The sequence below is a fragment of the Micrococcus lylae genome (assembly GCF_900163825.1).
Lineage (GTDB): Bacteria > Actinomycetota > Actinomycetes > Actinomycetales > Micrococcaceae > Micrococcus > Micrococcus lylae.
The window spans coordinates 1-57,478 of sequence record NZ_FUKP01000045.1; the positions used below are offsets into that span (position 1 = coordinate 1).

General features: G+C 72.1%; 49 protein-coding genes and 1 tRNA gene (1 of these 50 cut by a window edge). 10 read left to right on the forward strand and 40 right to left on the reverse strand.

The genetic code is table 11. The annotated features are described in order from the left end of the window. The first annotated feature begins 10 nt into the window (after positions 1 to 10). From map to FM125_RS06655, 3 genes are all read left to right on the forward strand, one after another. Positions 11 to 820: a type I methionyl aminopeptidase gene (gene map, locus FM125_RS06645; RefSeq protein ID WP_087134094.1), complete on the forward strand. Its 810-nt coding sequence runs from the start codon at positions 11 to 13 to the stop codon at positions 818 to 820. Positions 821 to 888: 68 nt separating this feature from the next. Continuing rightward, positions 889 to 1,698 carry a polyphosphate--glucose phosphotransferase gene (gene ppgK / locus FM125_RS06650; RefSeq protein WP_087134059.1) on the forward strand — a complete coding sequence of 270 codons (810 nt, stop codon included), beginning with the start codon at positions 889 to 891 and terminating at the stop codon, positions 1,696 to 1,698. An 18-nt stretch (positions 1,699 to 1,716) separates the two neighbouring features. Beyond that, positions 1,717 to 2,958 (forward strand): ATP-grasp fold amidoligase family protein, encoded by a 1,242-nt coding sequence (locus FM125_RS06655; protein ID WP_087134060.1) that lies wholly within the window; start codon positions 1,717 to 1,719, stop codon positions 2,956 to 2,958. Between the two features lie 179 nt (positions 2,959 to 3,137). Here the strand turns inward: FM125_RS06655 and nrdR are convergent, their stop codons facing one another. The 23 genes from nrdR to dinB form a co-directional block, all read right to left on the reverse strand. Beyond that, the gene (nrdR, locus tag FM125_RS06660) at positions 3,138 to 3,629 is read right to left on the reverse strand and encodes a transcriptional regulator NrdR (RefSeq protein WP_067188660.1); all 492 of its coding nucleotides are present in this window, start codon (positions 3,627 to 3,629) and stop codon (positions 3,138 to 3,140) included. A 51-nt stretch (positions 3,630 to 3,680) separates the two neighbouring features. Next, a complete protein-coding gene (gene dnaE, locus FM125_RS06665) occupies positions 3,681 to 7,277 on the reverse strand; it encodes a DNA polymerase III subunit alpha (protein WP_087134061.1) in 3,597 nt (1,198 codons plus the stop codon). Positions 7,278 to 7,406: 129 nt separating this feature from the next. Further along, the gene (locus tag FM125_RS06670) at positions 7,407 to 8,366 is read right to left on the reverse strand and encodes an RluA family pseudouridine synthase (protein ID WP_087134062.1); all 960 of its coding nucleotides are present in this window, start codon (positions 8,364 to 8,366) and stop codon (positions 7,407 to 7,409) included. 2 nt (positions 8,367 to 8,368) lie between these two features. After that, positions 8,369 to 8,887: a signal peptidase II gene (gene lspA, locus FM125_RS06675; RefSeq protein WP_067188665.1), complete on the reverse strand. Its 519-nt coding sequence runs from the start codon at positions 8,885 to 8,887 to the stop codon at positions 8,369 to 8,371. 235 nt (positions 8,888 to 9,122) lie between these two features. Continuing rightward, positions 9,123 to 9,410, reverse strand: coding sequence for a YggT family protein (locus FM125_RS06680; protein WP_067188667.1), 288 nt, complete (start codon positions 9,408 to 9,410; stop codon positions 9,123 to 9,125). Positions 9,411 to 9,419: 9 nt separating this feature from the next. After that, entirely contained in the window at positions 9,420 to 10,055 is a 636-nt protein-coding gene (locus FM125_RS06685) for a cell division protein SepF (protein ID WP_070639243.1), read from the reverse strand. A 132-nt stretch (positions 10,056 to 10,187) separates the two neighbouring features. Further along, positions 10,188 to 10,982: a YggS family pyridoxal phosphate-dependent enzyme gene (locus FM125_RS06690; protein ID WP_067188671.1), complete on the reverse strand. Its 795-nt coding sequence runs from the start codon at positions 10,980 to 10,982 to the stop codon at positions 10,188 to 10,190. After that, positions 10,979 to 11,782, reverse strand: coding sequence for a purine nucleoside phosphorylase YfiH/LACC1 family protein (locus tag FM125_RS06695; protein ID WP_087134063.1), 804 nt, complete (start codon positions 11,780 to 11,782; stop codon positions 10,979 to 10,981). Before FM125_RS06695 ends, FM125_RS06690 begins: the two co-directional genes overlap by 4 nt. A gap of 8 nt (positions 11,783 to 11,790) precedes the next feature. After that, positions 11,791 to 13,098 (reverse strand): cell division protein FtsZ, encoded by a 1,308-nt coding sequence (ftsZ, locus tag FM125_RS06700; RefSeq protein ID WP_087134064.1) that lies wholly within the window; start codon positions 13,096 to 13,098, stop codon positions 11,791 to 11,793. A 374-nt stretch (positions 13,099 to 13,472) separates the two neighbouring features. After that, positions 13,473 to 14,207: a cell division protein FtsQ/DivIB gene (locus FM125_RS06705; RefSeq protein ID WP_168165773.1), complete on the reverse strand. Its 735-nt coding sequence runs from the start codon at positions 14,205 to 14,207 to the stop codon at positions 13,473 to 13,475. Between the two features lie 68 nt (positions 14,208 to 14,275). Continuing rightward, positions 14,276 to 15,742 (reverse strand): UDP-N-acetylmuramate--L-alanine ligase, encoded by a 1,467-nt coding sequence (gene murC / locus FM125_RS06710; protein WP_070639237.1) that lies wholly within the window; start codon positions 15,740 to 15,742, stop codon positions 14,276 to 14,278. Next, entirely contained in the window at positions 15,739 to 16,887 is a 1,149-nt protein-coding gene (gene murG, locus FM125_RS06715) for an undecaprenyldiphospho-muramoylpentapeptide beta-N-acetylglucosaminyltransferase (protein ID WP_087134065.1), read from the reverse strand. The genes murC and murG overlap by 4 nt, the downstream gene beginning before the upstream one ends. Positions 16,888 to 16,889: 2 nt before the next feature. Beyond that, on the reverse strand, positions 16,890 to 18,155 hold the full coding sequence (locus FM125_RS06720) for an FtsW/RodA/SpoVE family cell cycle protein (protein WP_245829862.1): 1,266 nt from the start codon (positions 18,153 to 18,155) through the stop codon (positions 16,890 to 16,892). A 51-nt stretch (positions 18,156 to 18,206) separates the two neighbouring features. Beyond that, positions 18,207 to 19,775, reverse strand: a complete 1,569-nt coding sequence (gene murD / locus FM125_RS06725) for a UDP-N-acetylmuramoyl-L-alanine--D-glutamate ligase (protein ID WP_245829863.1) — start codon at positions 19,773 to 19,775, stop codon at positions 18,207 to 18,209. Between the two features lie 8 nt (positions 19,776 to 19,783). Next, positions 19,784 to 20,911: a phospho-N-acetylmuramoyl-pentapeptide-transferase gene (gene mraY / locus FM125_RS06730; RefSeq protein ID WP_067188683.1), complete on the reverse strand. Its 1,128-nt coding sequence runs from the start codon at positions 20,909 to 20,911 to the stop codon at positions 19,784 to 19,786. Next, a complete protein-coding gene (locus tag FM125_RS06735) occupies positions 20,908 to 22,425 on the reverse strand; it encodes a UDP-N-acetylmuramoyl-tripeptide--D-alanyl-D-alanine ligase (RefSeq protein WP_087134067.1) in 1,518 nt (505 codons plus the stop codon). The genes mraY and FM125_RS06735 overlap by 4 nt, the downstream gene beginning before the upstream one ends. A 12-nt stretch (positions 22,426 to 22,437) precedes the next feature. Then, on the reverse strand, positions 22,438 to 24,159 hold the full coding sequence (locus tag FM125_RS06740) for a Mur ligase family protein (protein ID WP_087134068.1): 1,722 nt from the start codon (positions 24,157 to 24,159) through the stop codon (positions 22,438 to 22,440). A gap of 61 nt (positions 24,160 to 24,220) precedes the next feature. After that, a complete protein-coding gene (locus FM125_RS06745; protein WP_087134069.1) occupies positions 24,221 to 26,023 on the reverse strand; it encodes a peptidoglycan D,D-transpeptidase FtsI family protein in 1,803 nt (600 codons plus the stop codon). Continuing rightward, positions 26,023 to 26,697, reverse strand: a complete 675-nt coding sequence (ftsL, locus tag FM125_RS06750) for a cell division protein FtsL (protein ID WP_143745264.1) — start codon at positions 26,695 to 26,697, stop codon at positions 26,023 to 26,025. Before ftsL ends, FM125_RS06745 begins: the two co-directional genes overlap by 1 nt. Before the next feature lie 20 nt (positions 26,698 to 26,717). Further along, positions 26,718 to 27,728: a 16S rRNA (cytosine(1402)-N(4))-methyltransferase RsmH gene (rsmH, locus tag FM125_RS06755; RefSeq protein WP_245829864.1), complete on the reverse strand. Its 1,011-nt coding sequence runs from the start codon at positions 27,726 to 27,728 to the stop codon at positions 26,718 to 26,720. A gap of 246 nt (positions 27,729 to 27,974) precedes the next feature. Continuing rightward, positions 27,975 to 28,406: a division/cell wall cluster transcriptional repressor MraZ gene (gene mraZ / locus FM125_RS06760; protein WP_067188692.1), complete on the reverse strand. Its 432-nt coding sequence runs from the start codon at positions 28,404 to 28,406 to the stop codon at positions 27,975 to 27,977. Positions 28,407 to 28,838: 432 nt separating this feature from the next. After that, the gene (locus tag FM125_RS06765) at positions 28,839 to 29,228 is read right to left on the reverse strand and encodes a DUF3040 domain-containing protein (protein WP_087134071.1); all 390 of its coding nucleotides are present in this window, start codon (positions 29,226 to 29,228) and stop codon (positions 28,839 to 28,841) included. A gap of 222 nt (positions 29,229 to 29,450) precedes the next feature. Beyond that, positions 29,451 to 30,692, reverse strand: coding sequence for a DNA polymerase IV (gene dinB, locus FM125_RS06770; RefSeq protein WP_087134072.1), 1,242 nt, complete (start codon positions 30,690 to 30,692; stop codon positions 29,451 to 29,453). A gap of 43 nt (positions 30,693 to 30,735) precedes the next feature. Here dinB and FM125_RS06775 point away from each other — a divergent pair, with 43 nt between their 5' ends. Next, positions 30,736 to 31,842: a polyprenyl synthetase family protein gene (locus tag FM125_RS06775; protein ID WP_067188698.1), complete on the forward strand. Its 1,107-nt coding sequence runs from the start codon at positions 30,736 to 30,738 to the stop codon at positions 31,840 to 31,842. A 179-nt stretch (positions 31,843 to 32,021) separates the two neighbouring features. On the opposite strand, the gene FM125_RS06780 is transcribed toward FM125_RS06775, so the two are convergent. Next, the gene (locus tag FM125_RS06780) at positions 32,022 to 32,405 is read right to left on the reverse strand and encodes an Rv2175c family DNA-binding protein (protein WP_087134073.1); all 384 of its coding nucleotides are present in this window, start codon (positions 32,403 to 32,405) and stop codon (positions 32,022 to 32,024) included. A 328-nt stretch (positions 32,406 to 32,733) separates the two neighbouring features. On the opposite strand from FM125_RS06780, the gene FM125_RS06785 reads away from it, so the two are divergent. After that, on the forward strand, positions 32,734 to 34,062 hold the full coding sequence (locus FM125_RS06785) for a LysM peptidoglycan-binding domain-containing protein (protein ID WP_087134074.1): 1,329 nt from the start codon (positions 32,734 to 32,736) through the stop codon (positions 34,060 to 34,062). 46 nt (positions 34,063 to 34,108) lie between these two features. Further along, positions 34,109 to 36,127, forward strand: coding sequence for a protein kinase domain-containing protein (locus tag FM125_RS06790; RefSeq protein ID WP_087134075.1), 2,019 nt, complete (start codon positions 34,109 to 34,111; stop codon positions 36,125 to 36,127). Positions 36,128 to 36,194: 67 nt separating this feature from the next. Here FM125_RS06790 and FM125_RS06795 read toward each other — a convergent pair whose 3' ends face one another. After that, complete coding sequence (locus FM125_RS06795) at positions 36,195 to 37,598, reverse strand: class II 3-deoxy-7-phosphoheptulonate synthase (RefSeq protein WP_087134076.1); 1,404 nt, start codon at positions 37,596 to 37,598, stop codon at positions 36,195 to 36,197. A gap of 207 nt (positions 37,599 to 37,805) precedes the next feature. After that, positions 37,806 to 38,519, reverse strand: coding sequence for a lysophospholipid acyltransferase family protein (locus FM125_RS06800; RefSeq protein ID WP_087134077.1), 714 nt, complete (start codon positions 38,517 to 38,519; stop codon positions 37,806 to 37,808). A gap of 74 nt (positions 38,520 to 38,593) precedes the next feature. On the opposite strand from FM125_RS06800, the gene FM125_RS06805 reads away from it, so the two are divergent. The 3 genes from FM125_RS06805 to FM125_RS06815 all read left to right on the forward strand — a co-directional run bounded on the left by FM125_RS06805 (position 38,594) and on the right by FM125_RS06815 (position 41,898). Next, on the forward strand, positions 38,594 to 39,409 hold the full coding sequence (locus tag FM125_RS06805; RefSeq protein WP_083315307.1) for an alpha/beta hydrolase: 816 nt from the start codon (positions 38,594 to 38,596) through the stop codon (positions 39,407 to 39,409). After that, positions 39,406 to 39,909 (forward strand): hypothetical protein, encoded by a 504-nt coding sequence (locus FM125_RS06810; RefSeq protein ID WP_143745266.1) that lies wholly within the window; start codon positions 39,406 to 39,408, stop codon positions 39,907 to 39,909. Before FM125_RS06805 ends, FM125_RS06810 begins: the two co-directional genes overlap by 4 nt. Positions 39,910 to 40,071: 162 nt before the next feature. Next, the gene (locus FM125_RS06815) at positions 40,072 to 41,898 is read left to right on the forward strand and encodes an AMP-dependent synthetase/ligase (RefSeq protein ID WP_087134079.1); all 1,827 of its coding nucleotides are present in this window, start codon (positions 40,072 to 40,074) and stop codon (positions 41,896 to 41,898) included. Positions 41,899 to 41,977: 79 nt separating this feature from the next. Here FM125_RS06815 and FM125_RS06820 read toward each other — a convergent pair whose 3' ends face one another. The 8 genes from FM125_RS06820 to FM125_RS06855 form a co-directional block, all read right to left on the reverse strand. After that, complete coding sequence (locus FM125_RS06820; protein WP_087134096.1) at positions 41,978 to 43,501, reverse strand: mycothione reductase; 1,524 nt, start codon at positions 43,499 to 43,501, stop codon at positions 41,978 to 41,980. A 96-nt stretch (positions 43,502 to 43,597) separates the two neighbouring features. After that, positions 43,598 to 47,122, reverse strand: coding sequence for a pyruvate carboxylase (locus tag FM125_RS06825; RefSeq protein ID WP_087134097.1), 3,525 nt, complete (start codon positions 47,120 to 47,122; stop codon positions 43,598 to 43,600). A 130-nt stretch (positions 47,123 to 47,252) separates the two neighbouring features. After that, positions 47,253 to 47,834, reverse strand: coding sequence for a MerR family transcriptional regulator (locus FM125_RS06830; protein WP_281251972.1), 582 nt, complete (start codon positions 47,832 to 47,834; stop codon positions 47,253 to 47,255). 260 nt (positions 47,835 to 48,094) lie between these two features. Next, entirely contained in the window at positions 48,095 to 48,571 is a 477-nt protein-coding gene (locus FM125_RS06835) for a bifunctional nuclease family protein (RefSeq protein ID WP_067188715.1), read from the reverse strand. Continuing rightward, entirely contained in the window at positions 48,568 to 49,326 is a 759-nt protein-coding gene (ftsR, locus tag FM125_RS06840; RefSeq protein WP_087134081.1) for a transcriptional regulator FtsR, read from the reverse strand. Before ftsR ends, FM125_RS06835 begins: the two co-directional genes overlap by 4 nt. A 13-nt stretch (positions 49,327 to 49,339) precedes the next feature. Beyond that, positions 49,340 to 49,783: an FHA domain-containing protein gene (locus FM125_RS06845; protein ID WP_067188717.1), complete on the reverse strand. Its 444-nt coding sequence runs from the start codon at positions 49,781 to 49,783 to the stop codon at positions 49,340 to 49,342. 84 nt (positions 49,784 to 49,867) lie between these two features. Next, positions 49,868 to 50,254, reverse strand: a complete 387-nt coding sequence (gene gcvH / locus FM125_RS06850) for a glycine cleavage system protein GcvH (protein ID WP_067188719.1) — start codon at positions 50,252 to 50,254, stop codon at positions 49,868 to 49,870. 173 nt (positions 50,255 to 50,427) lie between these two features. Further along, entirely contained in the window at positions 50,428 to 51,900 is a 1,473-nt protein-coding gene (locus FM125_RS06855; protein ID WP_087134098.1) for a peptide MFS transporter, read from the reverse strand. Between the two features lie 146 nt (positions 51,901 to 52,046). Here FM125_RS06855 and FM125_RS06860 point away from each other — a divergent pair, with 146 nt between their 5' ends. Further along, positions 52,047 to 52,568: an adenine phosphoribosyltransferase gene (locus FM125_RS06860; RefSeq protein ID WP_070639191.1), complete on the forward strand. Its 522-nt coding sequence runs from the start codon at positions 52,047 to 52,049 to the stop codon at positions 52,566 to 52,568. Between the two features lie 95 nt (positions 52,569 to 52,663). Here FM125_RS06860 and FM125_RS06865 read toward each other — a convergent pair. The 6 genes from FM125_RS06865 to FM125_RS06890 all read right to left on the reverse strand — a co-directional run. Continuing rightward, a tRNA-Pro gene (locus FM125_RS06865) sits at positions 52,664 to 52,737 on the reverse strand. 140 nt (positions 52,738 to 52,877) lie between these two features. Then, complete coding sequence (locus tag FM125_RS06870; RefSeq protein WP_143745268.1) at positions 52,878 to 53,333, reverse strand: DUF4825 domain-containing protein; 456 nt, start codon at positions 53,331 to 53,333, stop codon at positions 52,878 to 52,880. A gap of 73 nt (positions 53,334 to 53,406) precedes the next feature. Continuing rightward, positions 53,407 to 54,858 (reverse strand): ribosome biogenesis GTPase Der, encoded by a 1,452-nt coding sequence (der, locus tag FM125_RS06875; protein ID WP_082739983.1) that lies wholly within the window; start codon positions 54,856 to 54,858, stop codon positions 53,407 to 53,409. 83 nt (positions 54,859 to 54,941) lie between these two features. Next, positions 54,942 to 55,730: a (d)CMP kinase gene (gene cmk, locus FM125_RS06880; RefSeq protein WP_087134083.1), complete on the reverse strand. Its 789-nt coding sequence runs from the start codon at positions 55,728 to 55,730 to the stop codon at positions 54,942 to 54,944. A 1-nt stretch (position 55,731) separates the two neighbouring features. Beyond that, positions 55,732 to 56,886, reverse strand: a complete 1,155-nt coding sequence (locus FM125_RS06885) for a prephenate dehydrogenase (RefSeq protein ID WP_087134084.1) — start codon at positions 56,884 to 56,886, stop codon at positions 55,732 to 55,734. Next, positions 56,883 to 57,478: the 3' portion of a pseudouridine synthase gene (locus tag FM125_RS06890; protein ID WP_087134085.1), read on the reverse strand. 382 nt of this gene lie beyond the right edge of the window; the window shows 596 of its 978 coding nt (coding positions 383-978); its start codon lies off the right edge, out of view; it ends in the stop codon at positions 56,883 to 56,885. Before FM125_RS06890 ends, FM125_RS06885 begins: the two co-directional genes overlap by 4 nt.

The following is a 57,478-nucleotide window of genomic DNA, read 5'->3' on the forward strand; positions in this document are numbered from 1 at the left end:
CGCCCCGCCCGTGCCCGCCTCGATCCCGCGCCCCGAGTACGTGGGCAAGAAGACCGCGGACGAGGGCAACGCCTCGGACGTCTACGACGCCGCCGGCATCGCCCGGATCCGCGAGGCCGGCCGCCTCGCCGCCGAGGCCATGGAGCACACCGCCGCCCACATCCGTCCCGGCGTCACCACGGACGAGCTCGACCGGATCGCCCACCAGTACCTCGTCGAGCGCGGCGCCTACCCGTCCTGCCTCGGCTACCGCGAGTTCCCGCGCTCGATCTGCACCTCCCTGAACGAGGTCATCTGCCACGGCATCCCGGACTCGACCGTCCTCGAGGACGGGGACATCCTCAACCTGGACATCACCGCCTACTACGACGGCGTCCACGGGGACCACAACCGCACCTTCCTGGTCGGCGACGTGGACGAGGAGTCCCGCCTGCTCGTCGAGCGCACCCACGAGGCCATGATGCGGGGCATCCGTGCCGTCAAGCCCGGCCGCCAGGTCAACATCATCGGCCGCGCCATCGAGTCCTACGCCAAGCGCTTCGGCTACGGCGTGGTCCGCGACTTCATCGGCCACGGCGTCGGCGTGGAATTCCACTCCGGCCTCGTGATCCCCCACTACGACACGGCCCCGCTGCACGACACCCTGCTCGTTCCCGGCATGGTCTTCACCATCGAGCCGATGATCACCCTCGGCACCCACGAGTGGGACATGTGGGACGACGGCTGGACCGTGGTCACCCGGGACCGGAAGCGCACGGCACAGTTCGAGCACACGATCGTGGTCACCGAGGACGGCGCGGAGATCCTCACCGCCGTCTGACACGTGTGAGTCGCGCCACGGGCGCCGGTGCGCGGACAGCCCTCGGGCCTGTCCGTAGACTGGCGCCCGTGAGCACTTCGAGCACCTCCAAGTACCCCACGGCCGTCGGCATCGATGTGGGCGGCACCGGCATCAAGGGCGGTCAGGTCCGCCTCGGCACCGGCAAGAAGGCCGGCACTCTGCGCGGCGACCGCTTCCGCATCCCGACCCCGCAGCCCGCCGTCCCGGACTCCGTCGCCCAGACCCTCGCGGCGATCGCCGAGGAGCTCGACGCCCGCCCGAAGGCCGCCCCGGCCGACGCGACCCTGGGCGTCTGCTTCCCCTCGATCGTCCGCGACGGCGTCTGCCTGTCCGCGAACAACATCGACACCTCCTGGATCGGCACCGACATCGCCGGTCTCTTCTCCGAGACCCTCAAGCGTCCGGTGCGTGTGCTCAACGACGCCGACGCCGCCGGCCTCGCCGAGGCCCGCTACGGCGCCGGACGCGGCGCCCAGGGACTGGTCATGGTCATCACCCTCGGCACCGGCATCGGCGGCGCCATGATCCACGACGGCCGCCTCGTCCCGAACTTCGAGGTCGGCACCATGGAGCTGGACGGCGTCATGGCCGAGCAGCGCGCCTCCGCCAAGGCCCGCGAACGTGAGAACCTGTCCTGGCCCGAGTACGCCGAGCGGCTGCAGCGCTTCTTCGGCCACCTCGAGCGGATCTTCTCCCCCGACCTGTTCATCGTCGGAGGCGGCATCTCCAAGCGCCCGGACGACTACCTGCCGCTGCTGCGGCTGAACGCCCCCATCGTCCCCGCCCAGCTGGTGAACAACGCGGGCATCGTCGGCGCCGCCCTGGCCGCTCACGACGACCCGGCCGACGCGAACTGACGTCACAGGAGAGTCGACATGACACCCCGTCCTCGCACGGCCCTGTCCCGGCTCCTGCGCCGAACCGTGCCGACGCCCGTGACGTCGGCGCTCCGGCGCTACCGGGGCACGTCCGCTGCGAACGCCCCGGCCTCCGCCGTCCCATCGGCCGACGAACGTCTGCGCCGTTCCGAGGCCCGCACGAAGGAGCTGCTGGAACTGCTGGCCGATGCGCAGGCCCGTGCCGCGCAGCACGAGGGCACGCTGGCGGAGGCACAGGCGCAGCTGGCCGACGCCGTCGCGGAGCGCGACGCGGCCCGCAAGGAGGTGAGGCGGCTGCGCAACCACGTGGCGATCTGGCAGAGGCGCATCAAGTCCCCTTCGTTCCTGCGCCACCACCACGCCTGGGTCGACCTCGGCAAGCACTACCGTCAGGATCCCAGCCCTGCGAAGGAGCGCATCGGCGAGCTCAACCGCAAGCTGTGGGTCCATGCCTACGCGGCCAGCCACGGCGTCGCCCTGCCCACGATCTATGCACTGGCCGAGCGTCCCGAGGACGTCGACCTGTCTCGACTGCCGGACGAATTCGTCGTGAAGTCCGACGGCGGCACGGCCAGCAAGGCGGTCCTGCCGCTGCGCCGAGTGGGCGAGGACCGCTACGAGTGGATCAGCCATGACCCGCCCCGTACGCTCTCCACGACCGAGGTCGTCGAGCACTTCCAGGCCGCACGTGCCGCCGGTGCCTCCTACGGCCCCGTCTTCGCCGAGCAGCTGCTCCGTCCGCTGCACGGCGAGGGCCTGCCCGACGACGTGAAGATCTACGTCGCCTACGGAAAGGTCCTGCACGTCCTCCTGCGCCGACCGCAGATCATCGACGGCCGCCCGGTCACCACCACGCGCTATGTGGACGACAAGGGCGTCAGCCTGGGCAAGGTGGCGCTGTGGGGCCAGCACTCCGAGGACATCCCGGTCCCCGAGCAGCTCGACCAGATGCTGGCCGTCGCCGTGCGGCTCTCCCTGTCCCTGCCGATGCCGCTGTGCCGCGTCGACATGTACGAGACGCCCGACGGGCCGGTGCTCGGAGAGATCACCCGCACTCCCGGCGCACCGCACTTCTACCGTGAAGACCACGACCTGTTCCTCGGCAACGAGTGGACCAAGGCGGAGGCGCGCCTGTTCGAGGACATGCACCAGGGGCGCTCGGGTCGTCCCCTGTGGGGACCGCACGCGGACCTGTCGATGATCGACGACATCCCCGGCTTCGACGCACCCCAGGCCTGACCCGACCCCCAGACGAGGCGAGGTCCCGACGGACGGCGAGCGGCCGTCGTCGGGACCTCGTTGCCTCTGCACGCGCGGGGCCGACGGACCCGGAATGCACCGAGGGCGGTTCCGGCTTCCCCTCCGGAACCGCCCTCGGCAGACTCGTGGTCCCGGCACTGCCGGAACCGGGCACCACTCTACCGGGTGAACAGCCGTGGTTGTAAAGCCGGAGAACGACGTTCGTCCCCCATCTCCCGCAGGTCCGCGATCGCGGTCTCGAAGTCCTGCAGCGACTCGAAGTCCTGGTAGACGGACGCGAACCGCAGATACGCCACCTTGTCCAGCCGGCGCAGCGGGTCCAGGATCGCCAGGCCGACGTCATGCGCGTCCACCTCCGCATGGCCGGTGGCGCGGATCGACTCCTCGACCTCCTGTGCCAGCATCGCCAGGTCGTCCGCGCTCACGGGGCGACCCTGGCAGGCCTTGCGCACGCCGTTGATCACCTTGGAGCGGTCGAAGGGCTCGGCCACGCCGGAGCGCTTCACCACGGTCAGCGACGTGGTCTCCATGGTGGTGAACCGCTTGCCGCAGTCCTGGCACTGGCGGCGCCGGCGGATCGCCGAGCCGTCGTCCAACGAGCGCGAGTCCACCACACGGGAGGCCTCATGCCGGCAGTACGGACAGTGCACGTCTGCTCCTTCCGATCACGCGGGGGCGTCTGTGGTGAGCGTACCGCGCGCTCAGCCCAGGCAGTGGGAGCCGAGCAGCACCTTGAGGTCGCCGAACAGCGCCGGGTTCGGGTTCACCCGGAACTGCGGGCCCAGCTGGTAGACCTCCGTGGACCGCTGGCCGGACAGGTGCAGGCGCACCTCCGTGGAGCCGTCGTGGTTGCGGAGGGTGTCCGCGAGCTGGCCCATCAGTTCCTCCGTGGCACGGAACGCCGGGATGGTGATGGTCACCGGCCCGCCGTCCGTGTCCTTCAGCTCCGGGATGGTCAGCTCCTGGGCGGAGAGGACCACGGAGCCGTCGTCCCGGCGCTGCACGCGGCCCTTGACCGCCACCACCAGGTCCTCCGCCAACATCATCGCGATCGGGGCGTAGACCTGGCCGAAGAACATCACGTCCATCGAGCCGCCGAGGTCCTCGATCTCGCACCGGGCATAGGCGTTGCCGGAGGACTTCGCGATGCGCCGCTCGAGCGTCGTGATCAGGCCCGCGATCGTCACGGACTGGCCGTCGGCCGGACCGTCGTCGTCCAGCACGCGGGTGATCTGCGTGTCCGCGAACTGGTTGAGGACGCCGTCCAGCCCCTGCAGCGGATGGTCCGAGACGTAGAGGCCGAGCATCTCGCGTTCGAAGGTGAGCTTGTCCTTCTTCGGCCACTCCGGCAGGTCCGGGACCACCACGGAGTCGGACTTCTCCTCCTCCGTGTCCTGCCCGCCGCCGAGCGCGAAGATGTCGAACGTGAACTCGCCGTGGTCCTCCTTGCGCTTCTGCTGCACGGTGGCGTCCACGGCCTCTTCGTGGACGGCGAGCAGCGCGCGGCGGGCGTAGCCGAGGGAGTCGAAGGCGCCGGCCTTGATCATGGACTCGATGGTCCGCTTGTTGCAGACCACCAGCGGCACCTTCGCCAGGAAGTCGCCGAAGGACGTGTAGTTGCCCTTCTCCTCACGGCTCTGGACCATGCCGCGCACGACGTTCGCACCGACGTTGCGGACCGCGCCCATGCCGAAGCGGATGTCGTTGCCGACCGGGGTGAAGTTCTGGAAGGACTCGTTGACGTCCGGCGGCAGCACCGTGATGCCCATGTGGCGGCACTCGTTGAGGTACATCGCCAGCTTGTCCTTGTCATCCCCCACCGAGGTGAGCAGCGCGGCCATGTACTCCGCCGGATAGTGGGCCTTCAGGTACGCGGTCCAGTAGGACACCAGCCCGTACGCGGCCGAATGCGCCTTGTTGAACGCGTAGTCCGAGAACGGCAGCAGGATGTCCCACAGCGCCTTGACGGCGGCCTCCGAGAAGCCGCGGTCGATCATGCCGCCGTGGAAGGCCTCGTACTGCTTGTCCAGCTCGGCCTTCTTCTTCTTGCCCATCGCACGGCGGAGGATGTCCGCCTGTCCGAGCGAGTAGCCGGCGACCTTCTGCGCGATCGCCATGACCTGCTCCTGGTACACGATCAGGCCGTAGGTCGTGTCCAGGATGTCCTTGAGCGGCTCCTCCAGCTCCGGGTGGATCGGGGTGATCTCCTGGAGCCCGTTCTTGCGCAGCGCGTAGTTGGTGTGCGAATTCGCTCCCATCGGGCCCGGACGGTACAGCGCGATGGTCGCCGAGATGTCCTCGAAGTTGTCCGGCCGCATCATCTTCAGCAGCGAGCGCATGGGCCCGCCGTCGAGCTGGAACACGCCGAGGGTGTCGCCGCGGGCGAGCAGCTCGTAGGACGCCCGGTCGTCCACGTCGAGGGTCTCCAGGTCCAGGTCCACGCCCTGGTTGGCCTTCACGTTCTCGATCGCGTCCGAGATGATCGTGAGGTTGCGCAGGCCCAGGAAGTCCATCTTGATCAGTCCGAGCCCCTCCGCGGTGGGGTAGTCGAACTGGGTGATGACCTGGCCGTCCTGCAGCCGGCGCATGATCGGGATGACGTCGATCACCGGGTGCGAGGACATGATGACGCCCGCGGCGTGCACGCCCCACTGCCGCTTCAGGCCCTCCAGGCCCTTCGCCGTCTCGAAGACCTCCTTGGCCACCGGGTCCGTGGCGATCAGCTCGCGGAAGTCACTGGCCTCCGCGTAGCGCTTGGCCTCCGGGTCCTCGATGTCCTTCAGCGGGATGTCCTTGGCCATCACCGCCGGCGGCAGCGCCTTGGTGAGGGCCTCGCCCATGGAGAACGGCTGGTCCATCACGCGGGCGGAGTCCTTGAGCGCCTGCTTCGTCTTGATGGTGCCGTAGGTGACGATCATGGTGACGCGCTCGTCCCCGTACTTGCGGGTGACGTAGTCGATCACCTCGGAGCGGCGGCGATCGTCGAAGTCGACGTCGAAGTCCGGCATGGACACACGGTCCGGGTTGAGGAAGCGCTCGAAGATCAGGCCGTGCTTGAGCGGGTCCAGGTCCGTGATGCGCAGCGCGTACGCGACCATCGAGCCCGCGCCGGAGCCGCGGCCGGGGCCCACGCGGATGCCGTGGTCCTTGGCCCAGTTGATGAAGTCCGCCACCACCAGGAAGTAGCCGGGGAAGCCCATCGAGATGATGACGTCCAGCTCGTAGTCCGCCTGCTTGCGGACGTGGTCCGGCACGCCGTCCGGGTAGCGGTAGTCGAGGCCGGCGGCGACCTCCTTGATCAGCCAGCTGGTCTCGTCCTCCCCGTCCGGGGTGGGGAACAGCGGCATGTAGTTCGCGTCCGTGTCGAAGGAGACCTCGCACCGCTCGGCGATCACCAGGGTGTTGTCGCAGGCCTCCGGAAGCTCCTTGAACAGGTCCCGCATCTGCCGCGGGGACTTCAGGTAGTACTCGGTGCCGGAGAACGCGAAGCGGGAGCCGCCCTGGTCATAGGTCGGCTCGTTGAGCTTGGAGCCGGACTGGATGGCCAGCAGCGCCTCATGGGCCTTCGAGTCGTGCTCGTGGGTGTAGTGCAGGTCGTTCGTGGCCACGAACGGTAGGTCCAGCTCCTTGGCGAGCCGGCGCAGGTCCGTCATGACGCGGCGCTCGATGTCGAGGCCGTGGTGCATGACCTCGCAGTAGAAGTTGTCCTTGCCGAAGATGTCCCGGAAGTCCGAGGCTGCCTGCAGCGCCTCACGGTACTGCCCCAGGCGCAGGCGGGTCTGCACCTCGCCCGAGGGGCAGCCGGTGGTGGCGATGATGCCCTTGGAGTACTGGCTGAGCAGCTCCCGGTCGATGCGCGGCCACTTCGCGTACACGGAGTCCAGCGAGGCGATCGAGCCCATCTTGAACAGGTTGTGCATGCCCGTGTTGTCCTCGGACAGCAGGGTCATGTGCGTGTACGCGCCGCCGCCGGAGACGTCGTCCCCGCGCTGGTGGGGCTCGCCCCAGCGGGTCTTCTCCTTGTCCGTGCGGTGCTGGTTCCCCGGTGTCAGGTAGGCCTCGAGGCCGATGATCGGCTTCACACCGGCCTGCTTGGCCTTGTTCCAGAAGTCGAAGGCGCCGAAGAGGTACCCGTGGTCCGTGATCGCCAGTGAGTCCATGCCCAGGCGGTTGGCCTCGGCGAAGAGCTCGTCGAGCTTCGCGGCGCCGTCCAGCATCGAGTACTCGGTGTGGGTGTGCAGGTGGACGAAGCCACCGTCCTTCGTGGCCTCTGCGGCGGTCTCGGCGGTCGCGGACATCGGTGCGCACTTCCTCCTGGGCACGGGGCGCACCGGAGGGGACCGGGGCGCCGGGGTGGTTCGGCCGACGGGTCGGACGGTGTCCGGCCGACGGCGGGGGCTGGGCGGCGAGGCTCCAGCCTACTGCGCTCAGGCCTCCCCGCGCAGGGCGGCCAGGGCGTGGTCGAGGTCGTCCGGGTACGGCGAGACGATCGTCACGGACTCCCCCGTGACCGGATGCGGCAGCTCGAGCCGATGGGCGTGCAGCCACTGCCGCGTCAGCCCCAGCTCGGCGGCGAGCTTCGGGTTCGCCCCGTAGGTCAGGTCGCCCACGCACGGATGGCGCAGCGCGGAGAAGTGCACGCGGATCTGGTGGGTGCGTCCGGTCTCCAGGTGCACCTCCACAAGGGTGGCCGGACCGAACGCCTCGAGCGTCTCGTAGTGGGTCACCGAGGCCCGGCCGCCGTCGATCACGGTGAACTTCCACTCGTGGCCGGGGTGCCGGCCGATCGGCGCGTCGATCGTCCCGGACAGCGGCTCCGGCAGGCCCTGCACGACGGCGTGGTACACCTTGGTCGGCACCCGGTCGCGGAACTGGTCCTTGAGCGCCGTGTACGCCTGCTCCGTCTTCGCCACCACCATCACGCCGGTGGTGCCGACGTCGAGCCGGTGTACGATGCCCTGGCGTTCCGGGGCTCCCGAGGTCGAGATCCGGTAGCCCAGCGCGGCCAGGCCGCCGACCACCGTGGGCCCGACCCAGCCGGGCGAGGGGTGGGCGGCCACGCCCGTGGGCTTGTCCACCGCCACCATGTGCTCGTCCTCGAACAGGATGCGCATCTCGTCCACGGGTTCGATCCTCACTTCCAGCGGGTCGCCGTCGTCCGGCACGTCCACCACGAGCCGTTCCCCCGGCACGGCCTTCGCGGACTTGCTCAGGGTGCGGTCGCGTCGGCCGTTGCGGGTCTCGGCGCGGACCAGCCCGCGGGAGAACCAGTCGGCCAGCTGTGAGCGGGAGACCCCGAAGGCCTCCGAGAGCACGACGTCGGCCCGTCGCCCCGCGTGCTCGTCCGTCACCTCGAGCGTCTCCGTGCGTCCGGGGTGCATGCCCATGCTCAGCTCCGCCGCCCGTCGTCGTGGGCACCGTCCACCCGGCGGCCCAGGAAGACCAGGAGGCACACGGCGACCATGGCGCAGCAGATGAACGAGTCTGCGACGTTGAAGACGGCGAAGTTCGGCACCCAGATCATGTCCACCACATGGCCCTGGCCGAACGACGGCGGCCGGAACAGGCGGTCGGTGAGGTTCCCGAGGACTCCGCCGGCCAGGCCGCCGAGCGCCAGGGCCCAGGGCAGGGAGCGCACGCGCAGGATCAGCACCAGCGCGACCACGGCGACGACCGACTGGATCACGGTGAAGACCCAGGTCATGTCCTCGCCGATCGAGAAGGCGGCGCCCGGGTTCAGGATGTAGTGCCAGTGCAGCAGGCCCGGGATCACGTCGATGGTCTGGCCGAGCGTCATGGACTGTTCGACCCAGTACTTGGTGCCCTGGTCCAGTAGGTAGGCGACAACGAGCACCGCCGCCGCGAGGAGCGTGCGGCGGCGGGGGCGGACGACGGCCGTGGAGGTCACCGCTCAGCCTGCTCGACGGCGCGGCCCTGCGTGAGTGGGGTCCGACGGAACCGCTCGGTGACGAGGTCCTCCCTCAACAGCGACATCGGGGCACTCCTCCAGGGTCGGGGGCAGACCCCGGCGCTGGGGTCCGAAGGCGGCGGACATGGCGGTCCGGTGCGGTCCGCAGCCGCGGTCCGGAGGCCTCCGTCAGGCTATCACCGGGGCTGACACGGACGCCGCCGGAGACGGCGGGTCAGACCAGGGCGCGGACGAGAAGCTTCAGGATCACCACGGCGATGAACAGGACGAGGAACGCCAAGTCCAGCTGGACGCCGCCGAGGTTCAGCGGCGGCAGCTTCTGCCGGATCGCGCGCAGCGGTCGGTCGGTGACACCGTAGATCGCGCTCGCCACCACCAGCACGATCCCCGAGGGACGCCAGTGCGGGACGAACGACGTCACGACGTCGAAGACGATCCGGACGATCAGCACGGCCTGGAAGACCGTGAGCAGGATGTACAGGCAGGCGAGCAGCAGCGCCATCGCGAGCGATCAGTCCTCGGTGAACAGGGCGGCGTGCTCGCCGCCGTCCTGGTTCTCGTCTCCCATGACCTCGACGGTCGACGGGGTCAGCAGGAAGACCTTGTTGGTGATGCGGGAGATCGAGCCGTGCAGGCCGAAGACGAGGCCGGCGGAGAAGTCCACGAGGCGCTTGGCCTCGTTGTCCCCCAGCTCGGTCACGTTCATGATCACCGGCATGCCGGAGCGGAACGCCTCGCCGATCGACTTGGCGTCGTTGTAGGACCGCGGGTGCACGGTGGTCAGGGTTCGCACGGGGGCTCCTTCGCTGGCCGACGCGGCGGCACGCTTGATCGGGGTGACGGGGGCACGGTACTCCTGCTCGGAGCTCTCCGCGCGGGACGGGCGCGAGGTCTGGTCCGAGGCGGCCGGACGGGAGCCCTCGGCGCGGGCGGGGCGCTGCTCGCGCTCGGCCGGGGCCGCAGCGGCGGAGGCCGGCTCTGCGGCGGCACGCTGCTCGTGCTCGGCCGGACTGGAGGCCGCCGCGGCCGGACGGTCCTCGGCGGCGGCCGGCCGGCGCTCACGGGATTCCTGGCGCGGGATCTCGTCGTAGTCCTCACCGTCGGCCAGGCCGAGGTAGATCATCGTCTTCTTCAGGGCACCGGACATGCGTCAGTTCCTTCGGGGAGGGGCGGCTCGCAGCGGAGAGGGGCCGCGCCGCCGTGGCCATTCGGTCGGTGACGTCGAGGTCCGACACCCGGGATCCGGGGTCGGCGCGGTCGACGCGCTGTCACATCAACGCTATCCCAGGTGCGCACGGCGTCCGAGGATGTCCGAGCCGATGCGCAGGTGTGTCGCCCCGGCGGCGACCGCCTCCTCGAGGTCGGCGGTCATGCCCATGGAGAGCCGGTCCGCCTCGGGGTGCCCGTCGCGCAGCCGTGCGGACAGGTCTGCCGCGCGTGCGAACGACTCCGCCGGGTCGATCCCGCGCGGGGCGACGCACATCAGGCCGCGCAGGCGCAGCCGCGGCGCGGCGGCGATGCGGGCCGCCAGCGCGGGGACGTCCTCGGGTGCCGCCCCGCCGCGGCCGCCGATGCCGTCGGTCGGACGGTCCTCGGGCTCACGCGGGTCCACGTCCACCTGGATGAGGCAGTCGAGGTCCTCGCGGGCAGGCACCTCGCCCGACGCCGCACGCTCGGCGCGCACCTGCATCGCCCGGGCGAGGGCGTCGACGAGGGACTCGCGGTCCACCGAGTGCACGGCCGCGGCGTAGCGGATGACGTGCTTGGCCTTGTTGGACTGGAGCTGACCGATGAAGTGCCAGGCCGGCGCGGTGACCGAGGCCTCCGCGCAGAGCCCGGCGGTCGCCTCGGCCTTGGGGCGGGCCTCCTGGTCCCGGTTCTCCCCCACGTCCGTGACGCCCAGGCGGGCGAGGGAGAGGACGTCCTCGGCCGGATGCGTCTTGGTCACCACGATCAGACGGGGCCGGTCCGTACGGCCTGCGGCGGCGCACGCCGCCTCGATCCGACCATGGACGTGCTCCAGGCCGGCCGCGATCTCTGCGGAGCGGTCGGCGGCGGGGTGCTGCTCGGTCACGGGGTCCTCCAGACGAGTCCGGCGAAGCGGCCGCGCCCGGGGGCGCGACGATGGGAGAAGAGGCGTTCGTCCTCCACGGTGCACAGCTGCACGCGGTGCACGTCCACGCCGCGGGCGGCCAGCACGGCCTCAGCACCGGCGGGCAGGTCCAGGGAGGGCGTTCCCCAGGATGTGGTGGCGGAGGCCACCGGGAGCACCGTCGCGGACTCCGCCCGCATCTGCTCCGGCACCTCATAGCAGGCGCCGCAGACGCCCGGGCCGATCCAGGCGCGCACCGGCTCGCCCGCACCCGCGTCGGCCGGGCGCAGCGCCGCCAGCCGGTCGAGGGTGTTATGCAGGACGCCGTCCAGAAGACCTCGCCGTCCTGCGTGGGCGACGGCCGTGGCCCCGGTGACGGGGTCGACGAACACCACGGGGAGGCAGTCGGCCACCATGATCGCCAGGGCCTGGGAGCCGCCGGCGGAGACGATGGCGTCGCCGACCCGGACAGGGCCGTCGCCCCAGCCTGCGCCGTCGGCGTCCACGACGTCGGCCGAGTGGATCTGGTCCACGAAGGCCGTCGACCCGGCGTCCACGCCCATCCGCTCCTCGAGTCGGGTGCGGGCCGCCGCGACGCCCTCGCGGGCCCGCTCGCGCTGGTGGCCGGAGCCGTCCGGAAGGACGTGGAAGGCCAGGTTGCCGGCCTGCACCGAGGTGAAGGCCACGTGGACCGCGCGTCCGCCGGCGTCGGTCACCTCATGGAACACGAACGGGTCGGAGGACGCGGCGGCGTCCCCCGACCCGGGCGAGTGGTCGAGCACGTGTCAGATCACTTCAGGAAGTCCGGCACGTCCAGGTCCGAGCCGCCGGAGCCGAGGTCCGGCTCCACGACGGTCGGCAGGTCCTCCTGCGCACGGCGCGGGGCCTGCTGCTGCGACTGCCGGCCGCCGTCCTGCTGAGCGTGGGACGGGGCCTGGCCGCCGAACTGCGACGCACCCGCGACGCCGCCCTGCGAGCCCTGGTTCAGGGGCATGGTGCCCGGCACGGACGGGCGGGACTGCTGCTCGGACTGCTGGCCGCCCTGGCCACCCTGCTGGCCTCCGGACTGCGCGGAGCCCTGCTGGCCGGCAGCGGACTGGCCCGGAACGGGCTGCTGACCGGAGCCGTAGGAGGTGGGGGCGGAGGTGACGTCCACCTTGTCGAAGCCCGCGGCGATGACGGTGACGCGCACCTCGTCGCCCAGGGCGTCGTCGATGACGGTGCCGAAGATGATCTTGGCCTCCGGGTGCGCGACCTCCTGGACGAGGCGGGCGGCCTCGTTGATCTCGAACAGGCCCAGGTCCGAACCGCCCTGGATGGAGAGCAGCACGCCGTGGGCACCGTCGATGGAGGCCTCCAGCAGCGGGGAGGCGATGGCCAGCTCGGCGGCCTTGACGGCGCGGTCCTCGCCCTGGGCGTGGCCGATGCCCATGAGCGCCGACCCGGCACCCTGCATCACGGACTTCACGTCGGCGAAGTCCAGGTTGATCAGGCCCGGGGTGGTGATCAGGTCGGTAATGCCCTGCACGCCGGACAGGAGCACCTGGTCGGCCTGGCGGAAGGCGTCCATGACGGAGACGTTGCGGTCCGAGATGGAGAGCAGGCGGTCGTTCGGGATGACGATGAGGGTGTCGACCTCGTCGCGCAGGGCGTCGATGCCGTTCTCGGCGGAGTCGGCGCGGCGACGGCCCTCGAAGGTGAACGGGCGGGTGACGACGCCGATGGTCAGGGCGCCCAGGGAACGGGCGATGCGGGCCACGACCGGGGCGCCGCCGGTGCCGGTGCCGCCGCCCTCGCCGGCGGTCACGAAGACCATGTCCGCACCGCGGAGGACCTCCTCGATCTCCTCGGCGTGGTCCTCGGCGGCCTGACGGCCGACCTCGGGGTTCGCGCCGGCGCCGAGGCCGCGCGTGAGCTCGCGGCCCACGTCGAGCTTGACGTCGGCGTCCGACATCAGCAGAGCCTGCGCGTCAGTGTTGATCGCGATGAATTCGACGCCGCGCAGGCCGACCTCGATCATGCGGTTGACGGCGTTCACGCCGCCGCCGCCGATGCCGACGACCTTGATGACGGCCAGGTAGTTCTGGGGTGCAGCCACGGTGTTCAGTTCCCTTGTCTTCAGTCTCGATGTGAGCCGGTGCCGACGCGGGGCCATGGGCGACCGAGTCGGGCGGATGCCGCCGCGCCGCCCTCCCATCCCCGGACCCTCAACACGGGGTTGAAGGCTGCCCGGAGGCGCGGAGGAGAACGCGGCGACACCCAACGTTCAGGGCAACGGTAGCGTCACGGCGGACCGCCGCGCAAAGCGCCCAGGCCCGCATGGACGCTGATTTCTCGCCATAGATCTCAACCTTCACGCGATGCTTGAACCACACGCGCTCTCCGCGCGACGCCCGAGGGGCGCGATCTGGCCGCACCCATCGCCTTCACCTTCACCTTCGCGTTGAATGCTGTGAGGTTGCGGCGACCTCGTCACCGGGTGACCGGGCGGTCCGGGACGGAGACGTCGAGCTCCTCGACACCCGCCCGGGACTCCTCGCCCTGCCCGAGAAGCGATTCCACCACGGCGGCCTTGACCCGGGGCTGGTCCGTGCCACCCCACTGGACGGACGGGCCGTCCTCCAGGCGCAGCTCGACGGAGTCCGGACCGGCGGCGCGGACCTCCTCCACCCGCTCGCGCAGGGCGGACGGCAGCGCGTCGACGACGGCCGCCACGGCGGCACGGGTGCGCTCGTCGGCGTGCAGCACCCCCGGGGCGACCGGCACGGGCGTCTCGCCCTCGAACACCCGTGGATCGACACCCGACAGCACGGCCCCGTCGTCCATCAGCACACGGGCGGTGCCGTCGGAGACGTGGGCCGCCACCGGACGGCGCTCGTGCACGGTCACCTGGAGGCCCGTGGGCGGGGCTGCGATCATGTCCAACGACTCGACCCCGGGCAGGTCGCCGGCGAGGTCCTGGACGCGTCCTCGGCCGACCTGCGGCAGCGGAACGCCGTGAAGGGGCCGGAGACGCTCTTCGACGTCGGCGCGGTCCACGAGACGGGTGCCGTCGACCTCCACGCGGTCCACGGCCAGCACCGGCGAGAAGTAGAGCACCAGGGCGCCGGCCACCAGCGCGACCAGGGCGAACGCGGCCATCGTCCACCGCAGCCAGCGGCGGGGCCTGCGTGCAGGCTCCGGGAACGCGACGACGTTCTGGCCCACAGGCTGGGACGAGGAGTCCCGGCGCCGTGTCGCCGCGGTGTCGCCGCGGCGTCGCAGCCGTGGCATCCTCACTGCGCGGCCGTGGCGTCGTCCGACAGCGCGGCGACGATGGTCGGCCCCAGCGCAGTCACGTCTCCGGCGCCCATGGTGATCACGACGTCGCCCGGCTCGGCCCCCGCCACGAGGTCGGCGACAGCCCGCTCAGGGTCGGCGGCGACCGCACGGTCGGTCTCGTCCGGCGTGGTGAGGCGGGAGGAGATCAGGCTGGAGTCCACCCCCTCCATCGGCTCCTCGCGCGCGGCGTAGACCTCGAGCACACGCACGCGGTCGGCCGTCGAGAGCGCCTGGGCGAACTCTGCGGCGAAGTCATGGGTGCGGGAGAACAGGTGCGGCTGGAACAGCACGTGCACCCGGCCCGTGCCGGCCACCGCCCGACCGGCGGAGACGGCGGCCGCCACCTCGGTCGGATGGTGGGCGTAGTCGTCGAAGACGCGTACGCCGCGGCCTGCGCCGCGGAATTCGAAGCGGCGCGCCGTGCCGCGGAAGGCCTCCAGGCCCGCGGCCGCGGCCTCCGGCTCCATGCCCGCCTGCACGGCGGCCAGGAGGACGGCCGCGGCGTTGAGCGCGTTGTGGGTGCCCGGCACCTGCAGGCGCACGGACACCGCAGTGCCGTCGGCGAGCTCGTAGCGCACGCGCTGGCCCACGCCCGACTCCCGTGCGTCCACGAGGGTCTCGGCGACGAGCAGGTCGGGACGGACGCCATCGCGCTCGGCGGTGCCGTAGGTCACCACCCGGCAGCGGGCCTCGTCCCGGGCCCAGGCGGCCAGGGCGGCGGCGCCGTCGTCGTCGAGACAGGCCACCAGTGCACCGCCGTCCGCGGCGGCCGGGAGCTGTCCGGCGAAGGTGCGGAACACCTCATGGACGGCCTCCTCCGTGCCGTAGTGGTCCAGGTGGTCGGCCTCCACCGTGGTCACGATCGCGACGGTGGACGGGTAGTTCACCAGCGTGCCGTCGGATTCGTCGGCCTCGGCCACGAACCAGTCGCCCTCGCCGTGGGCGGCGTTCGTGCCGAGCCCTGCGACGGCGGCCCCCACCGCGAAGGTGGGCTTCCAGCCGGCCTCGGTGAAGGCCATGGCAGCCATGGACGAGGTGGTGGTCTTGCCATGGGTGCCGGCGACGGCCAGGACGCGGTGGCCGCGCATGGCCATGGCCAGGCCCTCCGACCGGTGCATCATGGGCAGCCCGCGGGCGGCCGCCGCGTCGTACTCGGGATTGCCCGGTCCGGCGATCGAGGAGGCGATGACGCAGGCGACGTCGTCGCCGACGTTCTCCGGGGCGTAGCCGACCGTGATCCGGGCACCGCCCTGGGCCAGCTGGTGCATCACCGGCAGGTCCTTGGCGTCGGTGCCGGACACGGGCACGCCCTGGTCCTGGAGGATGCGGGCGACGCCGGAGACGCCGACTCCGCCGATGCCCAGGAAGTGGACGCGGCCCTCGGCCGGGAAGTCCTCGGGGTGTGCGGTGGCGGCGGTCATCGACGTGCTCCTTCGGCGGCGGCGGCCCGGGTCAGTCGGGCCATCTTCTGGTCGGCGTCCCGCACACCGTGGGCGGCGGAGGCGGCGGCCATGGCGGACAGGCGCTCGGGCGAGGTCGCCAGCGGGATGAGCTCGCGGCGGACCCACTCGGGGCTGAAGGCGTCGTCACGGACGAGCAGGGCTCCCCCGTCGGCGACGACCTGCTCGGCGTTGAGGGCCTGTTCGCCGTTGCCGATCGGCAGCGGGACGAAGACGGCGGGCAGCCCCACGGCGCAGACCTCGCAGACGGTGCCGGCACCGGACCGGGCGACGATGAGGTCGGCCACGGCATAGGCCTGCTCCATGCGGTCGAGGTACTCGCGCTGGTGGTAGCCGTCACGGACCACGCGCTGCCCGGCGGAGTCGGTGACCTCCTTGCCGCGTCCGGTCAGGTGCAGCACCTGCACACCGGCGCCCAGCAGGTCGTCCAGGGCGCCCTGGACGGTGCGGTTCACGGACAGCGCGCCGGAGCTGCCGCCGGTGACGACGACGGTGGTGCGCTCGGGGTCCAGGCCGAGCTCGGCGGCGGCTGCGCCCCGGGCCTCGGCCCGGTCCAGGGACGACACCTCCTGACGCATCGGCATTCCGACCCACTCGGAGCCCTTCAGCGGGGTCCCCTTGAGCGCCACGGCGACCCGGGCGGCGGAACGGGCGCCCCAGCGATTGGCCATTCCCGGCCGCGCGTTCGCCTCGTGCACCACCGTGGGGATGCCGAGGGACTTCGCCGCCCGGTACATGGGAGTCGACACATAGCCGCCCACGCCGACCACGACGTCGGCCTCCCGGCGGCGCAGGATGGCCTTCGCCTGGTCGATCGCGGCACGGAACCGGCCGGGGAACCGCAGCACGTCCATCGAGGGACGGCGCGGGAAGGGGACGCGCCCGATCGTGTCGAGCTCGAAGCCGGCGTCGGGGACCAGACGGGTCTCCATGCCGGACTCCGTGCCGACCATGGTGCAGACCGCCGGCACCGGGACGGTGCCGTCCGGGCCCGGCTGCGGCTCCTGGAGGGCGCGGGCGATCGACAGCATCGGGGAGATGTGCCCGCCGGTGCCGCCGCCGGCCAGGACCACGCGCAGAGGTCGTTCGGTGGAGGGGACGGTCATGATCAGGCCTCCTGGGTCTGGGGAGCGGGCGTCGGATCGATCGGTCTGAACGAGGCGGCGTGGGCCTGTTGGGCCGCCAGGTGTGCCAGGCGACGCTCATGGCGTGCGAAGGACAGCACGACGCCCACAGCCGTCATGGCCAGGGTCAGCGCGGAGCCGCCGTACGAGATGAACGGCAGCGGGACACCCACCACCGGCAGCAGGCCGGACACCATGCCGGCGTTGAGGAAGGTCTGGCCCACGAACCAGGTGATGATGCCCCACGTGGCCACGCGGATGAAGGTCGAGCGCGTCTGGGCGGCCACCCGGTACATGCCCAGGGCGAGGATCGCGAACAGGCCGATCACGAGCAGGGTGCCGAGCAGCCCGAGCTCCTCGCCGAGGATGGTGAAGATGAAGTCGTTCTCCGCCTCCGGGATGTAGCTCCACTTCTGGCGGGACTGGCCCAGGCCGACGCCCCACCAGCCGCCGGAGGCCAGCGCATAGAGGCCGTGGGCGGGCTGGAAGCAGGGGTCCGAGGGGTCATCGCACGCGGCCTCGACGCCGAGCCAGGCCTGGACGCGGAGCATGCGGTGGGAGGCGAACAGCGTCAGGCCGATCGTCAGGAGGGCGACCATCCCCGCGGTGACCATGAACACGATGCGGTGGGCCCCGCCGACCCAGAGCACGGCGGCGAGCACGAGCGCGACGATGATCGCGGTGCCCAGGTCCCTGCCCCACATGATCAGGCCGAGGACGAGCACGCCGCCGGGGAACACCACGGGCACGAGGGCATGCTTGACCTGGTTCACCAGGCGCCCCTTGCGCGCGATCACGGCGCCCCCCCACAGGGCCAGGGAGAGCTTCGCGAGCTCGGACGGCTGCGCCGTGAACGAGCCGATGCGCAGCCAGTTCGTGTTGCCGCCGACGTTCACGCCCAGCGGCGTGAACGCGACCAGGCCGAGCAGGACCACGGACACGGCCAGCGCAGGCCAGGCCATCCGCCGGATCCAGGGCACCGGGGTGAAGGTCGCGGCGGTCAGCATCACCATGCCCACGCACGCCCAGAGCGCCTGGCGCAGGAACAGGGAGTACGAGCCCCCGGAGCCGATCGCCTCGACCGAGGACGAGGACAGCACCATCACCAGGCCCAGCACGGTCAGCACCGCGGTGCTGCCCGCGATCATCAGGACCGTCATGTCGAGCATGCGACGGCCCTCGAGGGCGGCCCACATGCGGTCCAGCCCGCGCTTGACGGGGCTCAGGCCGCCGGAGGTCTTCGTCGGCATGGTGCTCCTTCAGCGGACGGGGACGGTGGGGTCAGGGGGAACGGCGGGCCTTCAGTCGGAGACGGGGCCGTCGTCGTCGACGTTCCAGCCGTGCTGCCGCATGACGGCGGTGACGGCCTCGATGAACGCGTCGCCGCGGTCCGCATAGGACCGGAACTGGTCCATGGAGGCGGCGGCCGGAGCCATGAGGACCACGTCGCCGGCCTCGGCCAGCTCGTCGGCACGCTGCACGGCGGCGGTCATGGCGGCGTGGCCGTCCTCGGTGCCCCGGCCGGACGGATCGGTGAGCGGGCTCTCGACCGGGACGTCCGGGGCGTGCTCGGCAAGGGCCGTGCGCAGCGCGGAGGAGTCGGCGCCGATCAGCAGGACGGCGCGGAGACGGTGTCCGTGCGCCCTGACGAGCTCGTCGTAGGTGACGCCCTTCGGCAGGCCGCCGGCGATCCACACGATCGAGGAGAACGCCGCCAGGGAGGCGTCCGCGGCATGCGGGTTGGTCGCCTTGGAGTCGTTGATCCATATGACGTCCCGCGAGGTCGCCACCAGCTGGATGCGGTGCTCTCCGCGGTCGTAGCCGCGCAGGCCGTCCCGGACCGCAGTGGGCGAGACGCCCACAGCACGGGTCAGCGCCGCGGCTGCGGCCGCGTTGGACACGGTGTGCTGCGGAGCCACGGCGCCCAGGTCCGAGCGCTCGGCGAGGGCCACGGCCTCATGGGCCCGGTTCTCGGTGAACGCGCGGTCCACGAGGATGCCGTCCACGAGGCCGACGGTGGACAGGCCCGGGGTGTCCGTGGAGAAGGACACCGCACGGCATCCCTCCTGCACGTCGGCCTGCTCCACGAGGCGGCGGGTGATCGGGGCTGCCTCGTTGAACACGCACGCGATGCGGGTGTTCTCGTACACGGAGCCCTTGTCCCGGACGTACCCGTCCATGGAGCCGTGCCAGTCCACGTGGTCCTCGGCGATGTTCAGCACCGCCGAGGAGGCCGGCTCGACGTGGTGGGTCCAGTGCAGCTGGAAGCTGGAGAGCTCCAGCGCCAGGACGTCGAAGCCCTCCGGATCGCGGACGGCGTCCAGCACCGGGGTGCCGACGTTGCCGCAGGCGATCGCCCGGCGGCCGTCTGCGCGCAGGATGGCCTCGACCATGGTCACGGTGGTGGTCTTGCCGTTGGTGCCGGTCAGGCAGATCCAGTCGGCGACCTTGCGGCCCGCGCGCTCACGGACCCGCCAGGCCAGCTCGATGTCCGACCAGATCGGCAGGCCCGCGGCGTGGGCCTGCATCAGCAGCGGCTGGTCCGGACGCCAGCCCGGGGAGGTCACGACGACGTCCGGCGGCTGTGCGTCGAAGCGCGGCAGTGCGGTGGTCGCCTCCTTCTCCAGCACCACGTCGCGCACACCCACGATCCTGAGGGTCTCGGCACGCCGGACGTTCTCCTCGGACGCGTTCCCGTCCACGACGAGCACGTCGGCACCGAGCTCCACCAGTGTGTCCGCCACGGAGAACCCGGTGACGCCCAGGCCGGCGACGACCACGCGCAGCCCCTGCCACTGGGGGGCGTCCCAGGAGGTGAGCGGGTCGGTGCGGGGAGTCGAGGCGATCGGCTCGAGGACGGGGGTCACCATGGCCTCGCTCATGGGGTCACCGCCGCGGTGCCGCCGCCGGCGAGGAGCCACTCGCCGTAGAACACGAACAGGCCGACGGTCACGCAGACCAGGCTGATGAGCCAGAAGCGGACCACGACGGTCACCTCGGCCCAGCCCTTGAGCTCGAAGTGGTGCTGCAGCGGGGCCATGAGGAACACTCGCTTGCCGCCGGAGAGCTTGAAGTAGCCCACCTGGATGATCACGGACAGGGTGATGGCGACCATGAGCCCGGCCAGGATGACCACGAGGATCTCGGTGCGGGTGAAGATGGCGAAGCCGGCGAGGGCGCCGCCGAGGGCCAGGGAGCCCGTGTCTCCCATGAAGATCTTCGCCGGGGAGGTGTTCCACCAGAGGAAGCCCAGCAGCGAGCCGGTGAGGATCGCGGCGAGCAGGGCCAGGTCCATGGGGTCGCGGACCTCGTAGCAGCCCGGGCCGGTGATGGTGCCGCAGGCCTGGCTCGCCTGGAAGATCGACATCAGGACGTAGGCGCCGGTGATCATGGCGGTGGCGCCGGTGGCCAGCCCGTCCAGCCCGTCGGTGAGGTTCACGGCGTTGGTGGTGGCCGTGGTGATGAGGTTGGACCAGATCACGAACAGCACGTAGGCGAGCACGGGACCGGCGAAGGCCATCTCGAGCCACGGGATGTCACGGACGAAGGAGATGGCCGTCGAGGCCGGGGTCAGGCCGTCGCTGTTCGGGAAGTTCAGCGCCAGCACCGCGAAGACGGTGCCGATGAGGCCCTGCAGGACGATCTTCCCCATGGGGGTCAGGCCGAGGGACTGCTTCTTCGTGATCTTGGTGAAGTCGTCGACGAAGCCGACGAACGCCATGCCGACCGTGAGGAAGAGCAGCAGCACACCGGACGCCGTCGGCCCGGCGAGCTCGGAGTCGAGCATCGCCAGGATGGCGTGGGTCAGGAAGTAGACCACCACGAGCACGACCACGAAGACGAGGCCGCCCATGGTCGGGGTGCCGCGTTTGGTCTTGTGGCTCGTGGGGCCGTCGTCGCGGACGAACTGGCCGTACCCCTTCTTCACCAGGAACCGGATGAACAGGGGCGTGCCCGCGGCCGCGAAGACGAGGCCGAGGACACCGCCGATGAGCAGGCCGATCACGGACGCTCCTCCTTGGGGGTGGACGACGCGGAGTCCTCGGCGCCGACGGCGGCGAGACGCTCGCCGAGCTGGGCGAGCCGCGAGCCGTTGGAGGACTTCACCAGGACGATGTCTCCGGGGGCGAGGAGCTTCGAGAGAAGGTCGAAGGCCTCGTCGAGGTCGGCGGCGAAGTGCGCCTCCTCTCCCCAGCTGCCCTCATTGAGGGCGCCGATGTACAGGGGGCGGGCACCGGCTCCGACGACGAGCAGCTGTGCGATGTTCAGGCGCACGACGGTCTCGCCGACGAGCGTGTGCTCCCTGATGTGTTCGTCGCCGAGCTCCAGCATCTCGCCGAGCACCGCCCAGGTGCGGCGGCCGGTGGCGCGGCCGAGCTGAGCGAGGGTCTTCAGCGCGGCGCGCATGGACTCCGGATTCGCGTTGTAGGCGTCGTTGATGACGGTGACGCCGTCGGGACGCTCCGTACGCTCCATGCGGAACCGGCTGGTCGGGCCGAGACCGTCCAGCACGCCGGCGATGTCCGCCGGGCGGACGCCGGCCGCCGCGGCGGCACCGGCCGCGGCGACGACGTTGTGGGCGTGGTGGACGCCGATGAGCCCGGAGGTGACAGGCACGGTCGGAGCCTCGGTGTCGGCGCCGAGCTGCAGGTCGAACACCGGCCGACCCTCGACGTCGGTGGTCAGGTTCCTAGCGAGGGCCACGCCGGCGGCGCGGCCCGCGGCCACGTCCTCGGCGATCAGCGGCACGGTGTCCTCATCGGTGGAGAACCAGACGACCGGAGCCGTGGTGCGCTCGGCCATGGCGGCGACCTGGGAGTCGTCGCGGTTGAGCAGGACGACGCCCTCGGCGCCGATGGCCTCCACGAGCTCGCCCTTGGTCTTGGCGATGTTCGCCACGCCGCCGAAGCTGCCGGCGTGGGCGGTGCCGACCATGAGGACGACGCCGATGTCCGGCTTCACGATGTCGCAGAGGTACGCGATGTTGCCGACGTGGTCCGCGCCCATCTCCACCACAAGGTAGCGGGTGTCCAGGGATGCGCGGAACACGGTGAGCGGCACGCCGACCTCGCCGTTGAACGAGCCCTGCGGGGCCACGGTCGGCCCCTGCTCGGCGAGGATCGCCGCCAGCAGGTCCTTCGTGGTGGTCTTGCCGGCCGAGCCGGTGATGCCGATGACGGTGGTCTCGGAGTGGGCCCGCACGCGGGCCACCACGTCACGGGCGAGGGCGCCCATGGCCATCACCGCATCCTCCACGAGGATCGACGGGTGCGCGGAGCCGTCCGGAGCCGTGGTGGCACGCTCGGCCAGCACGGCGGAGGCGCCGGCGGACAGCGCGGCGTCGATGTAGTCGTGCCCGTCGGCGTGCTCGCCGGGCTTGGCCACGTACAGGACGCCGTCCTGACCAGCGACCTCACGGGAGTCCGGGGTCACAGCGGTCAGCACGGTCTCCGGGTCGAGCGACTCGGAGAGGGTGCCGCCGACGGCCGCGGCGATCTGGGAAGCGGTGAGAGCGATCATTTGGTCTCGACTTTACCGCGCCCTGGATGACAGATCCGTGAGGCGGCCCTCGCGCCGGTCGGCCAGGGCCGCGCGCAGCTCGACGCGGTCGTCCAGCTCCACGTCCACGCCCGCCACGTCCTGCACGGTCTCATGGCCGCGGCCCGCCAGCAGGATGCTGTCCTCGTCCGCGGCCAGGGCGGCGGCGAGCCGGATGGCCTCGGCGCGCGGCGCCGACTCGTGGACCTCGACGGTGCGGCCCTGCTCGGCCTGCTCCGCCGCCTCGGCCCGCACGCCCTCGAGGACCTGGGCGCGGATCCCGGCGGGGTCCTCGCCGTGCGGGTCGTCGTCCGAGACGATCACCACGTCCGCGTAGCGGGCCGCGATGCGTCCCATCAGCGGACGCTTGGTGGTGTCCCGCTCCCCGGTGGCGCCGAAGACGAGGATGGTGCGCCCGTCGCGGCCGGTGGCGGCACGGGCCTGCGTGAGCGACTCGAGGGCCTGGACCATGCCGTCCGGGTTGTGGGCGAAGTCGACCACGCCGTCCGGCTCACGGCCGACGACCTCCATGCGGCCGGGCACGGCGGCAGCGAAGGGTCCGGCGCCGGCCGGCACGTCCAGCACGTCCTGGAGCAGCTCGAAGGTCTCCTCGCCCAGGGCCTCGAGGACCATGAGGGCGGCCAGGGCCGCGTTGGCCGCGTTGAAGCGGCCCGGCAGCCCGACCGAGGCCTTGAGCACCCGCCCGGTGGCCGCCTCGGTGAGCTCGAATCGATGGCCGAGGCCGTCCGGGGTGAGGGCGGTGAGCTCCCAGTCCGGCACGACGTCCGGGTGGCGTGCGGCGAGAGCGCCCGGCAGGGACGCCGCCGGTCCGAGGGCGAGGGTGGTGGTCGGTGCGCCCGAACGCTCCGCCATGGCGACGCCCCACTCGGGGCCCTCTCCCCCGTCGAGCACGATCACGGCGCGGCCGGTGCGTGCGGCGTCGAACAGGCCGAGCTTGGCCTCGAAGTACTCCTCCATGGAGCCGTGGAGGTCCAGGTGGTCCTGGGTCAGGTTGGTGAATCCGGCGACGGCGTAGCGCAGGCCGGCGATGCGCTCGAAGGACACCGCGTGGGAGGAGACCTCCATCACGGCGGTGTCCACGTCCTCCTGGCGCATCAGGGCCATCAGTGCGTGCAGCTGCGTGGACTCCGGCGTGGTGAGCGAGGAGGGCACGGTGCGCTCTGCCGCCCGTGTGAGGATCGTGCCGATGACGCCGGTCCGGCGGCCGATCGCCTCGAGCAGCGAGCAGGCCAAGAAGCTGGTGGTGGTCTTGCCGTTGGTGCCGGTCACGCCGATCAGCCGGGGTCCGGCGTCCAGTCCCTCGCCGTAGACGGCAGCGGCCGCCGCACCCGCCGCCGTGCGGGGGGTGCCGGTCTTCAGGACGGCGAGGTCGGCCAGGCCCTGCTCGGCGACGAGGGCCGCGCCCTCGGCGTCGGTGAGCACGCCGACCGCTCCCGCCGCGACGGCCTCGGTGGCGAAGGAGGCGCCGTGGACACGGGCACCGGGCAGGGCGACGTACAGGTCGCCCGGCTGCACCACACGGGAGTTCAGGCAGGCACCGGTGACCCGGCCGCGCGGTGCCGTCCCGGACTCGACCGCCTCGATGCCGGCGCCGTGGAGCACCTCCACCAGCGTGGACCAGGCGACCCCGTCAACCCGGTCCGGGCGGAAGGCGCGGTCCTGCTCTGCGGGGGTCAGGGTCGAGGACTCGGTCATGACGGGTGCTCCTGGTCTTTCGGTTCGGAGTGAGGGTTCGGGGGCTGCGGGCAGGCGGCCGTCACCAGGGGCGGTCCTGCGGGTCCTCGGTGAAGACCTTGTAGTCGTCGGGCTTGTCGCCGGTGGCCGGGACGTTGTACTTGCGCAGCAGGTGCTCCATCAGATCGGCGGACAGGGCGTCCAGGTGCGCTCCCTGGTAGTTCTCCGCGGGCCGGTGCATGGAGACGGAGACGACGAATCGCGGGTCGTCCAGCGGCGCCACCGAGGTGAAGCCGATGTTGTAGCCGTCGTAGCGGCCGGAGGGGCCGGCGGCCTGGGCGGTGGAGGACTTGCCGCCGACGCGGTACCCCTCGATTGCCGCGCGCTTGGAGGTGCCCCGGGTGACCACGGTCTCCATCATCCGGATCATCTCCGCGGCGGTCTGCTCGGACACGACCCGGTGCTTCTCGCGGTGGGGGTAGGCATGCTCGGCGCCGTCCGGGTCGACGATCGACTTGATGACCGAGGCGGGGACCATCTCTCCGCCGTTGGCGAGGGCCTGGTAGATCTGCGCGGTGTGGAGGGTCGTCTGCGTGTAGGCCTGGCCGAAGGTCGTGGTCGACCGCTGACGGTTGTCCCATTCCTCCGGCGGCACGAGGGTGCCCGCGGCCGCGGCGGGAAGGCCGATGTTATTGGCCTCGCCGATGCCGAAGGACTTCATGTACTCGAAGCGCTCCTGCAGGGACATCTCCTCGGCCGCCTTGACGGTGCCGACGTTGTAGGAACGGGCGAAGATGCCGGCGAGGGTCATGTCGTACTCGGCGTGCGCGTTGGCGTCGTTGATCCTCTGCCCGTGGAACTCTTCGCTGCTGGGCACGGTGAACTCGCTGAGCGGGGTCAGGTCGGTGGCGTCGAGCGCGGCGGCCATGGTGACGGCCTTGCCGGTGGAGCCCGGCTCGACCGCCTGGGTCATGGCGGTGGGGCGCCAGAACAGCTGGTCGGTGGCGTTCGGGTCGGCGGGGTCGACGGTGGTGGAGTCGGCCATCGCCAGGATCTCGCCGGTCTTGGCGTCGAGGACCACGATGTTGGCCCATTCGGCGTCGTAGTCGGCGGCTTTGGCGGCGATGAGCTCCTGCGCGTACCACTGGATGTCCCGGTCGATCGTCAGCTCCACGTCCGAGCCGTCCACGGCGGGGGTCTCGTTGTACACGGCGTTGGGGATGCGCAGGCCGTTGGCGGCGACCTCGTACTCGCGGCGGCCGGCCTTGCCGGCCAGGGCCTCGTTCTGGCTCAGCTCGAGTCCCTCGCGGGCGGTGCCGTCCGCGGAGACGAACCCGAGGACGGAGCCGGCCACGGGGCCGTTCGGGTAGCTGCGGCGGTCGACGGGCTCGGCGATGAGTCCGGGCACGCGCAGGTCCATGGCGAGGTCGCGGACCTGGGGTGTGACCGAGCGCTTGACCACCGAGTACGGGCGGTCGCCCTTCATCCGGTCGTCCAGGTCGTCTTCGGAGACGCCGATCACGGTGGACAGCTGCGCGATGCGGTCGTCGATCGAGACCATCTCGTTCTGCTCCGTCTCGGAGTTCCACTCCTTGAAGTCCTTGACCAGCCGCTGGTCGACCACCAGATCGTAGCGGCGCACGCTGGTGGCGAGCACCTCGCCGTTGCGGTCCTTGATCGCACCGCGCTCCGGGGTCAGCACTTGGCTGCGGAGCCGCTCGTCGAGGGCGGCGGAGGCCTGGCCGGTCGGGTCGATGCCCTGCACGTAGAGCAGCCGCAGGGCGACGGCGGCGAGCAGGACGAGGCAGACGAGCAGGAGGGTGCGTGCGCGACGCTGCGCCCCCGTGCCCGCCTCGGCTCCGGTGGGGTCGGAGGTCGCGGACATCAGTCCCGGCCGGATTCCGCGTCGTCGGCGGAGCCGTTCTCGGCATCGGCCGCGTCCACGGCGTCCTCGGACGCCGCGCGCTCCTCGGCCTTGCGCTCGGCCGTCCGCTCCTCGGCCGCCTTCTTCTCCTCCGCGGGGTCCTTCAGCTCCGGCCCGGCGATGTGGCCCGGCGGGAGGGCGTCGCCCTCGAGGCTGTTCACGCCCAGGGGCTGGTCCAGGGAGGAGGGCGGGTTGACGTAGGACGCACCCCGCTCGCCCTCCTCGGCCGCGGCGGCCTCGCCGGAGACGCGGCCGGTGGCGACGTCGACGGTGGCGCTGCCGGCCGGGTCGACCATGCCCAGCGCGTCGGCGCGGGCGGCCAGGTTCTGCGGAGCCTCGAGGTAGCCGACGCGCTGGGACAGCAGCTCGTTGGCCTCGGACAGCTCGGTCTGCTGGGCGCGCAGCTCCAACATCTGGTACTGACGGTTGGAGACGGTGATGTTGGCGACGAGGACGACGGCGAGGGCGACCATCAGGATGCCCAGGCACAGCACGGTGATGCCGCGGCCGGTGCGGGGCAGCGGGGCGGGCACCACGGACAGCGGGGTGCGGACGCGCTCGGAGGCGCCTGCGACGTGCTCGAGGGCGCGCTCGGGACGGGGCTCGACGCTCCGCGCCTCTGCGGTTGCGGCCATGCGATGGTCCTCCAGTGCCGTCATCGGGTTCCTCGTGACTTCCTGATCTTCTCTGCTGCGCGCACCTTTACGGAGGAGGCGCGCGGGTTCTCAGCGATTTCCCCGGAAGTCGGCTTCTCCGTGCCGCGGGTCAGGATCTTCACCACGGGTTCGTGCTCCTCGAGCACCACCGGGAAGTTCGGCGGCGCCGTCGATGTCGCCCACTCCCCCAGGTGCCGCTTGGCGATGCGGTCCTCGAGCGAGTGGTAGCTCATGACGACGACGCGGCCGCCGACGTGCAGGCGGTCCAGCACGGCGGGCACGGCGGCCTCGAGCAGGTCGAGCTCGTCGTTGACCGCGATGCGCAGCGCCTGGAAGGTGCGCTTGGCAGGGTGGCCGCCCTTCGCGCCGGCCGCGACGGGGACGGCCGAGCGGATGACGTCGACCAGCTCGCCGGTGGTGGTCAGGGCGCGCTCGGCACGGGCCCGGACGATCGCCCGTGCGATGGGGCCGGCGAACTTCTCCTCGCCGTAGCGGCGGATGAGGCTGCGCAGCTCGGACTCCTCGGCCTCCGCCACGAGGTCGGCGGCGGTGTACGCGGCGTCGGTGTCCATGCGCATGTCCAGCGGGGCGTCGTAGGAGTAGGCGAAGCCGCGCTCCCGTGCGTCCAGCTGATAGGAGGAGACGCCGAGGTCGTAGAGCGCGGCGTCCATGCGGTCCACGCCGGCGGCCGCGAGGGCCTCGGGGACCTGGTCGTAGGTGCCGCGGAAGGGGATGAGCCTGTCCGCGAGGCCCTCCAGCCGTTCGCCCGCCATCCGCAGGGCGTGCGGGTCACGGTCGATGCCCACCACCACGAGGTCCTCGAAACGGCGCAGCATCTGCTGGGTGTGCCCGCCCATCCCGAGGGTGCCGTCGACGGCGATCGGAGTGCGACCGGCGTCCCGGGCCGCCTGCACGGCGGGGGCGAGGAGGTCGATGACGCGGTCCCGCATGACGGGCAGGTGACGGTCCTCGGGGCGCAGCGGCGTCTGTCCGCTCTCGCTGTGCTGCATCGGGGTCCTCCTCCCCTGCTGTGGGTGGGCCGCGTCGGGGCGCCCCGGGCTCGGGGCGACGCCGTCGCGCTTCAGCGTGTCACGCCGGGGGCGGTTCCCCCGGAGACGACACGGATCCCTGGGCCTGATCCCCATCCGACCGCGTTCCGCCTGGCCCAGGGGAAGTCAGGTCAGGTGGCTCGCGTCGGCTGGAGGCCACGCTCAGGGATCCGTGGATGTTCTGTTGTGGACCCGCCCGCGGACGGGTCAGAAGATGCCCGGCAGGACGTCCTCGTCGGTGTCGGAGAAGGAGGTCTCCTGCTCCTGCAGGTACGCGTTCCAGGACTCGAGGTCCCAGATCTCCGCTCGTGTCCCCGCGCCGATCACCGCGACCTCCCTCTCCAGCCCGGCGTACTGCCGCAGCGGAGCGGGCACGGTGATGCGGCCCTGCTTGTCCGGCGTCTCGTCCGAGGCTCCGGACAGGAACACGCGGATGTAGTCGCGCGCCTGCTTCGAGGAGAGCGGAGCCGACCTCATCTGCTCGTGGACCCTTGCGAACTCACGCTCAGAGAAGACGTAGATGCATCGCTCCTGACCGCGGGTCAGGACCAGTCCGTCCGACAGCTCCTCACGGAACTTCGCCGGGAGGATCAGCCGGAACTTGTCGTCCAGACGCGGGGTGTAGGTCCCGAGGAACACGGGCACCCCCTGTCTCGCCGAGCTCCGCACCGGCCGATGCATCGCCTCTGCTCTCTTCTGGACTCCACTTTACCCCACTTTCCCCCACTCTCCAACCACCACATTCACGACGGCGCCCCGGCACTCGCCAGAATCCGCGGATTCGTGCGGATGTCTCACAGTGGAGGACAGTGGAGGGGCCGGCCGCCCGCCCCCGCGACACCCCTCGCCGAAGGCCCGGTGGAGGGCAGGGCAGGCCCGGTGGAGGGGCTCGGGGAGGGGTGTGGAGGGACCGGTGGAGGGAAGTGGGGGCCTCGGCCGCCCACCCCGACGGCGGCCGCCTCCCTCAGGGCGCCCCCTCACCGTCCGAGGGCGCACATGACGAAGGCCCCGACCGCATCGCGGTCGGGGCCTTCGTGGAGTGGTGGGTGGCCGGCGGTGCCCTCCGGGGGCTCAGCGCCCCTGGCCTCGGCGTTCGTCCCACTGCTGTTCGAGGCGGGACATGAAGGCGCTCTCCTTCTTCTTCCCGACGGCTGCCGCGCGGGCGCCGGCATCGGCACGGCCGGCCCCCGAGGAGTCGCCGGAGCTACGGCTGGTGAGCACGTAGACGCCGGCGCCCATGACGGCGACGCCCACGACGCCCACGATCACGTTCTGGAGGGAGACGCCGAGGAGCACGACCGCGAGGCCGGCGACGGCGATCGCGACACCGAGGACGACGCGCCGGACGGAGACGCCGCCGGGGCGGCTGTCCCTGAGGTGGGTGTCGAGCCGGGGGTCCTCCGTGCGCAGCTGGGCCTCGAGCTCGTCGAGCATGCGCTGCTCGCGCTCTGACAGCGGCATGGCCGCACCTCTGCTTTCTTCCGGTCCGTGCTTGCTTCCGGTGCGTCGGATCCGTCCCCGACCTGCGACGCCGTACAGGTCGTCTGACCCACCAGTCTAGTGACGGCGACGCCGCCGGGCCAGTGGGTGACGGCCGCGCACGGCAACCTCCCAGGAGACGGCCCGCCGCCCCGGTCCGGGCATCGCCGCGGCACGCCGTTCAGCCGGCGTCGGAGCAGACCGTCACTGCCGGCGGTCGCGGCCGTCGGCCGCAGGGTCGACGTCGCCGAGCAGCGAGGCCGGGGCGGGTCCGTGGCCCGGAAAGCGACGGCGGACGGCGTCTACCGCACGCTCGGCTGCGCCCCAGTCGGCGGCCCGGCCACCTGCCTCGTCGTCGAAGAGGCTCTGCTGCCGCGGCGCCTGCTCGTCCGTCAGCCGTTCGGCCCGTACTCCGACCAGACGCAGCGGATGGGGCCTGTCCGCGAGCAGCTCCCTGACGGCACGGCGCGCCGGAGCGAAGAGGTCGTGGCCGGAGTCCGTGGGATCCGGCAGCCGGGCGGCCCGCGAACGGACCCGGGCCTCCGGGGACTTCACCCGGACGGTGACGCCGCCGGCGAGCACACCCTCGGCGCGCAGCCGTCCGGCGACGTGGTGGCAGAGCCGGAGCACGTGGCGGTCGATCTCCTCCGGGTCGGTCGGGTCGTCGTCGAACGTGTGATCCGCGCCGATGCTCTGGTGCCCTGTCTCCTGGTGCACCGGACGGGGGTCGAGGCCTCGGGACAGGTCCTCGACGCGTGCCCCGACCTCGCCGAACCACTGGCGCAGGCGCCCCTCCGGCAGAGCGGCGGCGTCACCGATCGTGTCGACGCCGCGGGTGCGCAGCCGCTGGGCCAGCACGGGGCCGACGCCCCACAGGTGGTCGATGGGGCGGGGATGCAGGAACTCGAGGAGCCGCTCCCCGGGGACGACCACCAGGCCGTCGGGCTTGGCGGCCGTGGAGGCCATCTTGGCCACGAACTTCACGGGCGCCGCACCCACGGAGCAGGGCAGACCGAGCTCGGCACGCACGCGTTCGCGGATCGCGGCACCGATCCGGGCCGGCGGGCCCAGACGACGCCGGGAGCCGGCCACGTCCAGGAACGCCTCATCCACGCTGAGCTGCTCGCGCACCGGGGTGACCCGGTCGAGCAGGGCCATGACCTCGGCGGACACGGAACGGTAGACGCTCTGCCGCGGCTCAACGAGGCGCAGCTGGGGGCACAGGCGCAGCGCCTGTCCCACGGGCATCGCCGAGCGCACCCCGAACGCCCTGGCCTCATAGGAAGCGGAGAGGATGACCGAGCGCAGCGACCGGCCGGCCACCGCGGCGGGGACGCCCCGCAGGTCCGGCCGCTCGCGCAGCTCCACGGAGAGGAAGAACGCGTCCATGTCCACATGGAGGACGGTGGCGTCGTCCCCGGGGTCCACGGGCGCCGGCTGCTGCATGTCTTCGACCCTACCCACGGCACGGACGGCATAGGGTGGGCGCATGTCGCAGAACATCCCGCATGACCGCCTGGCCCCGGAGCAGTTCCGCGCCGCCGTGGCGGACCGTCTGACCGAGCTGCTGGGCTCCCACCGCGCCCGCGCCGAGCGGGTCCACCCGGAGGCGGCGGCGGTCGTGGACGCGATCTCCCGGCTGACCGCGGGCGGCAAGCGCCTGCGTGCCACCCTCTGCTGGCTCGGCTGGCGCGCGGCCGGAGGCGCTGCGGACGACCCGAGGATCATCACGGCGGGGGCGGCCTTCGAGCTGTTCCAGGCGGCGGCCCTGATCCACGATGACATCCTCGACCGCTCGGACACCCGCCGGGGCATGCCTGCGGTCCACCGCGCCTTCGAGGCCATGCACCGCTCGTCGGGATGGCGCCACGACCCGGAGCACTTCGGCGTCTCCGCCGCGATCCTCGCCGGAGACGTCTGCCTCTCCCTGTCCGACGCCGCCTTCCACGACGCGTTCGCAGGCTCGCCCCGGGCGGACCGCGCCCGCCAGGAGATGGAGACCATGCGCTTCGAGGTGATGCTCGGCCAGTACCTGGACGTGCTCGCCGAGATGGCTCCGCCGGCTGAGGACCCCGCCGTGGCCGCGCAGCGGGCGGAGACGGTGGTGGAGTACAAGTCCGCGCGCTACTCCGCCGTGCACCCGATGGCCCTCGGTGCCGTCCTGGCCGGCGGCGACGACGGCCTCGTCGCCTCCTTCGAGCCCGTCACCCTCCCCTTCGGACTCGCCTTCCAGTACCAGGACGACCTGCTGGGCGTCTTCGGCGACCCGGAGCTGACCGGCAAGCCTGCCGGCGACGACCTGCGCGAGGGCAAGCGGACCGTGCTGATCGCCCACGCGCTCGACCTGCTGGAGGCGGACACTGCGGCCGCCCTCGAGGACGAGCTGGGCCGGGCCGACCTGAGCGCGCAGAGCGTGGCCCACTGGCAGCAGGCCCTGCGCGAGTGCGGCGCCGAGAAGCGCGTCCGCGCCGAGATCGACGACCTGGTCGCCCAGGCCCAGGAGGCCGCCGGCCGCCTCGAGGGCTCGGGCGCCGAGCCGTCGGCGCTGGCGGACCTGCGCGGCCTGATGGACACGCTTCTGCATCGCACCGCCTGACCCGACGGGCAGGGTGGGTGCCCCGACGGGCAGGGTGGGTGACCCGATGGGCACGGAGGGTGACCTGACGGTCACGGGGGCGCCCGGGACACGGCCCGGTCCGCCCCGACCCGGGCGGACCGGGCCGTGTCAGGCGAGGGGACGTCGTCGGGAGGCCTCCGGCGAGCGCCGGGCCGGGCTCACCAGGCGAGGGGCTGGGCGCGGCGGCGGACCTCCGTCTTGCGGCCGTCGCGCAGTGCGTCGATCGGACGCCCCGGCAGGGACTCGTCCTCGGTGAAGAGCCAGCGCAGGGCCTCCTCGTCGGAGAAGCCGGCGTCGTTGAGGAGGACCAGCGTGCCGTGCACGGGCTCGACGACCCCGGTCGCGGAGAGGAACAGGGCCGGGACGCTGCGCACGGCGCGCTCGCCGCGGCGGACGGCCACGAGCCTCCGGTCCTTCACGAGGTTGTGGACACGGGAGACGACGACGTCCAGGCGGTCGGCGACCTCGGGAAGGGTCAGCCACTGGCCCACGAGGGCGTCGAGGTCGGCGGGGATCTGATCGGAGGCGTCGCTGGTGTTCACGGCTCCACGATAGTTCCCCGGCGGACTGGTCGTTCCCTCACGGGTGCGGTCACGGTGACATCACGACCGGCACGGCCCGCGCCTTTCCCCACGTGACAACCTGTCCCGCGCGCGACACGCCGCACTGACCTGCATCGCCCCGTACTCACAGCGCATTCATTGGTCCCGGCTGGCCCTCACCCCCTCCCCGCACTAGGCTCACGAAGGTCACAGAACGATCTCGTCAACGCGACACGCCGCTGTTGACGAGATCGTTGTGTGATCACGCGGCGGGTGGCCGCCGCGGCTTGTCATCACCGTCGACGACTCCTCGTGAGGTACCCGTTCCATGTCCGCTTCCCAGCAGCAGACGGCCCCCGCGCCGCGCGCTTCCGGTCAGCGTCTCGTCCGCTCGGCCCTGACCACCTCCGTGCTCCCTCTGATGCTCCTCGGCACCGCTCCGGCGGCCCAGGCCGAGGAGGCCACACGCCCGGCCGAGCAGCGGCCCACGGGCTCCGGCTCCGGCTCCGGCTCCGACGGCACCGTCGCGCCCGCCACCAGCACCTACACCGTCCGGCGCGGCGACACGCTCTCCGAGATCGCCTGGGCCCACAGGGTGCCGCTCAAGGAGGTGTTCCGCCTCAACGGCATGGACCACAGCACGGTCATCTACGCCGGCCAGAAGATCACCCTGCCCACCGGCACCGCAGCGCCGACGTCCTCCGGCGAGCGCAAGGCTCCGACCTCCTCGAAGCGTTCCGGCCAGGCCGCCTCCACCTACACCGTCCGCCGCAACGACGGCTGGTGGATCATCGCCCAGCGCACCGGCAGCACCATGGCGGCGCTCCAGAAGGCCAACGGCATGTCCGCCACCACCACGCTCCATCCGGGCATGGTGCTGAAGGTCCCCGGTGCGGCCTCCTCCGCACCTGCTGAGCAGGCCGACCCGGCCCCGACGCGGTCCGCAGGCCGGTCCACTGCGCTCGAGCGCACCGGCTCGACCTCCGGGGAAGCCGTCCGGTACACCGTCGTCGCCGGCGACTCCCCGTGGCGGGTGGCCCAGAAGTTCGGCATCTCCGTGAAGAGGCTGCGCGACCTGAACGGCCTGAGCGTGGACTCGCCGATGTACGTCGGCGACGTGCTGGTCGTAGACGACGGCAGCCCGAAGTCCTCCGCCCCGGCCCCGCAGCACCGCCCGATCGGCAACACGTTCCTCCACTACACCTACCCGGAGCACGTGACCGCCTCGGCGAACGAGAACTACGCCCGCCTGCAGGCCGCGCCGGCCCCGTCGCCGGCCGAGACGCAGCAGTTGATCCGCGAGACCGCCCGCAGCATGGGCGTGGACCCGCGCCTGGCCCTGGCGCACGCGTACACCGAGTCCCACTTCCAGCACCGCTCCGTCTCCCCCGCGAACGCGATCGGCACCATGCAGGTCATCCCGGTGGCCGGCGAGTTCGCGTCCCAGCTGGTGGGCCGGGAGCTGAACCTGCTGGATCCGCAGGACAACGTGACCGCGGGCGTCGCCATCATCCGCTACATGCAGGAGAACACTCCCACCCGTGACTTGGGCATCGGCGCCTACTACCAGGGGCACGGCAGCGTGATGCGCCACGGCCTGAAGCCCGACACCGCCGCCTACGTGGCCCGCGTGAAGGCAGCGATGGCCATGTTCTGACCCTCTCCGCCCGTGTCCTTTCCGGGGCGTGATCTACCCTGGAGCAATGACGTCCCCGCGCACGGACCCGCTGGTGGGAGCGACCCTCGACGGCCGCTACCTCATCCGTGCGCGCCTGGCCCGAGGCGGCATGTCCACCGTGTACCTGGCCCTGGACACGCGCCTGGACCGGCAGGTCGCCGTGAAGGCGATGCTCCCGCACCTGGCGGAGGACCCCGCCCTCGTCGCGCGCTTCGAGGGCGAGGCCAAGACGGCCGCCCGGCTGGCGCATCCGCATGTGGTGGGGGTGCTGGACCAGGGACATGCGGACGGCCCGGACGGCGAGGTCGTCGCCTATCTGGTCATGGAGTACGTCCCCGGCTGCACGCTGCGTCGGATCGTCCGGGACGAGGCCCCGCTGACCTCCCGCCGCGCGCTGACCCTGCTCCTTCCGGTGCTGGACGGCCTCGCCGCCGCGCACGAGGCCGGGCTGATGCACCGGGACGTGAAGCCGGAGAACGTGCTCGTCGGAGAGGACGGCCGCATCCGCGTCGCCGACTTCGGCCTCTCCCGTGCCACCACGTCCCACACCTCGGGCGGCAAGGCCCTGGTGGGCACGGTCGCCTACCTCTCGCCCGAGCTCGTCTCCGGCGAGGAGGCGGACACGCGTTCGGACGTCTACGCGGCCGGCATCATGCTCTTCGAGCTGCTCACCGGCCGTCAGCCGTACACCGCGGACAGCCCGGTGCAGGTGGCCTACGAGCACATCCGCAGCCGGGTGCCGGCGCCGACCGTCCTGGTGCCGGAGGTGCCGGACGCGGTGAGCGACCTGGTGCTGTGGTGCACCGAGCCCGTCCCTGCAGACCGCCCCGAGGACGCGGCCGAGGTGGCCGCCGAGGTGCGCCGCCTGCTCTCCTCCACCCCGGACTCCCTGCTGGACCGCGAGCCGCACTCGACGGCGGCCGAGGAGGAGAGCCTCGAGAACGCCGCCGTCGTCATCGAGCCGGGCGGAGCCGGGCACCAGCCCACCTCCGTGGTGCCGTATCCGTCCGTTCCCGACGACGGTCCCTCACCCGGCACGGGGGACGTCGCCTCCCCCGCGGGCCGGGGCCGGCACGGCGACCACCGCACGGAGCCGCAGCCGGACGGTCGTGACGTCCCGGACCGCGCCCCGGACACCCCTGCGGCCGCACCCGGCCCGACCGCCTCCTCGGACCAGACCCGGGTGCTGGACCGTGGATCGGCGGGCCGCCTCTCGGCGGACCGGCCCTCCGGACCCCCGGCAGGCTCCGCCGCTCCAGGCCCCCGCCCGGTCTCGAAGCGTCAGCGCCGCCGCGCCGCCCAGCGCCCGACCCTGGACGTCGGGCAGGGCAACGGGCGCACCCTGGCCACCGGCATCGCGGTGACCCTGCTGCTCACCGGCATGGCCCTGCTGCTGGGCTGGACGCTCGGCGCCGGCAACGTCCCGTTCTCCGGGGCGTCCTCCACGGTTCCGGACCTCGGCGGCACGGATCGTGAGACCGCCGTGGCGCGCCTGCACGAGGCAGGTCTGCAGGTCGACGTCTCCAGCAGACACGACGAGGTCTACTCCGCCGGCGCCGTGGTGGCCTCCGCTCCGGCGGCCGGCACCGAGGTGCGCACCGGGGACCGGATCGAGCTCACCGTCTCCTCCGGCCCGGCCCCTGTGCTGGCCCCGGACCTCGTGGGCCGCGACGCCGCCGACGCCCGCCTGGCCGCCCAGGACGCCGGCCTGCTCGTCAAGGTCGAGCACACGCGCCACGATCCCGACGTCCCCGAGGGCCAGGTCATCTCCCAGGTGCCCGCGCCGGGCTCGACCACGAGCCGCAACGCTCTGGTGCGCCTGACCGTCTCCGAGGGACCCCGCCGAGTCGCGGTGCCGGACGTGTCCGGTCTGACCGTCCAACAGGCCCGGGACCGGGCCGCCGAGGCCGGTCTGCGGCTGGAGGTCGAGACCACCCCGGGCGGCGGCATCTTCGGTCTGCGCGAACCGCGCATCGCGGAGCAGCAGCCCCGCGGCGGCGCCCGGCTCGATGAGGGCTCGATCTTCCGCGCCCGTGCTTTCTGAGGGCTGACGGGGCCGGATCCTCCGCGGTGGAGGGTCCGGCCCCGTCCTGCGTGCGGCCCCCGTGCCCTCAGGCGCGGCGGTCCGGGTGCGTCAGTGCCTCCGTGACCAGGAAGGCCATCTCGAGGGACTGCTCGTGGTTCAGCCGAGGGTCGCAGAGTGACTCGTAGTGCTCCTCGAAGGCGGACTCGTCCACGAGGTTGGCGCCGCCGAGGCACTCGGCCACGTCGTCTCCGGTGAGCTCGACGTGCATGCCGCCCGGGTGGGTTCCGAGCTCGCGGTGCACGTCGAAGAATCCGGCGACCTCGTCCATGACGTCCTCGAAGCGGCGCGTCTTGTAGCCGTTCTTCGCCGTGACGGTGTTGCCGTGCATCGGGTCGGTGACCCAGACCGGCTCCAGGCCCGCATCCTTCACCCCGGAGACGATGTCCGGCAGGACGTCGCGGATGACGCCGGCGCCCATGCGGGTGATGAAGGTCAGGCGGCCCGGCTCGCGCGTCGGGTCGATCTTCTCTGCCAGGGCCAGCACGTCGTCGACCTTCGTGGACGGGCCCAGCTTGACGCCGATCGGGTTGCGCACGCGGGAGAGGAAGTCCACATGGGCCCCGTCCACCTGGCGGGTGCGCTCACCGATCCAGAGGAAGTGCGCAGAGGTGGCGTAGGGGTCCCCGGTACGCGAGTCCTCACGGGTGAGGGCGCGCTCGTAGTCGAGCAGCAGCGCCTCGTGGGCGGAGTAGAACTCGGTGCGGCGCATCGCCTCGAAGTCCACGCCGGCCGCCCCCATGAAGCGGACCGCGCGGTCGATCTCGGCGGCCATCTCCTCGTACTTCGCGTATGCCGGGTTGGCGAGGAAGCCCTGGTTCCAGGCGTGGACGCTGCGCAGGTCGGCGAAGCCTCCCTGGGTGAAGGCACGAACCAGGTTCAGGGTGGAGGCGGAGGTGTGGTACGCCTGCACCATGCGGCGGGCGTCGTGCCGGCGCGCCTCCTCCGTGAACTCGTAGCCGTTGACGATCTCCCCTCGGAAGGACGGCAGGGTCACCCCGTCACGGGTCTCGGTGTCCGAGGAGCGGGGCTTGGCGAACTGTCCGGCGATGCGACCCATCTTCACCACGGGCACCGACGCGCCGTAGGTGAGCACGGCCGCCATCTGCAGGATCGTCTTCACCCGGGCGCTGATGCGGTTCGCGGTGGATCCGGCGAAGGTCTCGGCGCAGTCGCCTCCCTGCAGGACGAAGGCCTCGCCGCGGGCGGCTTCCGCCAGCCGGGTGCGCAGCACGTCCACCTCGCCGGCGAACACGAGCGGCGGCACCTGGCTCAGCTCGGCGACGGCGGCCTCATAGTCCTCCTGGTCCGCCCACTGCGGCGCCTGGCTGATGGGCAGGCTGCGCCAGTGGTCCAGGCCGGCAGTGGTGGCGGCACCCTCGGAGGTGGCGGTGCCGAAGGCCAGGATCTCGTCGCGGGAGTGTGCAGTCATGCGCTCCACCCTAGGTGCGCGATCCTCGGCCAGGGGCGAGCACACGGCCGGTGGCCGACATGTGGACATGCACGTCTCACAGAGCGCCTCTTCACGGGAGCGGGCGGACGCCGCAGGCGCGACGGCAGACCGAAGCGGGCGGCCGTCGTCGTGGGACGTGCATGCGGCAGCCCGCCGCCGGCGACCGGCCCGACAGACGGGGCGAGGTCAGGTGCGCGCAGCGTGCGGCGGGGCCTGGACGTGGCCGGACTTCACGTCCGCCGCGTAGACGTCCACGTACTCCTGGCCGGAGAGGCGGCGGATGGCCTCCATGATCTCGTCGGTCACCTGGCGCAGGACGGCGATCTCGTCCTTGCGGTCCTTCAGGTGGGAGAACGTGAGCGGCTCGCCGAAGATGATGACCCCCACGCGGCCCGGACGCGGGAGCGACTGGCCGATGGGCTGGACCTTGTCCGTGCCGATCATGGCGATCGGCACCACCGGCACGTCCGCGGCGAGCGCGAGCTTGGCCACGCCGATCTTGCCGCGGTGCAGGCGACCGTCGGGGCTTCGGGTGCCCTCCGGGTAGATGCCGAGCAGCTTGCCCTCCTGGAGGGCCTCCAGGCCCGCCTGCAGGGAGCGCAGGGAGGCGGCGCCACCGGAGCGGTCCATCGGCAGCTGGTTGATCGCCACGAAGAACTTCCTGGTGATCCAGCCCTTGAGGCCGGTGCCGGTGAAGTACTCCATCTTGGCGAGGAAGTGGACCTGGCGGTCCAGGCTCGCCGGCATGAACACGGAGTCCGAGACGGAGAGGTGGTTGCTGGCGAGGATCGCCCCGCCGGTCTCGGGCACATGGGCACGGCCCTTCACCCAGGGGTTGAACAGCGCCCTCACCACGGGGCGGACCACGAACGTGCGGGCGGACCGGTAGAAGGTGGACATGCCTCTCCTGGGACGGCGGACGGACGGTGCTGTGGCTCCATCGTAGTCCGAGCGGCGCCGCTAGGGTGGTGGCCATGCCCCACACGCGACGCACCTGCCCTGTGCCGCCGACTGCGGCCGGGACCGTCCCGGTCGACCCTGTTCATCGCCCGCTGGACCTGCCGCCGGCACGCGGCGCCGGCGACCGCGCCGTCGTGATGGTGCACGGCTTCACCTCCGGCCCGCACTCGGTCAAGGACTGGGCCCACGCCCTGGCCGAACGCGGCAGCAGGGTGATCGTGCCGCTGCTGCCGGGACACGGCACCTGTTGGCAGGACCTCAACAGGGTCAGCGCCGATGACCTGCGCAGCGCCGTGCGCGCACACGTGGACCGCGCCCTGACCGAGCACCGCCACGTGGTGGTGGCCGGCCTGTCCATGGGCGGGGCGCTCGCCCTGGACGCGGCGGCACACCGCCCGGTGGCGGGGGTGGCCGTGGTGAACCCGGCCCTGTCCTTCGGACAGCCGCTCGCCCATGCCGCTCCCCTGCTGCGCTGGGTGGTCGCGTCCACGGCCCCGGTGGCCGACGACGTCGCGGCCCCGGTCAGCGAGCACGCGTACGAGCGCACCCCGGTCGGCGGCGTCGCCGCGCTCGGCCGCATCCAGCGAGCCGCAGTCCGCGGGCTGCCCCGGATCACCGCAGACGTCGTCTCGTACTGGTCCCCGCAGGACCATGTGGTGCCGCCGTCCTCCCAGGACCGTCTGCGGGCCGGGCTGCGTGCGGCCGCCTTCGAGCAGGTGCGCCTGGAGCGCAGCTACCACGTGGCCACCATGGACCGCGACCTGCCGCTGATCGTGGAGCACAGCGCCGCCTTCGTGGACAGCGTGTGCCGGAAGGCGGCCCGCCGATGACGCCGGACCGCTTCCCGGACGGCCCCGAGGACCACGAGGGCCCCGAGCGCCGTCACCCCTCGGACGACCAGGTGTGGGACGACATCGTCGCCCGCCTCCGCCCGGACATGCCCGCGGCCCCGCCGGCCGAGGAGGGGCGTCGGACCTCAGCCGAGGGCGGCCGTCCCGCGCCGCCGCACGAGCCTCCCGCGCCGGCTGCGCCGTGGCCGGTGCTGCACCCCGAGCCCGACGAGGACGAGGAGCTGCCCGGCGAGTTCGTGCCGCCGGAGCCGCCGCCGGTGCTCAGCGGGCGCCCCTCCCTCGTGCTCGCCGCAAGCGCCCTGCTGCTGCCGATCCTCGCCCTCCTGATCCTGGCGGTCCTGCCGGTGGTGTCCCTGCCCGGCTGGGCGCTGTTCGCCCTCGTCCTGGTCGCCGCCGGCGGCGGCGTGGGCCTGTTCCTGCAGCTGCCCCGACGCGGCGACGGCCGCGGAGACCGCCTCGACCGCGGGGCCCAGATCTGACCGTCGGGCACCTGCCCTCCCGGGCCCGGACCCGACCACCACGCTGCCGCCTGGACGGATACGGAAAAATCCGAGACTGCGGGTATCGTAGACTTCAGCAATGTGATCCCCGCCACGGACTCGGCGGCGGATCTGGTCCCCTCACGTGCACCAGGAGCCTCTATGCAGCAGATCAGCACCCCGCCCGCACCGGCGCTGCCCGCCGAGTCCAACATCACGGACCTGCTCGAGCGCCAGGTGCGCGAGCGCAGCCACGGCATCCTCTTCTCGGTGCCGGTGGGCGAGACCGCGTGGCGCGACGTCACCGCCAAGGAGTTCCGTGACCGCGCCGTCGAGCTGGCCAAGGGCCTCATCGCCTCCGGCATCGGCCAGGGCGACCGCGTCGGCCTCATGGCCGCCACCCGCTACGAGTGGACCCTCGTCGACTTCGCCATCTGGTACGCCGGCGCCGTGACCGTGCCGATCTATGAGACCTCCTCGGCCTCCCAGGCCGCCTGGATCGTCGAGGACGCCGCGATCAAGGCGGTCGTGGTGGAGAACGCCGACCGGCGCAAGACGGTCACCGACGCCGTGCACCGCGAGTCCCTGCCCGAGCTCAAGGGCCTGTGGGTCATCGATCCGGACTCCGGCCTGCCGGGCACCGGCCTGGACGAGCTCGCCGCGGCCGGCCGCGACGTCGCCGACGAGGACGTCGAGGCCCGCCGCTCGCACGCCGGGCTCGAGGACCCCGCGACGATCATCTACACCTCTGGCACCACCGGCAAGCCCAAGGGCTGCCTGCTCACCCACGGCAACTTCGCCGAGCTGTGCCACCAGGCCCTCGAGAGCTCGCTCGGGGACATCGTGAACGAGCGCGAGTCCACCGTGCTCTTCATCCCGCTGGCGCACGTGTTCGCCCGCTTCGTGTCCGTGCTGACGGTCGCCGCCGGCGCCCGCTGCGGCCACACCTCGGACCTCACCAAGCTCACCACGGCCCTGCAGTCCTTCAAACCCTCGTTCCTCCTGGCCGTCCCCCGCGTGTTCGAGAAGGTCTACAACGCCGCCCTGCTCAAGGCCCAGGACGGCGGCAAGGGCGAGATCTTCGAGAAGGGCGCACAGGTCGCGATCGCCTACTCCAAGGCCCTGGACACCGGGAAGGTGCCGCTGGCCCTCAAGGCCAAGCGCGCCCTGTTCTCCAGGCTGCTCTACGGCAAGATCCGCGCAGCCATGGGCGGCGAGCTGCAGTACGCCGTCTCCGGCGGCGGCCCGCTGTCCACCGAGCTGGCCCACTTCTTCCGCGGCATCGGCCTGACCGTCCTCGAGGGCTACGGCCTGACCGAGACCACCGCGCCGATCACCGTGAACACCCCGGACGACCTGAAGATCGGCACCGTGGGCCTGCCCCTGGGCGGCAACGCGGTGAAGATCGCCGAGGACGGCGAGATCCTCGCCAAGGGCGTCTGCGTGATGGCCGGGTACCACCAGCGCGACGACGCCAACGCCGAGGCCTTCGACGACGAGGGCTGGTTCCGCACCGGAGACCTCGGCTCCCTGGACGAGGACGGATTCCTCAAGATCACCGGCCGCAAGAAGGAGCTCCTCGTGACCGCCGGTGGCAAGAACGTCGCCCCGGCGCAGATGGAGGACCTCATCCGCTCCGACGCGGTGGTCTCCCAGGTCATGGTCGTGGGCGACGGCAAGCCGTTCGTCGCCGCGGTCGTCACGCTCGACGCGGACACCCTCCCCGGGTGGCTCTCCGCCCACGGCCTGGACTCGGGCATGTCCGTGCCGGAGGCCGCGAAGAACGAGAAGGTCCGCGCCCACATCGCCGAGATCGTCGAGCGCACCAACCAGACCGTGTCCCGCGCCGAGTCGATCCGCGAGTTCCGCATCCTCGACCGCGACTTCACCCTCGAGGACGGCCACATGACCCCGTCCCTGAAGATGCGGCGCGCAGCGATCATGAAGGACTTCCAGACGGAGATCGACTCGATCTACAACGGCGGCTGATCCGCGCCGGCGGCACCGGCCGCCGCAGGCGCCTGCGGGCCCCGGACCACCCCAGGTCCGGGGCCCGCGTGCGTCCGGCTCAGAGCAGGCCGGAGTCCGGGACGTCGAGGCCGAGCAGGGCGTTCTCCACCACCTCGGACAGGGCCGGATGGATCCAGTACTGACCGCGGGCCATGGTGTGCGCGTCCAGGCCGAAGGACATGGCCTGCACCAGCGGCTGGAGGAGGTTCGCCGCCTCGTGGCCCACCAGGTGCGCGCCCAGGAGTCGCCCGGTGCGGCGGTCCGCGACCAGCTTGCACAGGCCGACGGCGTCGTTCATCGCCCAGCCGTAGGCGACATCGCCGAACTCCTGCTCCTTCACCGTCACGTTCTCGGCGCCGATCTGGTCCACCGCCTGCTGCTCGGTCAGTCCGGCGGAGGCCACCTGCGGGCGGGAGAACACGGCGGACGGCACCGGGGCCAGGCGGTTCTCGCGCAGATCCTCCGGATGCACCAGGTTGTGCGCCACCACGCGCGCCTCATGGTTCGCCACGTGCTTGAGCTGCCAGGAGTTGGCCACGTCTCCCAGGCCCCACATCCCCTCGACCGGCTCTCCGCCACAGAGCAGCCGCTGGTAGGCGTCCACGGCGAGGACGCCGCGGTGGGTGACGTCCAGGCCGGCCGCCGCCACGTCCAGGGTGTCCACGTTCGGGGTACGGCCGGTCGCCATGAGCACCACGTCGGCCTCGAGCTCGAGGAACGCCTCGGCCGTCCCGGCGGCCTGCTCCCCCGTCCCGGCGGCCGTGCCCTCCTGCGCGGCACCGCGCCAGCTGCGGGCGAAGCGGACGGTGACGGGGCCGTCGTCGTGCCCGGGGACGATCTTTCGCGGCTCCCAGCCGGTGCGCACGTCCCATGTGCGGGAGGCGATCTCGGTGAAGCGGGCGGAGACGGAGTCGTCGTGGGAGGTCAGCAGCCGTTCGCCGCGGATCACCTCGACCACCTCGGAGCCGAGGCCGTCGAACACGGCGGCGAACTCCACGGCGATGAACCCTCCGCCGACCACCACCACGCGGCGCGGCAGCTCAGGCAGTCGCATGACGGTGTCCGAGGTGTGCACGGCGGGCAGGTCCACGCCGGGAATGTCCGGCAGCGACGGCCGGGAGCCGGCGGCCACCACGATCTGGTCCGCGGTGAGCACCCGCCCGGAATCCGTGGTGAGCTGCTTGGGGCCGGTGAAGCGCACACGTTCCTCGACCACGGTGGTGTAGTCCAGCTCGTCGCGACGGTACCGCAGCCCGCTGTCGCTGATGGCGTCGATGCGGCCGAAGATGCGGTCCCGCAGCGCCGGGAAGTCCACACCCTCGCGGCGCAGGTCCACGTTCACCCGGGCCGCCTCCTGCTCGGAGCCGCCCAGCGAGGCGGGGTAGGCGTACATCTTCGTGGGGATGCAGCCCACGTTGAGGCAGGTGCCGCCGAAGGTCCCACCGTCCACGACGGCGACCCGGCGGCCCTCCCAGGCCTCGCTGATCAGGAAGTTGCCGGAGCCGGAGCCGATGATGATCAGGTCGAAGTGCTCGGCGGCCGCAGTCCCGGGGTGGTCGAAGGTGGAGGTGCTGGTCGACATGCCAGCCAGCATAGGCCGGACGCAGCGCTGGGGCGGGCACCGCAGCTGCGGTGCCCGCCCCAGCGGACGCTGCGCCCCTGCGCGGGGCAGGGAAGGTCAGGCCTCGTCGATGACCACGATGAGGTCGCCGCCGTTGACCGGGGTGACGCCCTCGAGGACGACTCGCTTGACGGTGCCGCCCACGGGCGTGGTGATCGCCGCCTCCATCTTCATCGCCTCGATGGTGGCGACCGGGTCGCCGGCCTCCACCGTGTCGCCCTCGGCGACCTGGACGGTCACAGAGCCGGCGAACGGTGCCGGGATCTGGCCGGCCACGGACGAGTCGGCCTTCTCCGCGGTGCGGACGGAGGACTCCACCGAGCGGTCGCGGACCATCACGTGGCGCATCTGGCCGTTGAGGGTGAGCATGACGGTGCGCATGCCCTTCTCGTCCGGCTCGGACACGGACTGCAGGACCGCCAGGAGGCGGACGCCGCGGCCCAGGGAGATGACGTGCTCGCGGCCCGGCACGAGGCCGTAGAGGAAGTCGCGGGTGTGCAGCGTCGAGGTGTCACCGAACTCATCGCGGTGGGCCTCGTACTCCTTGGTCGGGGCCGGGAAGAGCAGGCGGTTCAACGTGGCGCGGCGCTGCTCGCCGGACTCGGCCAGCACGGCCTTGTCCTCCTCGGGGATCTCGGTCATGCCGGTGCCCTCACGGCGGCCCTGCAGGGCCTTCGTGCGGAACGGCTCCGGCCAGCCGCCGGGCGGGTCGCCCAGCTCGCCGCGGAGGAAGCCGACCACCGAGTCCGGGATGTCGAAGTCCTGCGGGCGCTCGGCGAACTCCTTCGGGTCCACGTCCCGGCCCACGAGCTGCAGGGCGAGGTCGCCGACGACCTTGGAGGACGGGGTCACCTTCACCAGGTGGCCGAGCATGTCGTCCGCGGCGGCGTACATGGACTCGATCTGCTCGAAGCGCTCGCCCAGGCCGAGGGCGATCGCCTGCGTGCGCAGGTTGGACAGCTGACCGCCCGGGATCTCGTGCTGGTACACCCGGCCGGTGGGGGCCTTGAGGCCGGCCTCGAACGGCGCGTAGATCGAGCGCACGGACTCCCAGTAGGGCTCCATGGCCGCGGCGGCGTCCAGGGTGAGGCCGGTGTCCCGCTCGGTGTGCTCGAGCGCGGCGACGAGGGCGGACATCGGCACCTGGCTGGTGGTGCCCGCCATGGAGGCGGTCGCCACGTCCACGGCGTCCACCCCGGCCTCGGCGGCGGCGAGGAGGGTTGCCAGCTGGCCGCCGGCGGTGTCGTGGGTGTGCAGGTGCACGGGCAGGTCGAACTCGGCGCGCAGGGCGGTGACGAGCTCGCGGGCGGCGGCCGGACGCAGCAGGCCGGCCATGTCCTTGATGGCGAGGATGTGCGCACCGGCGTCGACCATCTGGCGGGCCAGGCCCATGTAGTAGTCGAGGGTGTACAGCTTCTCGTCCGGGTCGGACATGTTTCCGGTGTAGCAGAGGGCGGCCTCGGCCACGGCGGTGCCGGTGGCGCGGACGGCCTCGATCGCCGGGGTGATCTGCGAGACGTCGTTCAGCGCGTCGAAGATGCGGAAGATGTCCACGCCGGCTTCGGCGGCCTCGGCCACGAAGGCGTCGGTCACCTCGGTCGGGTACGGGGTGTAGCCCACGGTGTTGCGGCCGCGCAGCAGCATCTGGATCGGGATGTTCGGCATCTCGGCGCGGAGCAGCTCGAGGCGCTTCCACGGGTCCTCGGAAAGGAAGCGCAGGGCCACGTCGTAGGTGGCGCCGCCCCAGGCCTCGACGGAGAACAGACCCGGCAGGGTGTGGGCGACCGCCGGCGCGGCGGCCAGCAGGTCACGGGTGCGGACGCGGGTGGCCAGCAGGGACTGGTGGGCGTCGCGGAACGTGGTGTCCGTGACGGCCAGCGCGGTCTGCTCACGCAGCGCCGTGGCGAAGCCCTCGGGGCCCTTCTCCTGGAGCACCTGGCGCCAGCCGGTCGGCGGCACGGCGTCCGGGTTGCGGGACGGGCCGTCGAACGGCGAACGGTCCGGCTCCTGGGACTTGTCGCCCGGGTGGGCCGGCAGGCGGTCGCGCGGGTCGATGCCGTCGATGCGATCGCCGTGGGGCCTGTTCACGGTGACGTCGGCCAGGTACTGCAGCACCTTGGTGCCGCGGTCCCGGGACCGGTTGACCTGGACCAGCTCCGGGTGGGTGTCGATGAAGTCCGTGGCCACGTCGCCGGCGAGGAACTGCGGGTCGTCCAGCACGTTCATCAGGAACGGGATGTTGGTGGCCACGCCGCGGATGCGGAACTCCGCCAGCGCACGGCGGGCACGGTGCACGGCGGTGAGGTAGTCGCGACCGCGGCAGGTGAGCTTCACCAGCATGGAGTCGAAGTGCGGGGAGACTTCGGCGCCGGCGTAGATCGTGCCGCCGTCCAGGCGCACGCCGGAGCCGCCGGCGGAGCGGTACGCGGTGATGGTCCCGGTGTCCGGGCGGAAGCCGTTGGCCGGGTCCTCGGTGGTGATGCGGCACTGCATGGCGAAGCCGCGCAGGCGCAGGGACTCCTGGGTGATGCCGAGCTCCGGGAGGGTGGCGCCGGCGGCGATGCGCAGCTGGGCGCCCACCAGGTCCACGTCGGTGACCTCCTCGGTCACGGTGTGCTCCACCTGGATGCGCGGGTTCATCTCGATGAACACGTGCTGGCCGGCGCGCTCGCCCGCAGTGTCCACGAGGAACTCCACGGTGCCGGCGTTGACGTAGCCCATCTCCTTGGCGAAGGCCACGGCATCCCGGTAGAGCGCCTCGCGGATCTCCTCGTCCAGATGCGGGGCCGGGGCCATCTCCACGACCTTCTGGTGGCGACGCTGCAGGGAGCAGTCGCGCTCGAAGAGGTGGACCACGTTGCCGGCGCCGTCGGCGAGGACCTGGACCTCGATGTGGCGCGGGCGGAGCACGGCCTGCTCGAGGAAGACGGTGGGGTCGCCGAAGGCGGTGTCGGCCTCACGCATGGCGGCTTCGAGGGACCCCTTGAGGTCCTCGCGCCTCTCCACGCGGCGCATGCCGCGTCCGCCACCGCCGGCCACGGCCTTGACGAAGATCGGGAAGCCGATCTCCTCGGCCTGTTCCAGGAGCCAGTCCACGTCCGCGGAGGGCTCCGAGGAGGCCAGGGTCGGGATGCCGGCGCGCTTGGCGGCACGCAGTGCCTCCACCTTGTTGCCGGTCAGCTCGAGCACGTCGGCCGGCGGGCCCACGAAGGTGATGCCGTTGTCCGCGGCGGCGCGGGCCAGGTCCGCGTTCTCGGAGAGGAAGCCGTAGCCCGGGTAGATGGCCTCTGCGCCGGCGTCCTTGGCGACGCGGATGATCTCGTCCACGTCCAGGTAGGCGCGGACCGGGTGGCCCTCCTCGCCGATGCGGTAGGCCTCGTCGGCCTTCTGACGGTGGATCGAGTTGCGGTCCTCGTAGGGGAAGACGCCCACGGTCTTGGCGCCCAGCTCGTAGCAGGCGCGGAAGGCGCGGACGGCGATCTCGCCGCGGTTGGCGACGAGGACCTTCGAGAAGACGGGTGCGGTGTCGGCTGTGGGGGCCGCGTCGTTGCGGCCGGAGGTGTTCTCGGCAGAGTCGCTCATGCTGGCAGTGTGCCACAACATCTGGACGTGCATCTGCATGTCTCGCTGGGTTCACGCGGGCATGAGACTGCCCCGTCACGTTCGCGCGGAGACGTGGCCGACAGGGCCGGACGCACCCGGCCTCAGCGGGTCAGGAGGCGCTCTGCTGGCGGCGTGCGCGACGGCGGGCGGAGAGCACGTCGCCGGGGAACTGCTCGGCCTGCGGGAGGTGCTCGCTGGGCAGCTCGGCGAGGGTGCCCTCGACCTCGCGCCACACCCGGCCCACGGCGATGCCGAAGACGCCCTGACCGCCCTGGACCAGGTCGATGACCTCGTCGGCGGAGGTGCACTCGTACACGGAGGCACCGTCGCTCATGAGGGTGATCTGGGCGAGGTCCTCCACACCGCGCTCGCGCAGGTGGCCGACGGCGGTGCGGATCTGCTGCAGCGAGACGCCGGTGTCCAGCAGCCGCTTGACGACCTTGAGCACGAGGATGTCGCGGAACGAGTAGAGGCGTTGGGAGCCGGAGCCGGCGGCCGTGCGCACCGTGGGCACGACGAGGTCGGTGCGCGCCCAGTAGTCGAGCTGCCGGTAGGTGATGCCGGCGGCCTTGCACGCGGTCGGGCCGCGGTAGCCGGCCTCTTCGTCCAGCTGCGGCATGTCGTCGGTGAAGAGGATGCCTTGGTGGGAGCCGACCGGTGCGGGCCGACCAGAACCTGCATGGGGTGTCACGAGTGAGCCCTCCTGGTCTCGGTTCCGCTTCGGGGGAAGTGGGTGCCGACGTCTCGGGCCCCGCCCTCCGGTGACCGTGGAGGGACAGGGTGGGCCGCCGGCGGCGCGGAACCCTTCTCCATGAAGGTACGGTCCCGGGCGTCCCCGGTCAAAGACCTGCCGCCCGCACGAACCGGCGTGTCGCCGGCCGGCGGCCGCCCGCAGGGGCACGACGACGGCCCGTGCCTCCGCCGTCCCCGCCCTGTGCACACGGGCTCGGCTCAGGCGAAGTCCTCCGGGTCCACGTCGTCGAGGAAGCGGCGGAAGGACTCCAGGTCGTCGGTGTCATGCTCCTGCGCGGGCACGCCCAGCTCCTCGACCACGGCCGGCGGGGCGAGCACGGGGGCCTCGGCCCGCAGCGCCACGGCCACGGCGTCCGAGGGGCGCGCGTCCAGCACGGTGCCGTCGGCGAGCACGAGCTCGCCGAGCACGGTTTCGCCCTCGGTTCCGGTGAGGCGGGCGCAGGAGACGGTGCCGCCCAGTGCCCGCACGGCGGACAGCAACAGGTCGTGGGTGAGCGGACGCGGCGGGGGGACGTCGTCCAGGACGAGCGCCACCGCGGTGGCCTCAGCGGCTCCCACCCACACGGGGACCACCCGGTCCCCCGCCGGAGTGAGCAGCAGCAGGGCGTGGTTCTGGGCGGGCAGGTCCACCCGGACTCCCAGGACAGTGAGGGGGACGTCGTCGGGAGCACTCATCGGCGCGGCCCCTCGGCGAGGGCGGAGACCCCGTCCTCCACGAGCGCGGAGTGCAGGGAGAGCATGGCCTCGCCGAGCCGGCGGGCCGTCTCTGCGGTGCGGGCGCGGGAGTCCTCGTCCCGGCGCGTGGCCAGCGGGGCCACGACCTGCTGCACGAGGCCGAGCTCGCGGTCTGCGGCGCCACGGACGGGCCGGAGGTGGCGCGGTTCCAGGCCGTGCTCGGCGAGGGTGGCCACGGCGGCCACCACGTCCGAGGCGTTCTCCGGGTAGCGGCCCTCGGCATCCGGCGCCGGGAGCAGCGCGTACCGCTCCATCTCGGCCAGGGCGGCCGGGGTCAGCCCATGGGCGGCGCAGAGCTCGTCCCCGGTGAGCCGGCGGGCGGTCGGCTCGGAGGGTGTGGCGCCGGCTCGCCGGGCGTCCAGGGTGTGCCCGCCGGGCAGCGGCTCCGGCCGCTCGCCCCGGTCCAGGGCGTCCAGGTGTTCGCGGATCACCTTCAGCGGGAGGAACTGGTCCCTCTGGACGGTGAGGACGAAGCGGAGCCGCGCCACGTCGTCTGCCGTGAACTTGCGGTACCCGGCCGGGGTGCGCGCCGGGTGGACCAGGCCGCGCTCCTCGAGGAAGCGCAGCTTGGAGGCCGCCACCCGGGGGAACTCGTCCTGCAGCTCCGTCAGCACCTCGCCGATCGTGAGCGTGGACGGCGACGCCCCCGAGTCCTCTCGGGGGCGTCGTGACGTGCGCGGGGCGTCTGCCTGCACGGCGTCCGTGGCCTCAGGCGCGGCCGGGGGCCGTGTAGTAGGTCATCCGGAACTTGCCGATCTGGACCTGCATGCCAGTGCGCATCTGCACCTGGTCCACACGGTCCTGGTTCACGAACGTGCCGTTCAGCGAATTGCTGTCCACCAGCTCGTAGCCCTGCTCGGAGCGGCGGAACTCCGCGTGGCGTCGGGACACGGTGACGTCGTCCAGGAAGATGTCGGCATCCGGATGGCGGCCGACCCGCACGACGTCTTCGTCCAGCAGGAAGCGTGCCCCGTGGTCCGGGCCCTCGTGGGCGACCAGCAGCGCCGAGTCCATGGGCAGCGCGGCGATCGCCTCGCGCTCCTCACCGGACAGGCTGTGATCGGTCACCGGAGCCAGGTCCGGGAGGCTGATGCTCGTGGTGTGGGCCTCAGGCTCGCGGCCGGCCCCGGCCGGAGAGTGGTGCTCCTGCATGGTGTGTCTCGACTCCTGATGAAGGCCCCGAGTCGCTCGGGGCGGGACGGCCGCTTCCTGCGGCGGATGACGTGGTCGCCGTCGTCAGCCGACCTGTGCGGTGTAGGCGGCGGCGTCCATGAGGGCGTCCATCTCGGACGCGTCGGACAGCTCGACCTCGAACAGCCAGCCGCCCTCGTACGGGGCGGTGTTGACCAGGCCCGGCTCGCCGTCGAGATCCTCGTTGACGGCGGTGACCTTGCCAGACACCGGGGCGAAGATGTCCGAGACGGACTTGGTGGACTCGACCTCCCCCACGGCGGACCCGGACTCCACGTCCGAGCCGACCTCCGGCAGGTCGACGTAGACGACGTCGCCCAGGGCGTCCTGCGCGAAGTCGGTGATGCCGATGCGCACGGTGCCGGCGGCTGAGGCCTCGGCGATCCACTCGTGCTCGGCGGAGTACTTCAGGCCCTCGGGAATGGCGGTCATGGCGGTGTCTCCTGTCTCAGTCGACGGACGGCGATGTCACTGCACATACTAACGGAGATGTGACGCGTTCCACGCCTCAGGCTCCCCCGGAGACACCGCGCCCCCGGTGCGCGGCGCACCGGGGGCGCGGGGCCGTCGTCGGGAAGGACGGACGGAAGACGGCTCCGACCGGGTCAGTCGATGCCGCGCATGGCGCGGTGGACCGGCTTGACCACCAGGAGCATCAGCACGCCCACCCCCACGGTCACGGCGCCGATGACGCCGAAGTAGGCGGCCTCGTTGTCCGGCGAGTAGGAGCCGGCCAGCGAGCCGGCCGCGGCGGTGCCGAGGGCTACGGAGAGGTTGTAGAGGGCCACCATGAGCACCGGGAACGCGGCCGGGGCCAGCTTCGTGGACAGGGACAGGCCCACCGGGGAGACCAGCAGCTCGCCGACCGTGGCCACGAACAGGATCAGGGTCAGCCACAGCAGCGGGACCGCGGCCACCGGGGCCATCGGGATGAACAGCAGGAAGGCCACGCCGATGGCGATCAGGCCCAGGCCGAACTTGGCCGGGGTGACCGGCTGGCGGCGGCCCAGCTTCGTCCACAGGGCGGCGAACAGCGGGGCGAACACGATGATGAAGATCGGGTTGATCGAGTTCACCCACTCCATCGGGATGTCCCAGCCGAACACGCTGCGGTCCAGGCGCTGCTCCGAATAGATGGCGATCACAGTGAACTGCTGCTGGAACAGGGCGAAGAAGACGGCGGAGCCGATGAACAGCGGGATGAACGCCTTCACGCGGGAGCGCTCGGCCGCGCTGACCTTGTCCGAGCGCAGCAGCACCGCGAAGATCGCCACGGCGGCGACGGCGGCCACCACGACCACGGCGTCGGCGAGGTTCCCGATGTTCAGCACACCGGTGGCGAAGAGGACGGCCACCACGGCCAGGGCGATCACCGCGACCAGGGCGGTGCGGCCGTAGGCGGAGCGGGGCAGGCGGTCCGGGACGGCGTGCACCTCGCGCGGCAGGGAGCGGCGGGCGACGGCGTACTGGACCAGGCCGATCGCCATGCCGACGGCGGCCAGGCCGAAGCCGACGTGGAAGCCCCAGGCCTCGCGGGCGGCGCCGGTGACGAGCGGGCCGATGAGGGCGCCGACGTTCACACCCATGTAGAAGATGGAGAAGCCGGCGTCGCGGCGCGGGTCCTCACGGGAGTACAGGGCGCCCACCAGGTTGGCGGCGTTCGCCTTCAGGCCGCCGGAGCCGACGGCCACGAGGGCCAGGCCGAGCGCCAGTCCGGCGTAGCCCGGCACGAGGGCCAAGGCGATGTGGCCGAACATGATGAGCACGGCGGAGTAGAACATGGTCCGCTCGGAGCCCAGCAGGCGGTCGGCCACCCAGCCGCCGAGGATGCAGAACACGTACACGAGGCCGCCGTAGGCGCCCACGATGCCGGTGGCGACGGCCTCGTCCATGCCCAGGCCGCCGCGGGTGAACTCCCAGCTCATGTAGTACACGAGCATGACCTGCATGCCGTAGAAGGAGAAACGCTCCCACATCTCCACGGAGAACAGGTTGGCCAGCTGGCGCGGCTGGCCGAGGAAGGTCTTGGTCTCGCCGGTCGTGCCGGCGGCGGTCGGGGTCTCTGGCGACGGGGTCATCGCACTGTCGTTCGGTGTCATCACCGGCCGCAGTGTGCTCTCCTTCACGTTCCGGGGCAACGGCCTCGGCCGGAGTGTCGCAGATCCGTCGGTGAGAATTCCCACACTCCGTTCAGGGTCCGCGCCCGCGCACGTAGGGTGTCCGAGTGCCGCAGTACCGAGACCTCACCCGCGCCCGCAGCCTGATCGCCCCTGTCCCGGACTTTCCCGAAGAGGGGGTCGTGTTCCAGGACGTCATGCCGCTGCTCACCGACCCGGTGGCCCTGCGCTCCTGCGTGAAGGAGATGCTCGCGCCGTTCATGGGCCGGTTCGACGTGGTCGCCGGGCTCGAGGCCCGCGGCTTCCTGCTCGCCGGCGCGGCCGCGATGGTCGCCGACGTCGGCATGGTCCCGATCCGGAAGGCCGGCAAGCTCCCCCGCCCGGCCGCCGAGGCCTCCTACGACCTCGAGTACGGGCAGGCGACCGTCGAGGTCCAGGCGGACGTGGCCCCCGGCAGCCGGGTGCTCGTCCTGGACGACGTGCTCGCCACCGGCGGCACCCTCAGCGCCGCCCACGAGGTGCTGCGCTCGATCGGCTGCGAGGTGGCCGGCAGCGCCGTGCTGCTGGAGATCCCCTCCCTCGGCGGCCGGTCCCGCGTGCCAGACGTGCACGCCGTCTTCGCCGGCTGAGACCGGCACGGTTGGCCGCGCCCGGCGGTCGCGCCGCACCGCCTCCGAGACGACGAAACCCGCGAGATCATGATGATCTCGCGGGTTTCAGCGGGTCGGGCATGCGGGATTTGAACCCACGACCTCTTGACCCCCAGTCAAGCGCGCTACCAAGCTGCGCCAATGCCCGAGATGTCGTACCGGCATCGCTGCCGGAACGGCACTGGAACACCATACAGCATGAGCGCGCCGTCCCAGGAATCACGTGCAGGCCACTGCCCGTCGCCCGCCGGGAAGAGGCGTCGCCCGCGGCGCAGCCTCGGGCCGGGCTCAGAACGTGTACGTCTCGTCCCCGACCTTGAACTCGACCTGTTCCAGGTTCCTGATGCGCTGCCTCGCCTGCTCCGCCTGCTCGCGCAGCGTCTGCTCCAGCACGGCCGGGTCGGCCTTCAACGCCTCGTCCTTGTACCGGACCTCGAGGACGCCCTGGTCGCCCTTGATGTGGAAGTCCTGGATGTCCTCGGCACCGGGCATACGACGGAACATCTCGGTGACCTCGCTGGCGTCTCCCAGCCAGCTGCCCCTGTACTCGTCCAGGCTCGACCAGTCGAACTGCTCCAGCGTCTGCCGGCTCATCTCCTCCAGGCCCTGCAGCGAGGCCCGGGCCTCGTCCGCCCTGTCGGTCAGCTGATCGATCTGGGCGCAGCCGGTCAGCCCGCCGCCCACGGCGAGCGCCGCAGCGGCGAGGAGGACGGCGGGACGGTGTCGGCGGTGGGCAGCGGTCATGGCGACATCGTAGGCGGACATCCTGGACGTCGTCGGGAAGCCACCGGGCCTGCGGGCCCGGTCCGGCGCCGGCTCAGCGGCGGCCGCGCTTCTCCCGCACGCGCATGCCGATCTCGACCGGGGTGCCCTCGAAGCCGAAGGTCTCGCGCAGGCGGCGGATGATGAAGCGGCGGTAGCCCGGGTCCAGGAAGCCGGTGGTGAAGAGCACGAACTTCGGCGGGCGGGAGGAGACCTGGGTGGCGAACAGGATACGGGGCTGCTTGCCGCCGCGCAGCGGATGCGGGTGGGCCGCCACCAGCTCACCGAGGAAGGCGTTGAGCTTGCCGGTCGGAATGCGGGTCTCCCAGGACTCCAGGGCGGTCTCCAGCGCCGGGACCAGGCGGTCCTTGTGCCAGCCGGTCTTCGCCGAGATGTTCACGCGCGGAGCCCAGGCCACGTGGGCCAGGTCCCGCTCGATCTCCCGCTCGAGGTCGTGGCGGCGGTCCTCGTCCACCTGGTCCCACTTGTTGTAGGCCAGCACGAGGGCACGGCCGGACTCCAGCGCCATCTGGACGATGCGGACGTCCTGCTCGGAGATCACCTGGTTCGCCTCGAGGAGCACCACGGCCACCTCGGCGCGGTCCAGGGCGGACGCGGTGCGCAGGGAGGCGTAGTAGTCCGAGCCGTGGGCCATGTGCTGGCGGCGGCGGATGCCCGCGGTGTCAACGAAGCGCCACAGGCGGCCGCCGAGCTCCACGAGCTCGTCCACCGGGTCGCGGGTGGTGCCGGCCAGGTCGTCCACCACCACGCGATCGGAGCCTGCCAGCTTGTTCAGCAGGGAGGACTTGCCCACGTTCGGACGGCCGATCAACGCGATCCGGCGTGGGCCGCCGCGCGGCACGAGGCCACCGTAGGCGGACTGCTCCGGAAGCTCCTCCAGGGCGGCGTCCAGCAGGTCTGCGGTGCCGCGGCCGTGGATGGCCGACACCGGGTACGGGTAGCCGAAGCCCAGGGACCACAGCTCGGCGGCGTCGGCCTCCTGCATGGCGTCGTCCACCTTGTTGGCGGCCACGATCACCGGGCGTGCCTTGCGGCGGAGCATGGTCACCACGGCCTCGTCGGTGGCGGTCATGCCCACCGTGGCGTCCACGACGAAGACCACGGCGTCGGCGACGTCCACGGCGAGCTCGGCCTGCTCGGCCACGCGCTTGTGGATGCCCTTGGCGTCGTGCTCCCAGCCACCGGTGTCCACCACGGTGAACACGCGGCCGTTCCACTCGGCCTCGTAGGAGACGCGGTCACGGGTGACGCCGGGGACGTCCTCCACCACGGCCTCGCGGCGGCCGATGATGCGGTTGACCAGCGTGGACTTGCCGACGTTCGGGCGGCCCACGATCGCCAGGACCGGCGGAACCGGCGCGTCCGTGACGTCGTCGGTCTCGTCGTCCCAGCCGGTGAGGAGGGAGGCGTCGTCCTCGTCCAGGTCGTAGTCCTCGAGGCCGGCGCGCAGGGAGGCGGCGCGGGCGTCGGTCTCCTCCTCGGTCATGGCGGCCAGGCGCTCGGCGACCTGGTCCTCGTGCTCGGGGATGTAGTCCTGGCCCTCGTCGGGCAGGGTCCTGTCGTTCTCTCTCACGGGCGGTGTCCTTCCACGGCCGGGGCTCCGGCCTGCAGCTGCACGGCGGCCAGGACGGCCGCGACGGTCTGGTCGAAGTCCAGCTCCGAGGAGTCCACAAGGGTCACACCGTCGGCGGGGCGCTCGAAGCTGGAGTGGGCGGAGTCGGTGCGGTCGCGTCCGGCGACCTGCGCCTTGAGGGTCTCAGCGTCCACGCCGGAGGCGGCTGCGGCGAGCTGTCCGGAGCGGCGGGCCATGCGGACCTGTTCGGAGGCGGTCAGCAGCACGCGGGCCTCGGCGTCCGGGGCCACCACTGTGGTGACGTCGCGGCCCTCGGCCACGATGCGGCCGGCGCGCTCGATCTCCGCGCGCTGGCGGCCCTGCAGGATCTCGCGCACGGGGATGACGCCGGCGACGCGGGACACGACGGCGGTGACCTCGGGGGTGCGGATGGCCTCGGTGACGTCGTGGCCGCCGACGGCGATGTGCTCGGAGTCCGGATCGGTGGACTGGGTCAGCTCCATGCCGCGCACGGCCTCGGTGACGGCGTCGGCGTCGTCGAGGTCCACGCCCTCGTTGACGCAGTGCCAGGCTGCGGCGCGGTACATGGCGCCGGTGTCCAGGTAGACGGCACCGAGGGCGCGGGCCACCTGCTTGGACACGGAGGACTTGCCGGAGCCGGACGGGCCGTCCACGGCCACCACCAGGCGGCCGGAGGCCACGGGCGCGACGTCGGTCGGAGTCCCGGTGACGTCGACGACGCCGTCCACGGCCGGGCTCGGGGTGGGGTTCGGGTTCTCGGTCATCTCAGACCACCTTCCATCCGCGTTCGGTCAGGGCGGCCGTCAGCTCCTCGCGGCGGCCGGGCAGCACGGAGATCTCCAGCATGCCCACCTCGTGTCCCGAGGCGTGGTCCATGCGCAGGTCCTCCACGTTGACTCCGGCGTCGCCGGTGGCCTGCAGGACCGCGGCGATCTGTCCGGGGGTGTCGTCCACGACGACCGTCACCACGGCGAAGGCCTGCGGAGGGGCGCCGTGCTTGCCGGGGATCCGGGTCTGGCCCGCGTTGCCCTCGGCGATCAGCTGGGCGATGTCGAGCCTCGCACCGGGGGCGTCCGGGGCCTCGAGGGTGCCGATCAGCCGGTCCAGGTCCGCGCGGACCCCGTGGAGGATCTCCACCAGGCGCGTGGCGTTGCCGGCGAGGATCTGCACCCACAGCTGCGGGTCGGAGGCCGCGATGCGCGTGGTATCCCGCAGGCCGTTGCCCGCCAGGGCCAGCGAGGCGGCCGGGGTCTGCTGCAGCCGGGAGGCCACGAGCGAGGCCGCCACCTGGGGCAGGTGCGAGATCAGGGCGACGGAGGCGTCGTGCTCCCCCGCGTCCATCGTGTGCACCGTGGCGCCGGTCAAGGCCGCGAGCGCCTCAGCAGCCGCGACCGCCTCGGCTGCGGTGTCCGGTTCGGCGCAGACGACCCAGGGCGCGGCGGTGAACAGGGTGCCACGGGCGGCGACGGGGCCGGACCGCTCTCGTCCGGCCATCGGGTGGGTGCCCACGTAGCGGCTCGCCGACTCCGCGGAGAGCAGCCCCTTCTCGACGGCGGCACGCACGTCCGCCTGCACGCTCGCCTTCACGGACGCGATGTCCATGACCACGGCCTCGGGCCAGCGGCGCAGCGAGTCCACGGCCACACGGCCGGCCACGTCCGGCGGCGCGGCGACGACGACCGTGCCCGGCGTCGTCACGTCCGCGCCCTCGCCGGCACCGGCCCCGGCGACGTCCCCCTCGAGCTCCACGGCCCGACCGGCGCCGATGTCCCGGGCCACGGCGAGCGCGGAGGGGGACGGGTCGTGCAGGAGCACCTCGACGCCGCTGCCGCGCAGGGCGAGGCCGATCGAGGTGCCGAGCAGGCCGGTGCCGCGCACCAGCACCGGCTGCGGCAGCGCCGCAGGACCGGCCGTGCTCACAGGCCCACCATCGCCTTGAGGTGGCCGAGTTCCTGGGCGTTCATGACGCGGACGGAGCCCTGCTTCTGGTCGCCGAGCAGGATCGGGCCGATCTTCACACGCACGAGGCGCTCGACCGGGTGGCCGACGGCGTCGAACATGCGGCGGACGATGCGGTTCTTGCCGGAGTGCAGGACGACCTCCACGAGCACGTGGCCCGGGGTGGAGTCCACGAGCTTGAACGAGTCGACCTTGGCCGGTCCGTCCTCCAGCTCCACACCGGCGCGCAGCTGGTTGGAGACGCCCTTGGGCAGCGGCCCCTTGACCTGGACCAGGTAGGTCTTCGGCACCTCGTAGGAGGGGTGCAGCAGGCGGTTGGCGAGCTCGCCGTCGTTGGTGAGGACCAGCAGGCCCTCGGTGTCGTTGTCCAGGCGTCCCACGTGGAAGAGGTGCTCCTGGCCGGACTTGAGGTAGGTGGCGATGGACGGCCGGCCGTCCGGGTCCACCATGGTGGAGATGACGCCGCGCGGCTTGTTGAAGACGAGGTACTGCTTGGCCACGTCGGTCTGCACGGAGATGCCGTCCACGCGGATCACGGAGGTCTTGGGGTCCA

Bases quoted from the DNA above. Each gene is read 5' to 3' on its own strand.
- FM125_RS06655 (WP_087134060.1), top strand. From the start codon at position 1,717: ATGACACCCCGTCCTCGCACGGCCCTGTCCCGGCTCCTGCGCCGAACC.
- dnaE (WP_087134061.1), bottom strand. From the start codon at position 7,277: ATGTCCGCGACCGCCGAGACCGCCGCAGAGGCCACGAAGGACGGTGGC.
- FM125_RS06670 (WP_087134062.1), bottom strand. From the start codon at position 8,366: ATGGGCATGCACCCCGGACGCACGGAGACGCTCGAGGTGACGGACGAG.
- FM125_RS06680 (WP_067188667.1), bottom strand. From the start codon at position 9,410: ATGGCGCTGCTGCTCGCCTGCCTGTACATCCTGCTCACGGTCTTCCAG.
- FM125_RS06685 (WP_070639243.1), bottom strand. From the start codon at position 10,055: ATGTCCGGTGCCCTGAAGAAGACGATGATCTACCTCGGCCTGGCCGAC.
- murC (WP_070639237.1), bottom strand. From the start codon at position 15,742: ATGACCGCCGCCACCGCACACCCCGAGGACTTCCCGGCCGAGGGCCGC.
- murG (WP_087134065.1), bottom strand. From the start codon at position 16,887: ATGACCGTCCCCTCCACCGAACGACCTCTGCGCGTGGTCCTGGCCGGC.
- FM125_RS06720 (WP_245829862.1), bottom strand. From the start codon at position 18,155: ATGCCGACGAAGACCTCCGGCGGCCTGAGCCCCGTCAAGCGCGGGCTG.
- murD (WP_245829863.1), bottom strand. From the start codon at position 19,775: ATGGTGACCCCCGTCCTCGAGCCGATCGCCTCGACTCCCCGCACCGAC.
- FM125_RS06735 (WP_087134067.1), bottom strand. From the start codon at position 22,425: ATGATCGCTCTCACCGCTTCCCAGATCGCCGCGGCCGTCGGCGGCACC.
- FM125_RS06740 (WP_087134068.1), bottom strand. From the start codon at position 24,159: ATGACCGAGTCCTCGACCCTGACCCCCGCAGAGCAGGACCGCGCCTTC.
- FM125_RS06745 (WP_087134069.1), bottom strand. From the start codon at position 26,023: ATGTCCGCGACCTCCGACCCCACCGGAGCCGAGGCGGGCACGGGGGCG.
- ftsL (WP_143745264.1), bottom strand. From the start codon at position 26,697: ATGGCCGCAACCGCAGAGGCGCGGAGCGTCGAGCCCCGTCCCGAGCGC.
- rsmH (WP_245829864.1), bottom strand. From the start codon at position 27,728: ATGCAGCACAGCGAGAGCGGACAGACGCCGCTGCGCCCCGAGGACCGT.
- FM125_RS06765 (WP_087134071.1), bottom strand. From the start codon at position 29,228: ATGCCGCTGTCAGAGCGCGAGCAGCGCATGCTCGACGAGCTCGAGGCC.
- dinB (WP_087134072.1), bottom strand. From the start codon at position 30,692: ATGCAGCAGCCGGCGCCCGTGGACCCCGGGGACGACGCCACCGTCCTC.
- FM125_RS06775 (WP_067188698.1), top strand. From the start codon at position 30,736: ATGTCGCAGAACATCCCGCATGACCGCCTGGCCCCGGAGCAGTTCCGC.
- FM125_RS06785 (WP_087134074.1), top strand. From the start codon at position 32,734: ATGTCCGCTTCCCAGCAGCAGACGGCCCCCGCGCCGCGCGCTTCCGGT.
- FM125_RS06790 (WP_087134075.1), top strand. From the start codon at position 34,109: ATGACGTCCCCGCGCACGGACCCGCTGGTGGGAGCGACCCTCGACGGC.
- FM125_RS06795 (WP_087134076.1), bottom strand. From the start codon at position 37,598: ATGACTGCACACTCCCGCGACGAGATCCTGGCCTTCGGCACCGCCACC.
- FM125_RS06800 (WP_087134077.1), bottom strand. From the start codon at position 38,519: ATGTCCACCTTCTACCGGTCCGCCCGCACGTTCGTGGTCCGCCCCGTG.
- FM125_RS06805 (WP_083315307.1), top strand. From the start codon at position 38,594: ATGCCCCACACGCGACGCACCTGCCCTGTGCCGCCGACTGCGGCCGGG.
- FM125_RS06810 (WP_143745266.1), top strand. From the start codon at position 39,406: ATGACGCCGGACCGCTTCCCGGACGGCCCCGAGGACCACGAGGGCCCC.
- FM125_RS06815 (WP_087134079.1), top strand. From the start codon at position 40,072: ATGCAGCAGATCAGCACCCCGCCCGCACCGGCGCTGCCCGCCGAGTCC.
- FM125_RS06820 (WP_087134096.1), bottom strand. From the start codon at position 43,501: ATGTCGACCAGCACCTCCACCTTCGACCACCCCGGGACTGCGGCCGCC.
- FM125_RS06825 (WP_087134097.1), bottom strand. From the start codon at position 47,122: ATGAGCGACTCTGCCGAGAACACCTCCGGCCGCAACGACGCGGCCCCC.
- FM125_RS06835 (WP_067188715.1), bottom strand. From the start codon at position 48,571: ATGAGTGCTCCCGACGACGTCCCCCTCACTGTCCTGGGAGTCCGGGTG.
- FM125_RS06845 (WP_067188717.1), bottom strand. From the start codon at position 49,783: ATGCAGGAGCACCACTCTCCGGCCGGGGCCGGCCGCGAGCCTGAGGCC.
- gcvH (WP_067188719.1), bottom strand. From the start codon at position 50,254: ATGACCGCCATTCCCGAGGGCCTGAAGTACTCCGCCGAGCACGAGTGG.
- FM125_RS06855 (WP_087134098.1), bottom strand. From the start codon at position 51,900: ATGACCCCGTCGCCAGAGACCCCGACCGCCGCCGGCACGACCGGCGAG.
- FM125_RS06870 (WP_143745268.1), bottom strand. From the start codon at position 53,333: ATGACCGCTGCCCACCGCCGACACCGTCCCGCCGTCCTCCTCGCCGCT.
- der (WP_082739983.1), bottom strand. From the start codon at position 54,858: ATGACCGAGGAGGAGACCGACGCCCGCGCCGCCTCCCTGCGCGCCGGC.
- cmk (WP_087134083.1), bottom strand. From the start codon at position 55,730: ATGACCGAGAACCCGAACCCCACCCCGAGCCCGGCCGTGGACGGCGTC.